This is a genomic window from Mesorhizobium sp. P2_B11, from assembly GCF_056404855.1.
Genome location: NZ_JBFUDF010000004.1, coordinates 503,113 through 560,020, shown reverse-complemented (window position 1 = coordinate 560,020; position 56,908 = coordinate 503,113). Strand labels below are relative to the sequence as shown.

Annotated in this window: 51 protein-coding genes (1 of these 51 cut by a window edge); 33 read left to right on the top strand and 18 right to left on the bottom strand. The window is 63.5% G+C overall.

The window, feature by feature from the left end; genetic code table 11:
• Positions 1-29: 29 nt before the first annotated feature.
• The 6 genes from AC1DYJ_RS16325 (at position 30) to mgrA (ending at position 6,029) form a co-directional block, all read left to right on the top strand.
• Positions 30-923: a carbohydrate ABC transporter permease gene (locus tag AC1DYJ_RS16325; protein ID WP_477287602.1), complete on the top strand. Its 894-nt coding sequence runs from the start codon at positions 30-32 to the stop codon at positions 921-923.
• Positions 916-1,851, top strand: a complete 936-nt coding sequence (locus AC1DYJ_RS16320; protein ID WP_477287604.1) for a carbohydrate ABC transporter permease — start codon at positions 916-918, stop codon at positions 1,849-1,851. Before AC1DYJ_RS16325 ends, AC1DYJ_RS16320 begins: the two co-directional genes overlap by 8 nt.
• Positions 1,852-1,856: 5 nt before the next feature.
• On the top strand, positions 1,857-2,951 hold the full coding sequence (locus AC1DYJ_RS16315) for an ABC transporter ATP-binding protein (protein WP_477287606.1): 1,095 nt from the start codon (positions 1,857-1,859) through the stop codon (positions 2,949-2,951).
• A gap of 74 nt (positions 2,952-3,025) precedes the next feature.
• Positions 3,026-3,772, top strand: a complete 747-nt coding sequence (locus tag AC1DYJ_RS16310; RefSeq protein ID WP_477287608.1) for a sugar phosphate isomerase/epimerase family protein — start codon at positions 3,026-3,028, stop codon at positions 3,770-3,772.
• A gap of 11 nt (positions 3,773-3,783) precedes the next feature.
• Positions 3,784-4,926, top strand: a complete 1,143-nt coding sequence (locus AC1DYJ_RS16305; protein WP_477287610.1) for a Gfo/Idh/MocA family protein — start codon at positions 3,784-3,786, stop codon at positions 4,924-4,926.
• A gap of 56 nt (positions 4,927-4,982) precedes the next feature.
• A complete protein-coding gene (gene mgrA / locus AC1DYJ_RS16300; protein WP_477287612.1) occupies positions 4,983-6,029 on the top strand; it encodes an L-glyceraldehyde 3-phosphate reductase in 1,047 nt (348 codons plus the stop codon).
• Positions 6,030-6,118: 89 nt separating this feature from the next.
• Here the strand turns inward: mgrA and AC1DYJ_RS16295 are convergent, their stop codons facing one another.
• Entirely contained in the window at positions 6,119-7,210 is a 1,092-nt protein-coding gene (locus tag AC1DYJ_RS16295; protein ID WP_477287614.1) for a S1 family serine peptidase, read from the bottom strand.
• Positions 7,211-7,616: 406 nt separating this feature from the next.
• On the opposite strand from AC1DYJ_RS16295, the gene AC1DYJ_RS16290 reads away from it, so the two are divergent.
• Positions 7,617-8,696, top strand: a complete 1,080-nt coding sequence (locus tag AC1DYJ_RS16290; protein ID WP_477287616.1) for a trypsin-like serine peptidase — start codon at positions 7,617-7,619, stop codon at positions 8,694-8,696.
• A 153-nt stretch (positions 8,697-8,849) separates the two neighbouring features.
• Positions 8,850-10,688, top strand: coding sequence for an MORN repeat-containing protein (locus AC1DYJ_RS16285; protein ID WP_477287618.1), 1,839 nt, complete (start codon positions 8,850-8,852; stop codon positions 10,686-10,688).
• A 164-nt stretch (positions 10,689-10,852) separates the two neighbouring features.
• Here AC1DYJ_RS16285 and amrB read toward each other — a convergent pair whose 3' ends face one another.
• The 5 genes from amrB to AC1DYJ_RS16260 form a co-directional block, all read right to left on the bottom strand.
• Positions 10,853-12,559, bottom strand: coding sequence for an AmmeMemoRadiSam system protein B (gene amrB / locus AC1DYJ_RS16280; protein WP_477287620.1), 1,707 nt, complete (start codon positions 12,557-12,559; stop codon positions 10,853-10,855).
• Between the two features lie 149 nt (positions 12,560-12,708).
• Entirely contained in the window at positions 12,709-15,711 is a 3,003-nt protein-coding gene (locus tag AC1DYJ_RS16275) for a caspase family protein (protein WP_477287622.1), read from the bottom strand.
• Positions 15,712-15,743: 32 nt separating this feature from the next.
• Positions 15,744-16,457, bottom strand: a complete 714-nt coding sequence (locus AC1DYJ_RS16270) for a DUF4760 domain-containing protein (RefSeq protein WP_477287624.1) — start codon at positions 16,455-16,457, stop codon at positions 15,744-15,746.
• Complete coding sequence (locus tag AC1DYJ_RS16265; protein ID WP_477287626.1) at positions 16,454-16,846, bottom strand: hypothetical protein; 393 nt, start codon at positions 16,844-16,846, stop codon at positions 16,454-16,456. Before AC1DYJ_RS16265 ends, AC1DYJ_RS16270 begins: the two co-directional genes overlap by 4 nt.
• A 90-nt stretch (positions 16,847-16,936) precedes the next feature.
• Positions 16,937-19,156 carry a caspase family protein gene (locus tag AC1DYJ_RS16260; RefSeq protein WP_477287628.1) on the bottom strand — a complete coding sequence of 740 codons (2,220 nt, stop codon included), beginning with the start codon at positions 19,154-19,156 and terminating at the stop codon, positions 16,937-16,939.
• A 231-nt stretch (positions 19,157-19,387) separates the two neighbouring features.
• On the opposite strand from AC1DYJ_RS16260, the gene AC1DYJ_RS16255 reads away from it, so the two are divergent.
• Positions 19,388-19,792: a Fur family transcriptional regulator gene (locus tag AC1DYJ_RS16255; RefSeq protein ID WP_112562754.1), complete on the top strand. Its 405-nt coding sequence runs from the start codon at positions 19,388-19,390 to the stop codon at positions 19,790-19,792.
• A gap of 228 nt (positions 19,793-20,020) precedes the next feature.
• Here AC1DYJ_RS16255 and polA read toward each other — a convergent pair whose 3' ends face one another.
• Entirely contained in the window at positions 20,021-22,960 is a 2,940-nt protein-coding gene (gene polA, locus AC1DYJ_RS16250; RefSeq protein WP_477287629.1) for a DNA polymerase I, read from the bottom strand.
• A gap of 445 nt (positions 22,961-23,405) precedes the next feature.
• Here polA and AC1DYJ_RS16245 point away from each other — a divergent pair, with 445 nt between their 5' ends.
• The 8 genes from AC1DYJ_RS16245 to AC1DYJ_RS16210 all read left to right on the top strand — a co-directional run bounded on the left by AC1DYJ_RS16245 (position 23,406) and on the right by AC1DYJ_RS16210 (position 30,148).
• Positions 23,406-24,791, top strand: a complete 1,386-nt coding sequence (locus AC1DYJ_RS16245) for a M20/M25/M40 family metallo-hydrolase (RefSeq protein ID WP_477287631.1) — start codon at positions 23,406-23,408, stop codon at positions 24,789-24,791.
• Positions 24,792-25,014: 223 nt separating this feature from the next.
• Positions 25,015-25,635: a ribonuclease D gene (locus tag AC1DYJ_RS16240; protein ID WP_477287633.1), complete on the top strand. Its 621-nt coding sequence runs from the start codon at positions 25,015-25,017 to the stop codon at positions 25,633-25,635.
• Positions 25,636-25,729: 94 nt separating this feature from the next.
• A complete protein-coding gene (locus AC1DYJ_RS16235) occupies positions 25,730-25,936 on the top strand; it encodes a hypothetical protein (RefSeq protein WP_477287635.1) in 207 nt (68 codons plus the stop codon).
• 107 nt (positions 25,937-26,043) lie between these two features.
• Positions 26,044-26,298, top strand: coding sequence for a GlsB/YeaQ/YmgE family stress response membrane protein (locus tag AC1DYJ_RS16230; protein WP_477287637.1), 255 nt, complete (start codon positions 26,044-26,046; stop codon positions 26,296-26,298).
• A gap of 34 nt (positions 26,299-26,332) precedes the next feature.
• Positions 26,333-26,479: a hypothetical protein gene (locus AC1DYJ_RS16225; protein ID WP_477287638.1), complete on the top strand. Its 147-nt coding sequence runs from the start codon at positions 26,333-26,335 to the stop codon at positions 26,477-26,479.
• 226 nt (positions 26,480-26,705) lie between these two features.
• Complete coding sequence (locus AC1DYJ_RS16220) at positions 26,706-28,970, top strand: transglycosylase domain-containing protein (protein WP_477426148.1); 2,265 nt, start codon at positions 26,706-26,708, stop codon at positions 28,968-28,970.
• Entirely contained in the window at positions 28,970-29,305 is a 336-nt protein-coding gene (locus tag AC1DYJ_RS16215) for a hypothetical protein (RefSeq protein ID WP_477287642.1), read from the top strand. The genes AC1DYJ_RS16220 and AC1DYJ_RS16215 overlap by 1 nt, the downstream gene beginning before the upstream one ends.
• 90 nt (positions 29,306-29,395) lie before the next feature.
• On the top strand, positions 29,396-30,148 hold the full coding sequence (locus tag AC1DYJ_RS16210) for an SDR family NAD(P)-dependent oxidoreductase (protein WP_477287644.1): 753 nt from the start codon (positions 29,396-29,398) through the stop codon (positions 30,146-30,148).
• A 9-nt stretch (positions 30,149-30,157) separates the two neighbouring features.
• Here the strand turns inward: AC1DYJ_RS16210 and AC1DYJ_RS16205 are convergent, their stop codons facing one another.
• Positions 30,158-31,075: a zinc-binding dehydrogenase gene (locus tag AC1DYJ_RS16205; protein ID WP_477287646.1), complete on the bottom strand. Its 918-nt coding sequence runs from the start codon at positions 31,073-31,075 to the stop codon at positions 30,158-30,160.
• A 100-nt stretch (positions 31,076-31,175) separates the two neighbouring features.
• Here AC1DYJ_RS16205 and AC1DYJ_RS16200 point away from each other — a divergent pair, with 100 nt between their 5' ends.
• On the top strand, positions 31,176-31,994 hold the full coding sequence (locus tag AC1DYJ_RS16200) for an AraC family transcriptional regulator (protein ID WP_477287648.1): 819 nt from the start codon (positions 31,176-31,178) through the stop codon (positions 31,992-31,994).
• 16 nt (positions 31,995-32,010) lie between these two features.
• Here AC1DYJ_RS16200 and AC1DYJ_RS16195 read toward each other — a convergent pair whose 3' ends face one another.
• Both AC1DYJ_RS16195 and AC1DYJ_RS16190 read right to left on the bottom strand, forming a co-directional pair.
• Positions 32,011-33,810, bottom strand: coding sequence for a cation:proton antiporter domain-containing protein (locus AC1DYJ_RS16195; protein ID WP_477287649.1), 1,800 nt, complete (start codon positions 33,808-33,810; stop codon positions 32,011-32,013).
• 207 nt (positions 33,811-34,017) lie between these two features.
• Complete coding sequence (locus AC1DYJ_RS16190) at positions 34,018-34,467, bottom strand: baeRF12 domain-containing protein (RefSeq protein ID WP_477287651.1); 450 nt, start codon at positions 34,465-34,467, stop codon at positions 34,018-34,020.
• 422 nt (positions 34,468-34,889) lie between these two features.
• Between AC1DYJ_RS16190 and cysG the strand changes: the two genes are divergently transcribed.
• From cysG to AC1DYJ_RS16155, 7 genes are all read left to right on the top strand, one after another.
• A complete protein-coding gene (gene cysG / locus AC1DYJ_RS16185; RefSeq protein WP_477287653.1) occupies positions 34,890-36,341 on the top strand; it encodes a siroheme synthase CysG in 1,452 nt (483 codons plus the stop codon).
• Positions 36,338-36,631, top strand: coding sequence for a DUF2849 domain-containing protein (locus tag AC1DYJ_RS16180; protein WP_477287655.1), 294 nt, complete (start codon positions 36,338-36,340; stop codon positions 36,629-36,631). Before cysG ends, AC1DYJ_RS16180 begins: the two co-directional genes overlap by 4 nt.
• A 46-nt stretch (positions 36,632-36,677) precedes the next feature.
• Positions 36,678-38,348 carry a nitrite/sulfite reductase gene (locus AC1DYJ_RS16175; protein ID WP_477287657.1) on the top strand — a complete coding sequence of 557 codons (1,671 nt, stop codon included), beginning with the start codon at positions 36,678-36,680 and terminating at the stop codon, positions 38,346-38,348.
• On the top strand, positions 38,323-39,087 hold the full coding sequence (locus tag AC1DYJ_RS16170; RefSeq protein ID WP_477287659.1) for a phosphoadenylyl-sulfate reductase: 765 nt from the start codon (positions 38,323-38,325) through the stop codon (positions 39,085-39,087). The genes AC1DYJ_RS16175 and AC1DYJ_RS16170 overlap by 26 nt, the downstream gene beginning before the upstream one ends.
• A gap of 171 nt (positions 39,088-39,258) precedes the next feature.
• Positions 39,259-39,792 (top strand): DUF934 domain-containing protein, encoded by a 534-nt coding sequence (locus AC1DYJ_RS16165; protein ID WP_477287661.1) that lies wholly within the window; start codon positions 39,259-39,261, stop codon positions 39,790-39,792.
• A 96-nt stretch (positions 39,793-39,888) separates the two neighbouring features.
• Complete coding sequence (locus AC1DYJ_RS16160; protein ID WP_477287663.1) at positions 39,889-41,496, top strand: GMC family oxidoreductase; 1,608 nt, start codon at positions 39,889-39,891, stop codon at positions 41,494-41,496.
• A 193-nt stretch (positions 41,497-41,689) separates the two neighbouring features.
• The gene (locus tag AC1DYJ_RS16155; RefSeq protein WP_477287665.1) at positions 41,690-42,310 is read left to right on the top strand and encodes a DJ-1/PfpI family protein; all 621 of its coding nucleotides are present in this window, start codon (positions 41,690-41,692) and stop codon (positions 42,308-42,310) included.
• Positions 42,311-42,370: 60 nt separating this feature from the next.
• On the opposite strand, the gene AC1DYJ_RS16150 is transcribed toward AC1DYJ_RS16155, so the two are convergent.
• Positions 42,371-43,393, bottom strand: coding sequence for a fatty acid desaturase (locus AC1DYJ_RS16150; RefSeq protein ID WP_477287667.1), 1,023 nt, complete (start codon positions 43,391-43,393; stop codon positions 42,371-42,373).
• A gap of 210 nt (positions 43,394-43,603) precedes the next feature.
• Entirely contained in the window at positions 43,604-43,804 is a 201-nt protein-coding gene (locus AC1DYJ_RS16145) for a hypothetical protein (protein ID WP_477287669.1), read from the bottom strand.
• Positions 43,805-44,043: 239 nt separating this feature from the next.
• Here AC1DYJ_RS16145 and grpE point away from each other — a divergent pair, with 239 nt between their 5' ends.
• Positions 44,044-44,673 carry a nucleotide exchange factor GrpE gene (grpE, locus tag AC1DYJ_RS16140; RefSeq protein WP_477287671.1) on the top strand — a complete coding sequence of 210 codons (630 nt, stop codon included), beginning with the start codon at positions 44,044-44,046 and terminating at the stop codon, positions 44,671-44,673.
• A gap of 149 nt (positions 44,674-44,822) precedes the next feature.
• A complete protein-coding gene (locus tag AC1DYJ_RS16135; RefSeq protein ID WP_477287673.1) occupies positions 44,823-45,461 on the top strand; it encodes a trimeric intracellular cation channel family protein in 639 nt (212 codons plus the stop codon).
• Between the two features lie 87 nt (positions 45,462-45,548).
• On the opposite strand, the gene olsB is transcribed toward AC1DYJ_RS16135, so the two are convergent.
• The 6 genes from olsB to AC1DYJ_RS16105 form a co-directional block, all read right to left on the bottom strand.
• The gene (gene olsB / locus AC1DYJ_RS16130) at positions 45,549-46,424 is read right to left on the bottom strand and encodes a l-ornithine N(alpha)-acyltransferase (protein ID WP_477287786.1); all 876 of its coding nucleotides are present in this window, start codon (positions 46,422-46,424) and stop codon (positions 45,549-45,551) included.
• A 176-nt stretch (positions 46,425-46,600) separates the two neighbouring features.
• Positions 46,601-48,892: a response regulator gene (locus AC1DYJ_RS16125; RefSeq protein WP_477287675.1), complete on the bottom strand. Its 2,292-nt coding sequence runs from the start codon at positions 48,890-48,892 to the stop codon at positions 46,601-46,603.
• Positions 48,893-49,033: 141 nt separating this feature from the next.
• Positions 49,034-50,023 carry an acrylyl-CoA reductase (NADPH) gene (gene acuI, locus AC1DYJ_RS16120; RefSeq protein WP_477287677.1) on the bottom strand — a complete coding sequence of 330 codons (990 nt, stop codon included), beginning with the start codon at positions 50,021-50,023 and terminating at the stop codon, positions 49,034-49,036.
• Positions 50,024-50,117: 94 nt separating this feature from the next.
• Entirely contained in the window at positions 50,118-50,606 is a 489-nt protein-coding gene (lspA, locus tag AC1DYJ_RS16115) for a signal peptidase II (RefSeq protein ID WP_477287679.1), read from the bottom strand.
• Positions 50,603-51,460: a TrmH family RNA methyltransferase gene (locus AC1DYJ_RS16110; protein ID WP_477287681.1), complete on the bottom strand. Its 858-nt coding sequence runs from the start codon at positions 51,458-51,460 to the stop codon at positions 50,603-50,605. Before AC1DYJ_RS16110 ends, lspA begins: the two co-directional genes overlap by 4 nt.
• Before the next feature lie 34 nt (positions 51,461-51,494).
• Complete coding sequence (locus AC1DYJ_RS16105) at positions 51,495-52,571, bottom strand: RsmD family RNA methyltransferase (protein ID WP_477287683.1); 1,077 nt, start codon at positions 52,569-52,571, stop codon at positions 51,495-51,497.
• Positions 52,572-52,853: 282 nt separating this feature from the next.
• On the opposite strand from AC1DYJ_RS16105, the gene AC1DYJ_RS16100 reads away from it, so the two are divergent.
• The 6 genes from AC1DYJ_RS16100 to AC1DYJ_RS16075 form a co-directional block, all read left to right on the top strand.
• Positions 52,854-54,077 (top strand): RNA ligase RtcB family protein, encoded by a 1,224-nt coding sequence (locus AC1DYJ_RS16100; protein ID WP_477287685.1) that lies wholly within the window; start codon positions 52,854-52,856, stop codon positions 54,075-54,077.
• Positions 54,064-54,681, top strand: coding sequence for a peptide chain release factor H (gene prfH, locus AC1DYJ_RS16095; RefSeq protein ID WP_477287687.1), 618 nt, complete (start codon positions 54,064-54,066; stop codon positions 54,679-54,681). Before AC1DYJ_RS16100 ends, prfH begins: the two co-directional genes overlap by 14 nt.
• A 102-nt stretch (positions 54,682-54,783) precedes the next feature.
• Positions 54,784-55,482 (top strand): helix-turn-helix transcriptional regulator, encoded by a 699-nt coding sequence (locus tag AC1DYJ_RS16090; RefSeq protein ID WP_477287689.1) that lies wholly within the window; start codon positions 54,784-54,786, stop codon positions 55,480-55,482.
• Between the two features lie 90 nt (positions 55,483-55,572).
• Positions 55,573-55,953, top strand: a complete 381-nt coding sequence (locus AC1DYJ_RS16085) for a VOC family protein (RefSeq protein ID WP_477287690.1) — start codon at positions 55,573-55,575, stop codon at positions 55,951-55,953.
• Positions 55,950-56,384: an EVE domain-containing protein gene (locus AC1DYJ_RS16080; RefSeq protein ID WP_477287692.1), complete on the top strand. Its 435-nt coding sequence runs from the start codon at positions 55,950-55,952 to the stop codon at positions 56,382-56,384. Before AC1DYJ_RS16085 ends, AC1DYJ_RS16080 begins: the two co-directional genes overlap by 4 nt.
• 116 nt (positions 56,385-56,500) lie before the next feature.
• Positions 56,501-56,908 carry the 5' portion of a VOC family protein gene (locus AC1DYJ_RS16075; protein WP_477287694.1) on the top strand. It continues 21 nt past the right edge of the window, so 408 of the gene's 429 nt are visible here — the first part of the coding sequence; its start codon is at positions 56,501-56,503; its stop codon lies off the right edge, out of view.

Sequence of the window (56,908 nt, the reverse complement as noted above, 5' to 3'; positions counted from 1 at the left end):
CGTACGCCCTTACCCAGCCGGCTGACGAGATGAGCAAGAGCGAACGCCCCAACCCGCTGTTCCGCAACCTCAATGCGAAGGTCGCCTCGATCCCGATGATCCTCACCGCGTCGGTGGTGTTCGTCGGCGGCACCGTCTGGACGGTGCTCTATTCCTTCACCAATTCGAAGCTGTTGCCGCGCCTGAATTTCGTCGGGCTCGATCAGTATTACCGGCTGTGGGCGACGCCGCGCTGGCTGGTCTCGATCGAGAACCTGTTGATCTACGGCGCGATCTCGCTGGTGTTCTCGCTGGTCATCGGCTTTCTGCTGGCGGCCCTGCTCGACCAGAAGATCCGGTTCGAGGATACGTTCCGCACCATCTTCCTCTACCCGTTCGCGCTGTCCTTCATCGTCACCGGCCTCGTCTGGCAGTGGCTGCTCAATCCGGATTTCGGCATCCAGCATGTGGTGCGGGACCTCGGCTGGACAAGCTTCGCCTTCGATCCGCTCTATAACTCCAGCATCGTCATCTACGGCATTTCGATCGCGGCGCTGTGGCAAGGCACCGGCCTCATCATGTGCCTGATGCTGGCCGGGCTGCGCGGCATCGACGAAGACATCTGGAAGGCGGCTCGGGTCGACGGGATCCCGATGTGGAAGACCTACCTGTTCATCGTCATCCCGATGATGCGGCCGGTCTTCATCACCACGCTGGTCATCATCGCGTCGGGCATCGTCAAGGTCTACGACCTCGTCGTCGCCCAGACCAGCGGCGGCCCGGGCATCGCCTCCGAAGTGCCGGCAAAATATGTCTACGACTACATGTTCTTCGCCCAGAATCTCGGCCAGGGCTTTGCCGCCTCGACCATGATGCTGCTTTCGGTGGTGATCGTCGTCGTGCCGTGGGCCTATCTCGAATTTGGAGGTCGGAAGCGTGGCTGACCAGGCCGTCTCCTTGCCCGCCGGCGCGGGCGCCGTCGAGCGCGAAACCTTGGGGCCGCGCGGGCCGAAGCCGCGGCACGTTTTCTCGCGCCGCAACATCTTCCTCTATGGCACGCTGTTCGTGATGGCGGTCTACTATTTGCTGCCGCTTTACGTGATGGTCGTCACTTCGCTCAAGGGCATGCCCGAGATCCGGCTTGGCAACATCTTCTCGCCGCCGCTCGAAATCACCTTCGAGCCGTGGGTCAAGGCGTGGGCGACGGCCTGCACCGGCCTCAATTGCGACGGGCTTTCGCGCGGCTTCTGGAATTCGGTGCGCATCACGGTACCGTCGGTGTTGCTGTCGATCGCGATTGCCTCGGTCAACGGCTATGCACTCGCCAACTGGCGCTTCAAGGGCGCCGACACGTTCTTCGTTATCCTGATCGTCGGCGCGTTCATCCCCTACCAGGTGATGATCTATCCGATCGTCATCATCCTGCGCGAGATTGGCCTCTATGGCAGCTTGAGCGGCTTGGTGATCGTGCATTCGATCTTCGGCATGCCGATCCTGACGCTGTTGTTCCGCAACTACTTCGCCTCGATGCCGGAGGAACTGTTCCGGGCGGCGCGCGTCGACGGCGCCGGCTTCTGGGGCATCTTCCTGCGCATCATGGCGCCGATGTCGCTGCCGATCTTCGTCGTCGCCATCATCCTGCAGGTCACCGGTATCTGGAACGACTTCCTGTTCGGCGTTGTCTACACCCGTCCCGACACCTATCCGATGACGGTGCAGCTCAACAACATCGTCAATTCGGTGCAAGGCGTGAAGGAGTACAACGTCAACATGGCCGCCACCATCCTGACCGGCCTCGTGCCACTCATCGTCTACTTCATCTCCGGCAAGCTTTTCGTGCGCGGCATCGCCGCCGGCGCGGTGAAAGGGTGATGGGTATGACGGCAGCCAACGGCACCAGCGTTTCGATCCAGGACCTGTCGCTGAATTTCGGCTCGGTATCGGTGCTGCAGACGCTCAACCTCGACGTCGCCGAGGGCGAGTTCATCGTGCTGCTCGGCCCCTCGGGCTGCGGCAAGTCGACCTTGCTCAACTGCATCGCCGGCCTGCTCGATATCTCCGACGGCCGCATCTTCATCAAGGGCAAAAACGTCACCTGGGAGGAGCCCAAGGACCGCGGCATCGGCATGGTGTTCCAGTCCTACGCGCTCTATCCGCAAATGACGGTGGAGAAGAACCTGTCCTTCGGCCTGCGCGTTGCCGGCGTGCCCAAAGACGAGATCGCCAAGCGCATCGCCCGCGCCGCCGAAATCCTGCAGATCGAGCCGCTGCTGCAGCGCAAGCCGGCGGCGTTGTCGGGCGGCCAGCGCCAGCGCGTGGCGATCGGGCGGGCGCTGGTACGCGACGTCGACGTCTTCCTGTTCGATGAGCCGCTGTCCAATCTCGATGCCAAGCTGCGCGCCGAGCTGCGGGTCGAGATCAAGCTTCTGCACCGCAATCTGCAGAACACCATGATCTACGTCACCCACGACCAGATCGAGGCAATGACGCTGGCCGATCGCATTGCGGTGATGAAAGGCGGCGTCATCCAGCAGCTCGACGCGCCGCAGACGATCTACAACCGTCCGGTCAACCGGTTTGTCGCCGGCTTCCTCGGCTCGCCGGCGATGAATTTCCTCGAGGGGGAACTGGAGGCCGGTCCGACGTTCAAGACCGACGGCATCTCGGTGCCGCTCGAGCGCTATGCCTTTGACGGTACGGAGCGTCCGACCGGCGCTTGCGTGCTCGGCATCCGGCCCGAACACATCGCCTTCGGTGATGCGGCCAAGTCGATGCCATTTTCTGCCAGCGGTTCGGTCGAGATCGTCGAGCCGATGGGTTCCGACACGCTGGTATGGACCAAGCTCGGCGGCCGCAACCTCTCTTTCCGCGTCGAGGCGGAACGGACGCTGCGCAGCGGCGACCCGGTTCAGTTCGGCTTCGATCCGGCGCGCGCCTCGCTGTTCGATGCCGCCACCGGCAATCGCCTGTAATTTCTGAGAATCATCTAATCACATCCCCCAAGACGATCCCCCAAGACCCACCACCCAAGAAACGGACAAAGACGATGAACTGGTCATTCCAACTCTACAGCGCCCGCAATTTCCTGCCCTGGGACGGCATCCTCAACATGCTGGGCAAGGTCGGCTACAAGGAAGTCGAAGGTTTTGGTGGCGTCTATGACGACCCTAAGGCGTTCCGCGCCGAACTCGACAAGAACGGGCTTGCGATGCCGACCGGGCATTTCTCGATCGATGCGCTGGAGAACGATTTCGACGGCGTGCGCAAAACAGCCGACGCACTCGGCATCTCGCTGGTCATCTGTCCCTATCTCCTGGCCGAGCAGCGGCCGGCAGACGCGGCCGGCTGGCGCGGCTTCGGCGAGCGGCTGGCCAAGGTCGGCGAAACCGCAAAAAAGGCCGGCTATGGCTTTGCCTGGCACAACCACGATTTCGAGTTCAAGACACTCGCCGACGGATCGGTGCCGCAGGACCATATCCTGTCGGCCGCGCCTGACATCGGCTGGGAGATGGACGTCGCCTGGGTGATCCGCGGCGGCGTCGATCCGTTGCCGTGGATCGAAAAGCACGGCAAGCGCATCAGCGCCGTCCATGTCAAGGACATGGCCAAATCGGGCGAAGGCCTCGACGAGGATGGCTGGGCCGATGTCGGCCACGGCACCATAGACTGGGCCGGCCTGATCAAGGCGCTGCGCGCCAAGACCCCGGCCAAGTACTACGTCATGGAACAGGACAATCCCAACAACATCGAGCGCTTCGCCAGCCGCTCGCTCGCTTCCGTCAAGGCTTACTAGGAACAACCATCATGGCAAAGAAACTGGGTATCGGCGTCATCGGCTGCGGCAACATCTCGAAGGCGTATTTCTCGCTGGCGCCGCTGTTTCGCGGCATCGAGATGCGCGCTTGCGCTGACATCAACATGGACGCGGCCAAGGCACGGGCGAAGGAGTTCAAGCTGCGCGCCGAGACCGTCGACGAACTGCTCAAGGACGACGAGATCGACATCATCGTCAACCTGACCATCCCGGCGGTGCACTACGAGGTGTCGAAGCAGATCCTCGACGCCGGCAAGCATGTCTATTCGGAAAAGCCGTTCGTGCTGTCGATCAAGGAAGGGCTCGACCTGAAAAGCCGTGCCGAGAAGAAGGGTCTGCGCATCGGCTCGGCTCCGGACACTTTCCTCGGCGGCGCGCACCAGCTGGTGCGCAATCTCATCGACAACGGCACGCTGGGCAAGATCACCAGTGGCACCTGCCATGTCATGGGTCATGGCATGGAGCACTGGCATCCCAATCCGGATTTCTTTTTCCAGCCGGGTGCGGGGCCGGTGCTCGATATCGGACCCTACTACATCACCAACCTGATCCAGCTGATCGGGCCGGTGAAACAGGTGGCGGCCGTCGCGACGACGCCTGCCAAGGAACGCACCATCAGCTCAAAGCCGCGTGCGGGTGAAAAGGTCCCGGTCAACACGCCGACGACCATCCACGGCCTGCTCGAGTTCGAGAACGGCGCCGTGATCACGCTCAACACCAGCTGGGACGTCTGGAGCCACGGCCATGCGCCGATGGAACTCTATGGCGAGGCGGGTACGGTGTATGTGCCGGACCCGAATTTCTTCGGCGGCGACGTGCGCATCACCGAAGCAGCCAAGCCGGTGAAGAAGCTGCCGAAATGGAAGCATCCGTTCGGCGTGCCGAACGAAATGCACGGGCAGGGCATGATGGCCAATTACCGCACCGCAGGCCTTGCCGACATGGCGCTGGCGATCGCCGAGGGCCGTCCGCATCGCTGCTCGATGGAGCTGGCGCTGCATGCTGTCGACGTCATGACCGGCCTGTTGCGGTCGGGCGAGACCGGCAAGTTCGTCGCCATGCAGACGACGTGCGAGCGGCCGGCGGCACTCGGCGTCAAGGACGCAAAAGGGCTGTTGGCGAAGACGAAATGAGGTAGAAGGGTGTCGGCGCGCTCGCGCCGACACCCTTTCAATCCAGGATACATCCCATGCGCTGGCAGCCGGCTGAAAACCGCTATGAGAAAATGGTCTACAACAGGTGCGGGCGATCCGGCCTGAAACTGCCGGCGATCTCGCTCGGCCTGTGGCACAATTTCGGCAACGACACGCCGCACAAGACCAAGCAGGCGATCGCGCGCAAGGCCTTCGATCTCGGCATCACCCATTTCGATCTCGCCAACAACTACGGTCCACCGCCCGGCTCGGCGGAAACCGCCTTCGGCGAAATCCTGCGCACCGATTTCGCCGGCTATCGCGACGAGCTGATCATCTCGACCAAGGCCGGCTACGAGATGTGGGCCGGCCCTTACGGCGAATGGGGCAGCCGCAAATATGTGCTGGCCAGCCTTGACCAGAGCCTGAAGCGGATGGGGCTCGACTATGTCGACATCTTCTATTCGCATCGCTTCGATCCCGACACGCCACTCGAAGAAACGATGGGCGCGCTCGACCATGCGGTGCGTTCGGGCAAGGCGCTCTATGCCGGTATCTCGTCCTACAATTCGCAGCGCACGCGCGAAGCGGCCGACATATTGAAGCAGCTTGGCACGCCCTGCATCATCCATCAGCCAAGCTATTCGATGCTCAACCGCTGGGTCGAAGAGGACGGGCTGCTCGATACGCTGGAAGGGCTCGGCGTCGGCTCGATCGTGTTTTCGCCGCTGGCGCAAGGCATGCTGACCGACAAATATCTGGGCGGCATTCCCGAGGGCAGCCGCGCTTCCCAGGGCAAGTCGCTGCGGCCGGCCTTCATCAACGACAAGACCATCGCCAACATCCAGGCGCTGAACAAGATCGCCGGCAAGCGTGGCCAGACGCTGGCGCAGATGGCTTTGGCCTGGGTGCTGCGCAAGGGCCGGGTGACCTCGGCGCTGATCGGCGCCAGTCGGCCGGAGCAGGTCGAAGACTGCGTCGGCGCGCTCAAGGTGCTCGAGTTCAGCGATGCCGAGCTGGCCGAGATCGACGCTTACGCGCGCGAGTCCGACATCAATCTGTGGGCAGCTTCGGCGGAACGCAAAGGACCGCCGCGGAAGTGAACTAAAACACAGCCGGCAAACGATACGAATGAAAACGGCGGGAATATCCCGCCGTTTGCATTTTCATGAGACGATGAACCGCTCTTGCCTCAGGGCTTCTTGGCGGTGCCGAGGCCAGCCTTGGGCGCTGTCCCGGCTGCCGGAGCCGGTGTTTTCATCTTGGCCTCGATCCAGCCGGTGTAGTTGGCCAGCCGCGTGTAGATGCCATAGGCGTTCTTGTGGCCGCAGGCGGCGGTGCCGTCGGACGGGCCTTCGCCCCAGCTGACGACGCCGACCTGGACCGGGCCGTCGGCGCCGGTCATGAACAGCGGACCGCCGCTGTCGCCGTTGCAAGCATCGCGTTCGCCGCTGTCGGTGCCGGCGCAGATCATGTTGTTGGTCAGCGGATCGGACATATCGGCGGCAATCGCATTGGCGGCGGCATCGATGCCCTTCTCCGAATAACGCATGCGGCGCGAGAGATCGCTGAGCGCCGCCTTCAGGTCATGCGCGTAGATCGACTTGATGCCGCTGTTGCAGGCAGCGCTCGGCTCGAGATCGAGATCGGCCACCATCAGCGTGGTCGGGAAGGTGCCGTCCTGCATCTTGCCCCAGCCGATGACCGTGGTCTTGCCGCTGTCGGGCGTCGGCTCATTGGTGATCTTGATGACCGGCGCATCGGCGGGTTCCGCCAGCCGCAGCAGGCCGAGGTCGTTGTCCAGCGTCTGTTCGCTGTAGCCTTCGTTGACGATAACCTCGACCACCTTGTAGCGCTTGCCTTCGGTGAGATCGGTAGCGCCAGTCAGCACGGTCACCGTGTCGGGTGAAATCGGCCGGCCCTTGTCGTTGAGGCAATGGGCCGCCGTCAGCACCCATTGCGGTGCAATCAGGCTGCCGCCGCAGAACTGCGCATTCGGCTGCGAGGCCGGGCTGGGGTCCAGCCGGGCGGTGGTCAGCAGCGCCACCTGGAACGGATAGGCACCCTTGTCGGCTTCCTTGCCGCCATAGACGCGGTCGGCACCGTCAGGGTTCTCGGCCTTGGCCTTGTCCCGGGCTTCGGCGACGCGCTGCATCGGCGAGACCGCCGCTTCCGGCCTGACGGCGGCGTCGTCCGCATACAGCACGTTGACGGCGGGAAAGGCGGCTGCGATGCCCAACAGCGATGCAGCGGCGAGCGGCCTGAACCGATGGATAATGTTCACCTTGAAACCTCCTGAGATGAAAATTGGCGGGCCATACCAACCTAGCGCAAAATCAGCGTAAGCGAACCCGGTACGCCGCTCGCACCTTGCGCCAGATCGAACTGCGCGTGCGAGCGGTCATAAAACCGAAACACCACTTTTGCTAATCGTGCCCCCGTCGGGCAGAGCCCACCCAAACCCTATAGCCCCCCACGGGCTACGCGGAAGCGATTTGTCATTGCCAATGTTGGATTATTTTAGGCAGTATATCGACGCGGATGCGTTTGGCGGAGGGCTTTAACGAGGCCGCCCGGAACGATGATCCGATACGGGCGGGTAACCAAACTGATTTTTTAACGCCACCACGATCTCGACAATATTTCTGTATTTTGATCCACTCCTTGCTGACTTTTGGGAGAGTCTCACCATGACAAAACTGACAAGCACTATCATTGCGTCCGCATTGCTATCGACCGCACTGTTGACGATGCCCGCCTTCGCCGCCGATCCCGGTTCCGCGAATGCCGGCAATGGCGAAAGCATGCGCGATGTCGGGACGGGCGACTACCAGCCTGGCCGGGCAAAACCGATCGCCCCGCCGAAACTGACCGAAGACGAAGCCAGCCGGGCAGCGCCGCTGACCGACGAGGCGACGGCGGTCAAATCCTATGGCATCGTCGGCCGTTCCGCCGATGGCAAGGACATCAAGATCGATGCCGGCGAAACGCTGAAGGACCTTGTCATCAAGGAACTGAATGCGCCGGCTAACGCACCGGCGGCCGACAAGACCGGACTGACGGGCGGCGACGAAGCCGGCCGCCAGGTGTTCGGCGAAGACGACCGCGAGCAGATCAAAAACACCAAGACCTATCCGTTCACCGCGATCGGCTATATCGAAGGCAAAGCCAAGAGCGGCTATGGCAGCTGCTCGGGAACCTTGATCGGTCCGCGCACCGTGCTCACCGCCGCGCATTGCCTCTACAGCAATGAGGACAAGGCTTGGCTCGACGACGTCATCTTCGTGCCGTCGCTCAACGGCAACACCGCCGACGATGCACCGTTCGGCGCTTTCAGCTATGAGAGCGTCTATATCCTGCAGGGCTTCATCGACAATTATCAGGGTTACTACGGCTCGGTCATTCCGTGGGATCTCGGCATCATCACGCTGAAGCAGGATGTCGGCACCAATCTCGGCTGGCTGGGTTATGCCAACTATGAGAATCTGGGCGATTTCACCGCCAACATTGTCGGGTATCCGGGCGACAAGCCGATGGGCACGATGTGGAAGGCGACCTGCGAAGTACACGCCGAAAACATCGGTGTAGAGTATTTCCAATACGACTGCGACACCTATCCGGGGTCGAGCGGCAGCTCGGTCTACGCCTATGACAATGGCGCCAAGCAGCGCGTCGTCACCGGCGTGAACGTGGCTGAGAGCCCGAATGCCAACACTGCGGTGCGCCTGAACGCCGCCAACGTGCAGTGGATCAACAGCCTGTACAAATAAGGCCTGATCTTTCGCCGGCAAACAGCGGCGAGAACCGGCAATGCCAAACCGGCGGCGGGACTTTCCCGCTGCCGGTTTTTTTGCATCGAAATCGCTCCCTTGCACAGTTTTGCAGCGACGCTTACGCTTAAGTGATCCAAGGGGTTGGGAACGATGGCGCGGGCAAGAATGATCTTCGGGGTCAGGGTGATGGCGGCTGCATCCATGCTGGCCGCACTGACATTTTTTTCCGCCATGGCCGATGAGGATGGTGCCCCACCTGATGGCGCCTGGGCCGATCGGGTGCAGATCCTCTATCGAAGCGATACGCGTTCGGTGCTGCGCAGACATGTGCGGGTCTGGGATTTCCATCCGGAGCTCGGTCTCGACTTCGTCTGGGAGCCGGCCGCTGGCCAGTCTCCGGATCGGACGGTCGCCGCCGACGGCACCGTCAACGGCAAAGGCAGGCTGGTCTGGCGGGTGCGCGGTTCCGCGAGCTACGACCCCAAGACCATCTATTCCAGCTATTTCGGCGAGATCAGGAATGGCCGTCCCGATGGGCAAGGCCGGCTGGAACTGCGCTCAGGCGAGATACTCGACGGCCAATGGGTCGCCGGCCAGCTCGACGGTCACGGCATCCATGTCGATGCCAACGGCAATCGCTATCAAGGGCAATTCAAGGCTGGTGTGCCAAATGGCGAGGGCCGGCTGGAGACGAAAACTGGCGAAATATTTGTCGGATCATTTGCCGACGGGCTGAAGAACGGCAAGGGTCGCACCCGGCTGCCGGGCGGCACCGTCTATGAATCGCAATGGGCGATGGGCAAGGAGATCGGTGGCGCGCGCCCCGACGTGCTGGCCGATGCCAAAGTGGGTGGTTTGCTCAAGGCGCAAGCCGGCGGCGGCGCCGCCGACAAGGTCGAGATCGGCATTGCCGTCGACCAGCGCATGACACAGCAGGCCGACATGCAGTACCAGCATCTGGTGCGCGACGAAGACATTGCGATCTATCCGGTGTCGGACGAATACAATGACGCCTGGAACGGCACCGGGCAGATTCGTACCGGCAATGTCTATGACGGCATGGATTGGGAGCAGGCGGCGGCCTTCGCCGAAGTCGACCTCAAGACCACCGATCAGTCCAGGGTCAAGCTCGACAGCCTGGAAATGAAGGTTGCCTCCAGCGAAGCCTATCGCAAACCGATGCTGTCGGTAAGCGAGCACTATGGCTGCGTCGGGTTTCGCCCCGACTTCTCGATCGTCAACAATGGCTGGGGCGACGTCAAAGACATGCAGATGTCGATCCAGTTCACCAGGACCGACGAGGAAGACAATGCGACCGGCGAGCCGAGCCGCATGTTCACGAAAGACATCGGCAATTTCGGCGACGGCGTCGACGTCTCGGTCAAGAACGTGCTGGCCGAGGCCGGCGTCGACACGACCACGCTCGAGACCCAGCGCTTCACTTGCCCGTCGAGGGACGCGCTCGATGTCTGCCGCGCCCAGGTCGCCAACAAGGTCAAGTTCGGCGACGTTGCCGATTACATTAGCGGCAGTGTCGAGAAGATGAGCCTGACCGGGATCGGCAAGCTCGATTATTCCTGGGCCGACGACCAGGGCAACGTCTCTCAACAGAGCGAGCCGTTTCGCGTCGTCGTCTCGCTGGTCAGCATCGAGGTGCCGGAATCGCTCGCCGAATGCGGCGATGGCGGCGGCTCATCGCCCGAAGCCCTGCGCTACCAGAACATCGAATTCCCGATCGGCAAGACCGACTACAGCATCCCCATGCCGCTGCGGGGCAACAAGAATCTCAGCTCCTATACGGCGCGGCTGAAGATGTGGTCGTCCATGTCGTCGATCCATCGTTTCAGCATCGCCGCGCATTTCGCCGACGGCAGCACGCGCGAGAGCAAGCCGGCGACATTCTTCTATTTCCGGCCGAAGCAATCGCTGTTTGAAACCAGGACGAAGCCGGCGGTCTGCTACCTGCCGGCCGATCTGGAGGGCTGCTGAGAGACCGTTTGGAAATTCTACTCTGGCGGCCATCTGAAGGCGGTTTCTGCGCTTCCGGTGCTCACGGACCCAAATGTCCGCTGCGCTCCGGTTCTCGAAACCACCATCATATGACTCGCCAGAGCGAATTTCGAAACGGTCTCTGAGGCCTCAATGGCTAATAACTATTTCGAGCCCATCTCGAAATAGTTGGGCAGCGGGATCAACCGGGCAAAAATCGTGCCCTGGCTGAAAACCCTCAGTTCCAACATCGAGCCGGACGACCGCTCGGCCTTCTGGTCGAACAGGAAATTGCCGAGCGAATAGATCTCGGCCACATCGCCACCGGCGAGCGGCAGGATTGCTTCGCTCGATACATGCGGATGGCCGCCGACGATGGCTGACACGCCACGCAACCTCATCTGGTCGGCCAGCATCTCCTCGCGCGGTGACGGCTCGGTCTTGTATTCGCGGCCCCAATGGACAAAGGCGACCACCGGCCTCTCGGCATTGTCGTGCAGCAGCCGGTCGAGCAAGGCAGGCGTCAAAAGGTTGGTGTTTTTGGAGCCGTTGGTGTCGATATCGGTCAGCCCGACAATGTCGAGATCGGCAAGTGCTGCGGTCTCACCCTGGCCGAAATGGGCGATGCCGGCCGCGTCGAGTGCGGCCAGCGTCTCGGCATAGCCGGATGGGCCGAGGTCATAGGCATGGTTGTTGGCGAGGCTGACAGCGGCGATATGCAACTTCTTCAACATGCCGATGGCGAGATCCGTCGGCATGGCCAGCGTCATGTCGTCGATCGCTTCGGGCACGTTGGGCAGAATGACGCCTTCGAGATTGACGATCAGCGGGCGCGACCGGGTCAGGGCAAGCACGTTCTCGACGATCTTCTCAGCGACGCCGTCACGGACCAGGATCTTCTTCATGGCGCGGCCGAAATTCACGTCGCCGGCGAAATAATAGAGCTTGTCGTTTGGCCGGGCCGAATTGTTGAAACCGGGCCCGAAAGCGCCGAACAGGGCCACGACATAGCTGGTGGTGCGCTCGACATAGTCGTTCGAATGCGCCTGCGAATTCTCGTTGGCGACGACCAGCGGCTGAGCGCCGAACAGTTCGCGCTGCAGCCTGGTCTGGATGTAGAGCGCGCCGACCGAATCGGCGTGCGCCGGCTGCTGCAGCGCCGCAATGCCGTCGAGCGATCCGGCAGCGAGCATGTTCAGCGTCTGCTGGTCGAAACGCTGCGCCTCATGCTGCGGCAGATAGTGCGAGAAATCGGTGGATTCGACGATCAGCGTGTCCTTGTCGACGATTGCCTTCAGCGCCTCCGCCAGCCGGTCCCAGTCGCCGCGCTTGGCTTTGACCGACATTGCCACCGGCACGATTTCAGCTTCGGGAAAATAGTGGTGGAGGAACGGAAGCATGGCCTGCACGCCGTGCTCCTTGGCAAACAGGCAGGACTCCTCGATGTCGCTGTTTGTTTCGAGAAGGCGAACGGCCGCGGTGTCGGCGTGGACCGGCCCGACCACCGTTTCAAAGCCGCGCGTCGTGGTGGCGAAGAGCTTTTGCGTCTTGTGGAAATGGTCCGGCGACAGGATGACGATGCGCTTGTAGCGGAAGCCGGATGCAGCATGGAAACCGAGCGCGACGAGATCGGCGACGAGCAGATGGTGCGGCACGGTGATGCCGGTGAGACGTTGATTGGAGGGGTCGAGTTTGGCGGCGCTGGCGATGGCGTCGGTGAAGAGAGAGGGGTCGGAGTAGAAGGAGGGGAAGTTGGAATCGCCTGGGGGGCAGGGGATGGGAGCTGCGAAGGCTTGGAGCGGAAACAGGACAAGGAGAAGCAGCAGAATGCAGGTTTGCGCCCAGGCGCCCCCCTCTGTCCTGCCGGACATCTCCCCCTCAAGGGGGGAGATCAAGCGCTTCGTCGCCGGCTCTTCATTTGAAACGTTGATGATTTGCGAAGCGGGAGAGAATGGCTGATCTCCCCCCTTGAGGGGGAGATGGCCGGCAGGCCAGAGGGGGGTGCCTTGGCGCAATCCTCTCACGGCTCGGCGAGCACGATGTTTTCAACACCGCCGACATAATAGAACGGCTTCTGTTTCGCCGCGGTCAGCCGCACCACTTCGCGCGAGACATAGTCGGCGAGGCCGAACAGCGTCACGCCGCCATCCGATGTCTTGGCCCGGCCGCGTAGGCCTTCGAGGATGGAATAGGTGAAGACGCCATGGCCGAGCTCGGGCAGTTCGGCGGCGGTGTTGTTGGCGGCGGTGGCCGAGAAGACGACGATGCGTGCGTCCTGCGCGTCCTTTTCCAGGCGTGGGTTGAAGGCGTTGGCGGCATGGCACGTGTCGAGCAGCATGAAGCGCATGCCTTTGGCGCGCTCGACCGATTTCTGGATGTCGCCCCAGTCGACCAGCGAGGAGCGCTTCCAGCGGTCGGCATCCTGTTTGCGGCCGTCAGTGGGGATGAAATAATAGTCCTCGTCGATGTTGATGCCGTGACCGGCGACAAAAATGATAGTGGTGTCGTTCTCGCCGGGCTTGTCGAGGAAATCGGCGAGCTGATCGTCGATGGTGTCGGAATCCGGCTCCAGGATGTTGTCGGCGCTGGCGACCTTGAACACGTCCTTGCCGGCGTCGGGCGCCTCATCCAGCGCTTCGCGGTTGACCAGCACCAATGTCTCCATCGACGAGAACAGTGGCGCGGATTTCTGCGAGATCACCTTGAGGAATTCCGTGGCGTCGTCGACGGGGTAACGCAGATCGCAGGCGCGGCCGGCGCAGGCATCGGTGAGGAAAGGATATTTGTCGACGCCGATCACGGCGACATAGAGCTTGCCCTTGTTGGCGGGCTTTTCGGTTTTCCGGCCAAGGGCGGTAACGCTGCGCTCGGTCAAATAGCCGAATTCGTTGGTGCCGGTGATGCGGATGGTGTTTTCGCCATTCTCGACCGGCACCTCGACAATGGTGCTCTTGCCGCCATCGGCAGAACGCGCGGTGACATCGCCGACATTGCGGCTGTTCGACAGGATCGAGAACCCGGCGACATCGGCACCGGCTTCCTGTGCGCCCGTGATCTCGACGGCGACATAGCCCTCGCGGACATTGCTCTGGTCGGTGGCAAGCTTGATGCCGAATTCCGGCGGCTTGCGCAGCAAGAGCTTTTCCAGTTCGCGGTCGACGCCGGGCCGCATTTCCTGGACGGCCTGTTCGGCGCTGTGCAGGACAATGGCCCGGCGCACCATTTCCGGGCTCCAGAGATACTTCTTCAGCTGACCGGCGCTGATGAAGCGCCCTTCATGATCGCGGCCCTGATTGACCTGCCAGCCGATCAACTTGTCGCCGTCGGCGGAGGAATAATAATAGCCCTGCGGCATCCACACGATCCATTCGGAGCCGGCAAAAAACATCGAGACGATCAGCTTGTGCGTCTGCAAATTCCACAGCCGCACGGTCTGGTCTGCGCTGCCGGTAACCAGAAGTCCTTCCTTCTCGGAGGCGGCCATGGCGTTGATCTCGCCGGTGTGGCCGGTGAATTCGCCTGACACTTCGGCGGTGGCGGTTTTGTATTCCAGCAACGTTCCATCACTGCCGCCGGTGATCAGGCCAAGCCCTTTGTCGATCAGCGTATAGGCCGAATGGACGAAGCCATTGGTGGCGGCGTTCTCGATGCTGTGCACGACCTTGCCGCCGCTAGCGATTTCCAGCACCGCATTCTCCAGGCCGTCCTTGCCGCCAGAGACGGCGCGAAGCGACCAGTCATCGTCGGCCAATGCGGCGCGGGCATAGGCGCTCTGTTCAGCCAACGCTTCCGGGTCCTCGAAGAACCGCTCGGCCGTCGGCAGCGCCAGCGTCTTGTCCAGCGTGCCCAGCATCTCCGGACAGGAGACGCGTTCGGGGCAGGGGTTGGCATTGCCCCAGGCGATGGAACCGCTCGCCGCATCGAAGCCGACGGCCGTTACCGGCTCGCCGACCCCTTGCAGCAGCGCCTTGCGCTCGCCGGTCGCGGGGTCCCAGAGTTGGATGGCGTTGCGGGTGCCGCCGGCGGTCGCCACCAGCGAACCGTCGGCATTGCTGGCGCCGGCAAAGACCGTGCCGTCATGGCCGGAATAGTCGAGCACCTGCTCGCCGCTGTCGGTGTTCCAGACCACCGAGCGGTGCTTGTCAGCGCAGCGATAGGTGCAGGATGCGACAAGCCGCGAACCCATAGCAAAGCTCAGCGCGCCGATCTGGAAATCCTGCTTCGGCATGGCGCGGACGAACTTGCCGTCGCTGGCCTGCCAGAGCTGGACGTCGCCGTCCTTGCTGCCGGTGGCGAACAGCTTGCCATCCAGCGAGACGGCGAGCGCGCCGACGCTGACGTCGCGCAGCGGTTCGGCCTCGTCGGGCAAGACGATCTCTTCGCCCTTGGCGACATCCCAGAGCCTTATGCCATTGTCGGTGGTCGTCGCCGCCAGTCGGGTTCCGGCCGCGGCGAAGGCGAGCTTTTCGACACGCCAGGAATCGGCATCGAGTTTTGCAGCCAGCGTCCAGCCCGATGCGGATTTGTCGTCCGCCCGCCAGAGATAGACAAAGCCGTCGCCGCCCCCGGCGGCGAGCATGTTTCCGTCGGGCGCGAAAGCGACATCGTAGATCGCGTAGTCGGCGGCCTTGAGCACGGCCTTGATCTTGCCGGTGGCGAAATCGAACAGCCTGACATCGCCATAGGGCGGCTTGTCGCCGATGCCGGCACCGAAATAGCCGCCGGCGGCGATAGTCTTGCCGTCCGGCGACACGGCGATCGCAAAGATCTTGCCGTCATTGCCGTTGCCGAGATAGCCGCGAATGGTGCGCAGCGTGACGGCGCTCTGCCAGTCCCAGATGCGGATGGTCTTGTCGTCGGAGGCGGAGACCAATTCCTGGCCATCCGGCGTGAAGGCAAGGTCGGAAACCCTGGCGCTGTGACCGCCGGTGTTGAGATCGAGATGGAAATCGAGGTCTTCGGCACGGGCTGCTGACGCCAGCACGAAGAGACCGACCAGGATCAGCCACCGGAAAGCACGCAAGGGGTGAGAGCGGTCCGGCACTTTTCGTGCCGCTATTTGGAGTCAGCCGGCGGCGGCGACCCGTGGCGCACATAATTCTCGATCGCCTGGGCATAATTCGCGGAGCCGGTCTTGCGTTCCTTTTCTATGTAGCCGGCAAAGTAGCTCCAGAACGACACGGCATAGTCGCGGAAATAGGCATCGGCGACGTCGCGCGAACAGAGCTTGCCTTCAACGCAGATGGACAGACGGTTGAGGAAATAGACGATGCGGTCGAAATTGTCGTTGAAATCGGCGATCGGCATGGTGCCGCCCCCGGCTGTCATCGCCTCGATGCCGATGCGTTGCCGAAACACCTGTTCCTCGGTCGGCGACGGCGTGGCGCTGAGCAGATTGTCGTATTTTGCGTTGAGCGCCGCCAGCCGCTCCTTGAGCGCGCGTTGTGCCTGCTGAAAATCCTTGCTTTCCCAGAGTTCGACCAGCGACATCGTCTGCTCGACGCGCTTCTGTTCCTGGTTTGCCAGAAACTGAAAGACCGAGAAGGCGAGGGTGAAGATGATCGCCAGCCGCACGGCGAGACCCGACCAGGCGTAGGCCAACATGCGCCAGTCGCGATCGGTGAACGGGTTGGATTCTTTCTTGATCTCGTGGCTGCTCGGCCACGGAAAACCTTCGGTGGTTTCCGGCAAGGTCTCCGGCTTCTTGCTCGACGCCGGCACCGGCAGGGCCGGCCGTTTTTGTGTTGCAGTGCCCCCCGGCTTTTTCATCCGCAGCTGTCCAGTTGGATGGTGGCGGAGGGATCGAGCACGATGCCGGGCGCCTCCAGTTTCTTTTTCAGGCAATCGAGCTGCGTGCGCGAAATCATGAACTGCACGTCCGGTTCGGCAGCCGCCTTGTTGGGTGACGGCAAGGGCTCGACCACGCCGCGCGAGGCGCAGCTGGAGAGATCGACGACGACGGCCGTGCTGCCGGTCTTGGCGATCTGGTCGTACTGGTCGAGAAAGCAGGTGGCGAGCTCGGAGTTGGTGACGATCTGCTTGGCGCACAGGCCGCAGTTTTCGTCCGCCGAGGCGCTGGCAACCAGCAACAGGCCGGCGGCTAGGCCGGCAGTCGCTGTACGCCAGGAAAGCACGGGGATAGTCACTGAAGTCCTCATCTATTGCGTTCCGCTGCGGCAGATCGAGGCGCCGCGAGCGGGGAAATGTTCATATATCACGCCGGCAAGAGCCGGCGAAGCAATGTCAGGTCAGCCGCGCGGCACCGTCTCCATCGGGAAGATCATCACCGCGCCCTTTGGACCGCTCTTGTCGGCAAGCCGCATCACCGAGCGCGTCGCCGGCGCCATGCCGATGTCGGCCAGCATGTCGGAGAAGCCGGGCGGCCCGTTTGCCCCCCGCGTCACGGCGCGCACGCCCTCCTGGGCAAGGAAGCTCAGATCTTCCTTCTCGCTTTGCGGTGGCGCCTCGGTCAACACGGCAATCATGCGCTCCATGCCGAAGCTGGTGTCGGTGAAGGCAAGCAGACCTTCCTTCAGGCCCTGGTCGGCCTGCTGGTTGATCGGCGCCAGCCGCTCGGAGACGATGTGGGTGATCGAATAGTCGCTGCCGATATAGAGCACGTTGATGTCGACAAACTCGTCGGACTCGTTTTTGGCTGCAACATGCACCTGGTCGCCTGGCGAAACGCGCGGCACGGTCGAGGATTCGATCGGCTCCATCGCGCCGCTGTCCTGACGCTTGATCAGGAACTGAACGCTGACCTCGTCTGGCCGATAGTCGGAGGCGGCGGCGAGCCGCGACAGGCCGGTGGCGCGGAAGATGGTGGTCAGGTTCTTGGCTGTGGCCTCGGCGAGCTTGTCGCGGCCATCCTGATGGATGACGATGCGCGGCGGCTTGCTGCCGTCCTTCAGGCTGATGTCACCGGACGCCGGCAGGAACCACAGTGCCGGCTCGTCACTGGCGTCGGCGGCGGCACCCGCGATGGATTTTTCGCGAAGCACCGCCAGCCGCAAATCGGCGCCCTTGCCGGGTTCGACCAGAGCGATGTGGAAGCCTGAGTTTGGCTTCGCCGCCAGTTCGTCGAGAACCGAATTGACGAGCTCGGTTTCCTTTTCGAGCCCCGCGGTCGGCGCCGGTTTTGCCACCAGAAGCTTGTAGTCGACCGCGAGCTCGGCAACGCGTGCATAAGCGCCGGCAGGTACGGCGGTCGGCGCAAGCGCCGGCTTGCCGTCGAACTCGACCGGCTTGAGGTTGCTCTCGAGGTTCCTGGCCGATTGCACTTCGAGATAGCCGACCGCGTCGGAAAGCTTCGACAGCGCCGAAGGCAGGATGGCGAGCTTGCTGCCGGGGGTGAGGCCCTGCAGCAGCCCGGCGCCGATCGCGACGTCGCCATCCTTGACGGCAATCGGCCACTGCATGACGGCGTCGGTCTTGTCGGTGCCGAAGACGCGGGCGTCGAGCTCGCCCTCGAACAAAGGTGTCGGCCGTGTGCGGCCGTCGGCCGAATATTGCTGCAGCACGGCCTGGCCGAGCTGGCGATAGGTGACGTTGGGGTTCTCGGCCAGTTTCGACAGGATGGTGAAGGTGAACAGGCCGAAGCGCGGCGCGTCGGGCGTGCCCTTGGGCAGCGGCATTTCCGGCGTCGTCTCGACTGTCTGCGCGGCGTAGAAGGCAACCAGCTTGCCCCTGGCGATCGGCTCGGCGCCGGTCGGTGTCAGGTTGAAGGCGGGCTTGCGGCCGCCATTCTCGTCGAAACCGCGCGAGGCGCTGGCTGTGATGTCGTCATACGCCTTCACGGCCGCAGCCCTGGCCGCGTCATCGCCGCCGACGAGGTCGGCGAATTCGACCTTGCGTTCCAGCTCGTCATCGACTTCCGCGGCGCGCGTTGCGGTGCCGGAATGGCAGCAGTCGAAAACGACCCAGACAAAGGCGCCTTTGTCACGGATGGCGTCGAGCGCAGCGCCGACCTCATTGTCGACCAGCGCGTTAGGCACGCCTTTCTCGCGGTCGACCCATTTTTCGATATTGGAAGGCAGAAAGATCTCGTCGAGGCCGTCGGTCTCGTCGCCGCCTTTGGCCTGCGGCTGCTGGGCGCCATGGCCGGACAGATGCAGATAAACGAAATCATCGCGCTGGACCTTGGCGGCGAGATCGGCAAGGGCAGCCTTGATTGCTTCATGGGTCGGCGGGCCATTGGCGCCTTCGACTTCCGTGGCCAGCAAGGTGACGTTCTCCGGGGCGAACTTCACCGGATCGGGTGTGTTCTTCAGAAGATAGTCGCGGACCAGGCCGGCGTCGTTCTTCGGGCCGATCAGCCAGTTCTTCTGCGGCAAGCTCGGATAGTCGGTGCAGGCGACCAGCAGCGCATGATAGGCGCGCGAGGCGGCGCGGGCGCGGAACGACACCGTACCGGCGGCCACAAGCGCCGACGTGCCGACGAGCAGCGTCCGTCGTGTCAATTTGATCATGATTGCTTCCCCAAGCCCGATCGAATTTCCAAGTGCGCTACCCCTCGTTGAGAATTTTGTCAGTATTTTGAATGTGGTCAGTGCCGTCAACCGGCGGTAGTGGTCATGGTGTCGGTGGCGATAACGGAAACAGTGGCAAAAAGCCCGGTTCATCGCTATCTCAAGGAAATTAGGACCGCCGCATGACAGAAATGTCGTGCAGGCGGTGCGGAAAGATCGGAAAACAGGATCATGGCGGCAAGGGATGTGCTGACGAAGAATCAGCTGAGCGTGCTCGAGAAGCTCGAGGCCGCCAGCGGACCGCTCAGCGCCTATACGCTGCTCGACCAGTTGCGCGAGCGCGGTTTCCGCGCGCCGCTGCAGGTCTACCGGGCGCTCGACAGCCTGGTGAAGTCAGGCTTCGTGCATCGGCTGGAAAGCCTCAACTCCTTCGTCGCCTGCGCCGAACCGCACGACCACAGCCACTCGATGACTGCGTTTGCGATTTGCGACACATGCGGGCAGGTGACGGAAATGTCGGACCACGATGTCGATCATCGGCTGGATGAGTGGGTGCGCTCGACGGGGTTCGCTGCCAAGAAAGCGGTGATCGAGTTTCGCGGGACATGTGCGAAGTGTAGGGCGGAAGCGGCCTAAGGCAGCACTGCTCTAGCCTTTTGACGCTGGAGGGACAGCACCCCCCTCTGTCCTTCCGGACATCTCCCCCTCAAGGGGGAGATTGGATGTCACAGCGGCTTTCGCCAATCAACAACGTCGCAGAATGCTCACGTCGCCAACGCTGCTAATCTCCCCCCTTGAGGGGGAGATGCCCGGCAGGGCAGAGGGGGGTGTGAAGGAACGCGGCGTATCCTGCGTTCCGGCGCTTTAATGCGCCTCGTCCCAATTGTTGGCTGCCCGTGCATCGACATGCAGCGGCACCGACATCGAGATGGCCGGCATCGGCGCGTTCTCCATCACACGGCGCACCACGGGGATCGTCGCCTCGACTTCCGCTTCCACCGTCTCGAAGATCAGTTCGTCATGCACCTGCAACAACATGCGAGCCGACAGGCCGGCTTTCTCCAGCGCTTCGTCCATATGCACCATGGCGCGGCGGATGATATCGGCGGCGGTGCCTTGCAGCCTGGCGTTGATCGAGGCGCGTTCGTTGAAGGCGCGGATCGACGGGTTTGAGGATCTTATCTCCGGATAGTGGATGCGGCGGCCGAAGATGGTTTCGACGAAGCCGTGTTCGCGAGCATAGGCCTTGGTCGCCTCGATATAGTCGCGGATGCCGGGAAAACGCTCGAAATACTTCTTGATGTAGGCGCCGGCTTCCTCGCGCGGGATCGACAGCTGGTTGGCCAGCCCAAAGGCGGAAATGCCGTAGATGATGCCGAAATTGATGGCCTTGGCGCGGCGGCGCACTTCCGAAGGCATGCCTTCGACCGGCACGTTGAACATTTCCGATGCGGTGATGGCGTGGATGTCGGCGCCGTCGGCGAAGGCCTGCTTCAGCTGCGGGATCTCGGCAACATGGGCAAGCACGCGCAGTTCGATCTGGCTGTAGTCGGCCGAGACCAGTTTCTGGCCCTTGTCGGCGATGAAGGCGGTCCTGATCTTGCGTCCCTCGGCGGTGCGCACCGGGATGTTCTGCAGATTGGGATCGGAGGAGGACAGCCGGCCCGTGGTCGTCGCCGCCAGCGCATAGGAGGTGTGGACGCGCTTGGTGTCGGGGTGGATGAAGCCGGGAAGGGCGTCGGTATAGGTCGATTTCAGCTTGGTCAGCTGGCGCCAGTCGACGATCTTGCGCGGCAGTTCGTGTCCTTCGGCAGCAAGATCTTCCAGCAGCTGCGCCGAGGTCGACCATTGCCCGGTCTTGGTCTTGGAACCACCGGGCAGGCCCATGCGGCCGAACAGGATATCGCCGAGCTGCTTTGGCGAGCCGATGTTGATGCGCTCGCCGACCAGGCCGTAGATTTCCTCCTCCAGCCGTGCCGCACCTTGCGCCAGTTCGCCGGAGAGACGCGACAGGATCTGGCGGTCGACCGAGATGCCGCGCTGTTCCATCCGGGCCAGCACCGGCACCAGCGGCCGCTCCAGCCGCTCATAGACAGAGACGAGGCCCTTGGCCGCCAGCCGCGGCTTCAGCACCTGCCATAGACGCAGCGCCACGTCGGCATGGCCGGCGGCATAGGCGGTTGCCCTGTCGATATCGACCTGTTCGAAACCGACCGAGCTTCTGCCGGAGCCAGCGAGATCCTTGAGCGGGGTCGTCGCATGGCCAAGCCATTTGTCGGCGAGAGACGACAAAGTGTGGTGGCCGGTGCCGGCGTCGAGCACGTAGGAGATCAGCATCGTGTCGTCGAACGGCGCGATGTCGATGCCGTGGCGGCTCATCACGACGATGTCGTATTTGGCGTCCTGGGCAATCTTGAGGACCGATTTGTCCTCCAGCAGCGGCTTCAGCAGCGCCAGCGCCTCGCGAACCGGAATCTGGTTTTCCAGTGTGCCGCCGCCGAGCAAATCGCCGGCGCCGCTCTTGTGCGCCAGCGGCACATAGGCGGCACGGCCGGGGCCGACCGCCAGGGAGAAACCGATGAGGTCGGCCAGCATCGGGTCGGAAGACGTCGTCTCGGTGTCGAAAGCGACGATGCCGGTTTCTTTCGCCTGGGCCAGCCAGGTCTTGAGCGTTGCCGTATCGCGGATTGTGACATAGGCGCCGGGATCGATCCTGGCGGCGGATGCCGCTTCGAGGCGGAGGGCTGAAAGCAGAGAAGGGGTATCGCCCGCTTTGGTGCCTTCCGCCTTGGCTGCAGCCGGCGCAGCTTCGTTCGTGCCTGGGCTCACCGGTTTGCCGGAGCCGACATCGGGGCCATGCGCGGTGTCGGCACGCTCGACGGTGACGGCAACGGCCTGGACGTCGCCGGCTTCGGTGCTGGTCGCCTCGGCGACGCGGCGGGTCAGCGAGGTGAATTCCATGGTTTTCAGGAAGCCGATCAGCTTCGGCCCGTCCGGCGCATGCAGCACGAAATCGTCGAGCCCGTCGGTGACCGGCACGTCGTTCTTCAGCGTCACCAGTTGGCGCGAAATGCGGGCCTTGTCGGCATTGGCGATGATGGATTCGCGGCGTTTGTCCTGCTTGATCTCGCTGGCCCGCGCCAGCAGCGCGTCAAGATCGCCGAACTGTTCCAGAAGCTGCGCCGCCGTCTTCGGGCCGATGCCGGGCACGCCGGGCACATTGTCGACGGAATCGCCGGTGAGCGCCTGCAGGTCGATCATCTTTTCCGGCGGCACGCCCCATTTCTCGATGACCTCGGGAATACCGATCTGGCGGTCCTTCATCGGGTCGTACATGCCGACCGAGGGGCCAACCAGCTGCATCAGATCCTTGTCGGAAGAGATGATGGTGGTGTCGGCGCCGGCCTCGTGGGCAAGCTTGCAATAGGTGGCGATGAGATCGTCGGCCTCAAAGCCTTCCATTTCGATGCAAGGCAGGTTGAAGGCGACAGTCGCCTGGCGGATCAGGCCGAATTGCGGGATCAGGTCTTCGGGCGGCGCGTTGCGGTTGGCCTTGTATTCCGGGTAAAGCTCGTTGCGGAAGGTTTTCGACGAATAATCGAAAATGACCGCGAAATGCGTCGGTACAGTGCCTACATCGGTGTTGCGGGCGTCCTGCATCAGCTTCCACAGCATGTTGCAGAAGCCGGAGACAGCGCCGACCGGCAAACCGTCGGATTTGCGGGTCAGCGGCGGCAGCGCGTGGTAGGCGCGAAAGATGTAGCCGGAGCCGTCGATAAGGAAGAGATGATCGCCTTTTTTCATGCCGGCAGGGATAGCGCGGCAGGGCGGCGCGGTCCATGGCAAAGGCAGGCTTCCAACAGGCGTTGCGGCGCCATCCTGACAGAGCCTGCCTGTGAACGCCTCGTTGTGGAAGCTCGGCCGCTCACAGCCATGTTACAAAAGTGTAATTTTCGTGCCCTTGAAACGCCACGTTCGAAGACACAAATAAACGTCATCGGCAGTTTTCGCCGAGTCCGGAGCAAGGCCCGTCCCCCGCCTATCCCGGACAACTGCGGCAGCCTATCCCCCCTCTCCGGGCTGCCGCAACGTTTCGAGTAAAGGCCGCCGTGGTTCCCCCTCCACCACGGCGGCTCTTTTTTTGGCCTTTCAACAAGCAAATTCCAGCCCGTGGTCTAACGATCGCGGGCTTTTCGTTTTGATGCGCTGCCTTTACGGTCCCGGCTCCGAAAAGAAAGGCCCGCCAGACATGTCCACAATCTCCCCCGTTCTCGACCGTCTCGACAAAAATCTCGACCAGAGCCTGGAGCGCCTGTTCGGCCTGCTACGTATCAAGTCGATTTCCACCGATTCCGACTATGCCGCCGACTGCCGCAAGGCCGCCGAATGGCTGGTGGCCGACCTCAAGCTGATCGGTTTCGATGCCTCAGTGCGCAACACGCCTGGACATCCGATGGTGGTGGCGCACCATGAGGGGCCGGCCGGCTCGCCGCACGTGCTGTTTTACGGCCATTACGACGTGCAGCCGGTCGATCCGATCGAGCTCTGGGAAAACGACCCGTTCGCGCCGGCGATCAAGGAGGTCGGACCCGGCCACAAGGTGATCACCGGGCGCGGTTCGGCCGATGACAAGGGGCAGCTGATGACCTTCGTCGAGGCCTGCCGCGCCTGGAAGCAGGTGCATGGCAATCTGCCCTGCCGCATCACCATCCTGTTCGAGGGCGAGGAGGAATCCGGCTCTCCGTCGCTAAAACCGTTCCTCGAAGCCAATGCCGAAGAACTGAAGGCCGATTTCGCGCTGGTCTGCGATACCGGCATGTGGGACCGCGAAACGCCGTCGATCTGCGTCGGCTTGCGCGGACTGGTCGGTGAAGAGATCACCGTGAAGGCCGCCGATCGCGACCTGCATTCGGGCCTCTATGGCGGCGCTGCCGCCAATCCGATCCGCATCCTGGCGAAAATCCTGGCCGACATCCATGACGAGAACGGCCACATCACCATTCCCGGCTTCTATGACGGGGTCGAGGAAACGCCTTCGCAGATCCTGAAATCATGGGAGACGCTCGGCGAGACCGCCGAGGCCTTTCTCGGGCCTGTCGGCCTGTCGATCCCGTCGGGCGAAAAAGGCCGCTCGGTGCTGGAGCTGACCTGGGCGCGGCCGACGGCCGAGTTCAACGGCATTATCGGCGGTTATACCGGCAAGGGCTTCAAGACGGTGATTGCGGCAGAGGCGTCGTCGAAAATCTCCTTCCGTCTCGTCCACAAGCAGAACCCGGAGAAGATCCGCGCCGCGTTCCAGAAATTCGTCAGGGAGCGCATTCCCGCGGACTGTTCGGTCGAGTTCCATCCGCATGGCGGTTCCCCGGCGATCCAGCTTTCCTACGACTCGCCCTTCCTGGCCAAGGCCAAGAATGCGTTGTCGGATGAATGGTCCAAGCCGGCAGTGACGACGGGCAGCGGCGGCTCGATACCTGTGGTCGGTGATTTCCAGACCTATCTCGGCATGGAATCGCTGCTGGTCGGGTTCGGCCTCGACAATGACCGCGTCCACTCGCCCAACGAGAAATACGAGCTGACCTCCTTCCACAAAGGCCAGCGCTCCTGGGCTCGGATTCTCGATGCGTTGACGCGCTAGGTAGGACGATATCCAGGTGAGGCCGGCCTGCGAGCAATGGTCTCCTGTGCTTCCGGTGCTCGCGTACCAAAAGTACGCTCCGCTCCGGTTCTCGGAGCCCACTGCTCTCGGCTCGGCCTGACCTGAATCTCGACCCACCTGAAAGCTAGAGAAAACCAGATTTCTGGTTGATTTTTCCTCGGATCGCGGCGACGAGGGATCACGCCGCGATCCGGAGAAGACAATGAGCGACATCCGCTTCCACAAAAACGATCTGCCCGACCTGTCCCGCTACAATGTCGATGCTGTCGCTATCGACACCGAGACGCTGGGGTTGAACCCGCACCGCGACCGGCTCTGCGTGGTGCAGATCTCGCCGGGCGACGGCTCGGCCGACGTGATCCAGATCGCGCCGGGCCAGAAGAAGGCGCCGAACCTTGTCAGTCTGCTGCGCAACCGCGGCATCACCAAGCTGTTCCATTTCGGCCGTTTCGACATCGCCGTGCTCTACAACGCTTTTGGCGTCATGGCCGAACCGGTGTTCTGCACCAAGATCGCCTCGCGGCTGACGCGCACCTATACCGACCGGCACGGGCTGAAGGACATCTGCAACGAACTTCTGGGCGTCAGCCTGTCCAAGGTGCAGCAATCGTCGGACTGGGCGGCCGAGACCTTGTCGCCCGAACAGCTCGAATATGCCGCTTCCGACGTGCTCTATCTGCACCGGCTGCGCGACGTGCTGGCTGGACGCCTAGTGCGGGACGGGCGGACCAAGGAAGCCCACGCCTGCTTCCGCTTTCTGCCGACGCGCGCCAAACTCGATCTGATGGGCTGGGGCGAGGAAGACATCTTCGCCCACAGCTAACGGTTCGGGTATCTCGGACGCCGGTCTGGAACCGGATGCGGACGGCGGCGTTCTGTCGGCTGCAGATACTTGTTCTGCGCGAAGAGGGGATCACATGGCAGACCGAAAGCCGATAGCAACCGCCCCGACGGATGGGTCCAAGGTCACGGTGCTCTGGAAAGGCGGCGACGGCGTCGTCAGCGAATCCGTCGGGCAGTTTCGCGACGGCGTCTGGTGGGTCTACACCGACAGCGATACCCAGAAGAAGGTCCAACCGACCAGCTGGCGGCCAGCCTCCAGCGACGATGACGACGATCAGTGAGCCCGCTGGCAGGGTCGTGCGCTTTAGCATAGCCTGAAGTCGTTGATAACGAGGCCGATTCGGGGCCTTCCGCTCCGTCGCCGCCTCTCTTCCTGGAGGGACTCGCCATGGGCATTGAAAGCCTTCTCATCTTCCTGATCATCGGTGCCATTGCCGGTTGGCTCGCCGGCCTCATCGTCTCGGGCTTCGGCTTCGGCCTGATCGGCAACATCGTCGTCGGCATCATCGGCGCTTTGATCGCCGGCTGGCTGTTCCCACGGCTGGGCTTCGCCATCGGCGGCGGCATTCTGGCTTCCATCATCAACGCCACGATCGGTGCCGTCATCCTTTTGGTGCTGGTCAAGATCCTGAAGCGAGCGTGACGCTCGAACTATATTGCACCAACAGGAGCGCGCCATGAAACAGAATACGCTCTATCTCATCATCGGCGCGCTCGTGGTCGCGGTCATTGCGCTCGGCATCTATGTCTATCACGAGCAGACCAAGCCCAAGGGCGTCGAGCTGAAGATCGACGACAAGGGCATCTCGATCCAGCAGAATTGAGCATTTCAGCCTGGCCGGGCCCGCTACCTGCCGCTGCGCAGATGCACGGCGGTAGACGCCCGGCTCAAGGGTCGCGAAAAGCGCATCGGTTAGCCGGCGTTCTCGGATTTTAGAAATTCTTAAGGAATTTCAAAAGGGTGCATAAACCCTGCTTTAACGCGCCCTTAAACCGCCGCATCTACCCTTCAACCCGAGCGCCATTGGCACCGGGAAGACAGCGCAACGCATGGCGAACCGCAGAGACAGTCGCATCGAACCCAGCTTCGAGGGATCGCGCCCCGCGAAATCCCAGGACGGGTTTTCGGTGAACGAGGAGGATCGCGTCGTGCCGGGCAATCGCAAATCCTCTTCGGCGCGCAAACCCGCCAAGGCAAAAGCATCGTCGCGCGGCCGGCGCGGCAAGCCCCGGCGCGGCCTGTTCGGCGTGATGGCGCGGATGCTCTACTGGTGCTTCGTGCTCTGCATCTGGGGCGGCATCGCGGTGGCCGGCATCGTGGTCTACTACGGCGCCAAGATGCCGGCGGCCACCACCTGGTCGATCCCCGACCGCGCGCCCAACATCAAGATCGTCTCGGTCGACGGGCAGTTGCTTGCCAACCGCGGCATGAGCGGCGGCGAGGCGGTCGGCCTGCACGAAATGTCGCCTTACATTCCGGAAGCCGTGATCGCCATCGAGGACCGCCGCTTCTATTCGCATTTCGGCATCGACCCGATCGGCCTGTCGCGCGCCATGGTGACCAATGTGCTGGGCGGCCACTTCTCGCAAGGCGGCTCGACGCTGACCCAGCAGCTGGCCAAGAACCTGTTCCTGAAGCCCGACCGCACGCTGGAGCGCAAGGTGCAGGAAGTGCTGCTGGCACTGTGGCTGGAGCACAAGCACACCAAGGACCAGATCCTCGAAATGTACCTCAACCGGGTCTATTTCGGCTCCGGCGCTTATGGCGTGGAGGCGGCCTCGCGCCGCTATTTCGGCAAGAGCGCGCGCGACGTCACGCTTTCGGAGGCGGCCCTTCTCGCCGGCCTGCTGAAAGCGCCGTCGCGGCTGTCGCCGGCGCGCGACCCGAAGGCGGCGGAACAGCGCTCGCAGCTGGTGTTGGCCGCCATGCGCGACGAAGGCAAGATCAGCGCCAAGGAACTGGCGTCCGCGATGAGCGCGCCGGCGACGCGCGCGCCGTCCTACTGGACCGGCTCGGAAAACTATGTCGCCGACACCATCATGGAAGAACTGCCCGATTTGATCGGCGATGTGCGCAGCGACATCGTCGTCGACACCACGGTCGACCTCAACCTGCAGAAGCTTGCCGAACAGTCGATCCGCCGGCTGATCGACGAGAGTGGCAAAAAACTCAATGTCAGCCAGGGCGCGCTGGTGTCGATCGACAATTCGGGCGCCGTGCGCGCCATGGTTGGCGGCTACGACTATTCGACCAGCCAGTTCGACCGCGCCTCGGAAGCGCGCCGCCAGCCGGGCTCGGCGTTCAAGCCGTTCGTCTATATGGCCGCACTCGAAGCCGGCCGCACGCCTGACAGCGTGCGCAACGATGCGCCGATCAAGATCGGAAAATGGACGCCGGACAATTACGGCGGCAAGTATTTTGGCAAGGTGACGCTGGCGACCGCTTTGGCGAAGTCGCTCAACTCGGTCGCGGCACAGTTGACCATGGAAGTCGGCCCCGACGCGGTGGTCGAGGCGGCACACCGCATGGGCATCCAATCCGAGCTCACGGCCAACACTTCGATCGCGCTTGGTACTTCGGAAGTGACGCCGCTGGAACTGACCTCGGCTTACGTGCCGTTCGCCAATGGCGGCTACAAGCCCGACATCCATTTCATCCGCCGCATCACCACCACCGAAGGCAAGGTGCTCTATGACGACAATGGCGGCAGCGCGCCGCGCGTCGTCAAGCAGGACATCGTCGGCATGATGAATTCGATGATGACCGGCACGGTCGAGACCGGTACGGCCAAGAAAGCGGCCTTCGCCTGGCCGTCGGCCGGCAAGACCGGCACCAGCCAGAATTCGCGCGACGCCTGGTTCGTCGGCTACACCGCCAACCTCACCACCGGGGTGTGGTTCGGCAATGATGACGGCACGCCGATGAAGAAGGTGACCGGCGGCGCGCTCCCGGCGCAGGCCTGGCATGAATTCATGGTTGCTGCGCATGAGGGCGTGCCGGTGAGGCCGCTGCCCGGCACGTGGAAGTCGACGCCGCCCGATACCATTGTTCCCGACGATATTCCGTCAGTCGACAACAACCAGGCAGCACCTCAGCCTGTCGTGGCCGTCGGCCGTTCGGAGCCTGCCCCGGCGCCCGCTGCTGCCCCGGCCCCGGTCCGCCGTCCGGCCGAAACCGTCGACGCCGACGGCTTCGATATGCCCGGCGACGGCGGCACCACCGCCTCGATCAAGCACCCGGTGCCGCCCGGCAGCGTCGGCGGCCCGACCAAGAAGCGCAAGACGTCGATCCTGGACATTCTTGGCGGCGGCTGATGGCGAGCGTGCCTGCGCCCAATGATGTGAGAGACTACAAGCGATTAGGCATGTGGCAATCGTTGTTGCTGCTTGGGATGACAGTCCTTGTCGTTGCCATTCGGCACCTGCCAAACCTCTATTTTCCCAATCGAGCGTTCCTCGATCAGGAAAGAATCGGCGCGACATACGGCTCCTTCATCATGGGGATTTTTTTGCCTTATGGTCTGGCGTGGGGCGTTGCGCGCTTGGCAGGGCGATCGCGCAGCACGTTCTTATGGGTTCTTTGGTCGCTGGCCGGTTTGGTCTTTCTTCTGAATCTCGGCCTGCTTGTGGCTTGTCCGACCTGCTATTGAAAAGTTAGGGCGCGGCCGGCTCCCTGGTCTCCTGGCGGCCCCTCGCAATCGTCGCCATATTCGGCTAGATCACGCGCCGGAGACCACGCCATGGCCGAAACCGACACCAGAAAAACCATCGTGCTGACCGGCGCCAGCCGCGGCATCGGCCATGCCACGGTCAAACGCTTTTCGCGCGAGGGCTGGCGGGTCATCACCTGTTCGCGCCAAGCCTTTGCTGAGGACTGCCCGTGGCCGGCCGGCCCGGAAGACCACATCAAGGTCGATCTCGCCGACCAGGAGGATGTCGGCATCGCCGTTTCGGAGATCCGTCACCGGCTGGAAGCGCATGGCGGCCAGCTACACGCGCTGGTCAACAATGCCGGCATTTCGCCGAAGCTCAAGGACGGCAACAGCCGGATGAACTCGATCGATACGCCGATGCATGTCTGGCGCGACGTGTTCCAGGTCAATTTCTTCGCGCCGATCATGCTGGCGCGTGGCCTGTTCAAGGAGCTGGCGGCGGCCAAGGGCTCGATCGTCAACGTCACCTCGATCGCCGGCACCCGCGTGCATCCTTTCGCCGGCACCGCCTATGCGACCTCGAAGGCGGCGCTCGGCTCGCTGACGCGCGAGATGGCGCATGATTTCGGGCCGCACGGCATCCGCGTCAACGCGATTGCGCCGGGCGAGATCGACACCGCGATCCTGTCGCCGGGCACCGACAAGATCGTCGAGACGATCCCGCTGCGGCGCCTCGGGTCCACCTCGGAAGTCGCCGACATCATCTACTTCCTGTGCTCGCAGCAGGCGTCCTACGTGACGGGCTCGGAAATCCACATCAATGGCGGCCAGCACGTTTAGGCGCTGACTTCAGGCTATGGTGAGAACGGCCTTGCCGCTGAAGCTGCGCTGTCGCAGGGCGTCCAGAGCCTGGCCGATCTCTGTCCATGGCACAGTCAGGGACACGCGGGTTTCCAGCCGGCCAGCTGCGACCAGAGCGAGCAGCGCGGCGATATCGGCGCCAATGGCTGGACCGGACGTGTAGTAGGCGAAGGTCTGAAGCCGCGCGCCCTCGTGACCGGGAACGAACTGCCTGAAGCCAATTGGCGTCAGTTCGCCGCTGCTCCAACCGAACATGACGATGGTGCCGCCGGGTGCGACGCGTACTATGGCGTGGGCGAGGCTTTGACCGCCGACCGACTCGGTGATGAGCGAGAACGGCCCTTCAGCCCGCTCGATCGACTCCAGGACCTGCTGAGCACCGAGGCCGCGGAGATCCTCGGCATGCCGGGTGGCAGCCACCGCCGTCACCGCCGCGCCTTGCTCGCGGGCGATCTGGATCTGAAAACGGCCGACCGCACCGCTGGCGCCGGTGATCAGCACCTGCTGTCCCGTGAGGTCGCCGCCATGGCGCAAGACTCTCAGCGCCGTCGTGCCGGCCACGGGGAGCGTCGCGGCGGAAACGAAGCTGACCTTATCCGGGATGACGGCGAGACGGTCGGTTGGAACGGCGACATGCTCGGCCCAGCCGGCCTCGTCGACCAATGCCCCAACCCGGGTGCCCACGGCGGGTCCTGAGCCGTCAGCCGCTGCCCGCTCGACAATTCCGACGACATCCTGACCGGGTATCCAGCCCTCCGGACGTATGTTGAGCAGCCGCAGTTCGCCACGGTTCAGTGACGTCGCGTGGACCGAGACAAGCGCTTCGTTCGCAAGCGGCCGGGGTTCGTCGACCTCGGCGAGCCTCAGCCCGCTGGGGCTGTCGGGAGACATGATGAGGGCGCGCATGGGTCATACCTTCAATCTGGGTTGTAGACCCGGACCCTATCGACTCACCTGAGCAAATAATTTAGCTATCATGGCGAATAGTCGCTAAAATCAGTCAATCATGAAACAGCCGCTTCGCTACCCCTGGGTCCACTTCGATGTCGATGATGTGCTGACGCCAGCCATTGCTGTGCGGGTCGACATACCCGAGACCAAGGCGGAAGCGGGCGCCCATTGGCACCGCAAGGGCCAGCTCGTCTTCTCGCTCGGCGGTGGCATCACCTGCCGTGTCCCGAGCGGGCTGTGGATGGTGCCGCCGCATTGCGGGGTGTGGATCCCCGGCGGCATGGAACACAGCAACATCGCGACCGCCAATGCGCGGATTTTCTTCGTCTACATCGAGCCGGGCGCTGCCGACCTACCGGACCACTGCTGCACACTGTCGATCTCGCCACTGCTGCGCGAGCTGATCATCGAGCTGTCGGACTGCGCGCCGGGCGGGGCCAGGTGCGCTTTCCTGGGAAGTGTTCTGCTCGCCGAACTGCCCGACATGCCGGTCCAGCAACTGCATCTGCCGATCTCCGCCGAGCCGCGCCTGCGGCGGATCGCCGAAGCGTTGGCGCAGGACCCTGCCGATCGCAGCACATTGGCGGAGTGGGCCAACCGCGTTGCGCTCTCAGAAAGCAGCCTCGCCCGCCTCGTGGTGAAGGAGACTGGCCTGAGCTTCGGCCGCTGGCGCCAGCAATTGCATTTGATCGTCGCGATACGGGAGCTGGCCTCGGGCGCCAGCGTGCAACAGGTTTCAGGCGATCTCGGCTATGAATCGGTGACGGCTTTCATCACCATGTTCAAGAAGGCGCTGGGCAAGCCGCCGGGAAAGTATCTCAGCAATATCGCGCAGAATGGCGGTTCCGCATTTGCCGCAGATCAACCTAGCTAAAATATGAACGCGTAGCTCACGCCGGTTGCGGTTCGACGCCCTTGGCCGGTCCTTCCGGCCGGAAAGAGGCCGAGGCGGTTACCACCTCGACAATACCGCGCGCAATTTCGCGTTCGCCCATGATGACGGTGTCGGCGCCGAGCCCCTTGAGATGCTCGACCTCGGCATCGGAATGGGCGCGGGCGATGACGTTGATGGCGGGATTGGCGGCGCGTGCCCTGAGCACGATCTGCCCGGCCTCAAAGGCGTTGGGGATGGCAAGGATCAACCGTTTGGCGCCCTGCGGATTGGCGGCGGCAAACACGCCGGCATTGGCGGCATTACCGGAGACGATTTCGACGCCGTCGTCCCTCAGCCTCGCCAGTGTCTTGTCCGCGTCCTCGATGACCAGGAAGGGCAGCGATGCCTCTCTCAGCGCGGCACCCACCAGGCTGCCGACGCGGCCGTAGCCGATCAGGATGGTGTGATTGGAAAGCGTCGTGTGCGGTGGCGGGCCATCCTCTTTGGCCGCGGCGGCCACCGAGGCAACTTGTCCCGGCTGTGTCGCCGGGTCGACCGGTTTTGCTTCTTCCGGTGGCGCTGCCTTGGCGGCGCGTGCGTCCAGCCATGGCTTCATCCAGTCGAGGGCCAAAAACATCAGCGGATTGACGAGGATCGACAGGATGGCGCCGGCCAGGATCAGGTCGCGGCCCTGTTCGGGCAACAGTTTCAGGCCGACACCGAGTTCGGCCAGGATGAAGGAGAATTCGCCGATCTGGGCGAGGCTGGCCGAGATCATCAAGGCGGTCGCCAGCGGATAGCGGAAGGCTATGACGATGACGAAGGCGGCCAGCGACTTGCCGATGACGATGATGACCAACGTCGCCAGGATCGGCCAACCGTTGCTCATCAGGCTGAACGGGTCGAACAGCATGCCGACCGAGACGAAGAACAGCACCGAGAAAGCGTCGCGCAGCGGCAGCGATTCTTCCGCCGCGCGGTGGCTGAGCTCGGATTCGCTCATGATCATGCCGGCGAAGAAGGCGCCGAGCGCCAGCGAGACGCCGAACAGTTTGGCGGCGCCGAAGGCGACGCCAAGCGCGATCGCCAGCACTGCCAGCCGGAACAGCTCGCGCGAGCCGGTATGGGCGACATAGTGCAGGATCCACGGAATGACCCGGCGGCCGACCACCAGCATGACGACGACGAAAGCGACGACCTTGGCCAGCGTGAGGCCGACGACGCCCCAAATGCCGTAGCTCGCCGGCAGCGATAGCAGGCTCGCATGGTCGTCGACCTGTGGCTGGCCGCCGAGCACGCCGGCGAGCGCCGGCAGCAGCACCAGGGCCAGCACCATGGCCAGGTCCTCGACGATCAGCCAGCCGACGGCGATGCGGCCGCGCTCGGTCTCGATCAGTCGCCGCTCCTGCAGCGCGCGCAGCAGCACCACGGTGGACGCGACGGACAGCGCCAGACCGAAGACCAGGCCGGCGCCCATCGACCAGCCGAGCATCCAGGCCAGGCCGGCGCCTAGCGCGGTGGCAAAGCCGATCTGGACGATGGCGCCGGGCACGGCAATGGCGCGGACCGAAAGCAGATCCTTCAGTGAGAAATGCAGGCCGACGCCGAACATGAGCAGGATGACGCCGATTTCGGCCAGCTCATTGGCAAGGCTGGCATCGGCGACAAAGCCAGGCGTGTTCGGCCCGACCAGCACGCCGGCGACGAGGTAGCCGACCAGCGGCGGGATGCGAAAACGGTTGGCAAGTGCTCCGAAGATGAATGCCAGCCCCAGACCGGCGACGATGGTGGCGATAAGGGGCGTGTCATGCGGCATTGTCTATGGAGCGCCTTTCCGGAATCCGTGATGTCGGGTGTGCGCCGCCCGAAGCCGCCGCCTTTTGCAATATGGTGGAGGGGGTGCGGGCGACGCAACCCGCAAGACGCAAATTGCTGGCGCAAGGGGCCGAAAAACGAAAGGCGCGCGCAGCAAAGCCGCTGCGCGCGCCGCATAGCTGAAGCCGGATGGTCATCCGGTTGGATTTCAGGCCGCCTGCAGCATGGCCTCGATGTCGATAAGGGCATGGTTGGTCAGTGTCTTCGGAATCTCCGCCCGCACCTTGTCCGTGACTTCCTTGTGCAGTTTCTTGCGCATGGCGCCGAGGACCACCGGCGGCGCGATCAGCACGATGTTGTCGAAGATGCCGTGATGGGCGAATTTGTAGAGCCGGTCGGCGATCTCTTCGGCGAAGCGTTCCTTGCCCTGCCTGTGCCAGTCCGTATCCTCGACCGCGCTGCGGTGCACGGAAGGGCCGTCATTGTGGCGGCCGGGGCTGTCGCTGCCCTGTTCGCGCGTCGCCGGATTGTCCTGCTTCATCTCCTGGAAGAGCTGCAGGTTGGGATAGAGGTTGTCGCCCTCGTTCTTCAGGAACAGCGCTTTCTCGCCATCGGCCACCATAACCAGAAGGCCATGTTTCAGGTTGATCTTGTTCATTGTGCGCTCCTGCTTGAAGGTTTCAAATCCAGCCGACGATTGTCAGGCGTAGGCAGGGTCAGAACGCATGGCGGAGCGGGAACGTTCCACGTCGTTCGTCGGGGCTTGCCGGCAGCCCATATTGAGCCGATTCAACCTCCTGCCAGAGCAACCTCGGCGGTGATGGCTTTAATCTACTAAATTGGTAGAATTTAGAAAAAACAATTTTGCGGCTCGCCCAAGCCAAGGATAAAAGAGCCGCAGAACAAGGCCTGCGACAGCAGCTTGAATCCGCTTGATATGCGGATGTGGAATATTTTTCTCTTGGCCTTCAGGCTTGCGGAAAACCGATTGCCTCCTGTCAGGGGATGCGCGAGTGGGTTCCTTCAGCTTTTTCGCGTCCGCGCGTAAAACTGCCGAACTGTTCCGGAATCTTGTTCGTCATGCCGCAGTCAAATCCCAAGCTCAACGCGTTCCCGGTGTTCCTGCGGGTCGACGGCGAAGCCGTGGTCATTGTCGGCGGCGGAGCCGAGGCCTTGGCCAAGGCGCGGCTGCTTGATCAGTCGAGTGCGACACTGCGCATCATCACCGCTGCTGCCGATGCCGAACTGCTGGCTTTCATTGCCGCGACCGGCGCCACCCACATCGCTACCCCCTACGATGCCCCGCATCTCGAAGGTGCGGTCATGGTGTTTGCCGCCAGCGGTGACGAGGCGCTCGATCGCCGCGTCGCCGAGGATGCACGCCGCCTTGGCGTTCCGGTCAATGCCGTCGACCGGCCGGAGCTCTGCGATTTCTTCACCCCGGCGCTGGTCAACCGCGCACCGGTCGCCATCGCCATCGGCACCGAGGGTGCCGGGCCGGTGCTGGCGCAGATGCTGCGCAGCCGCATCGACCAGATGCTCGCGCCCTCGCTCGGGCCGCTGGCAACGCTTGCCGCTTCATTCCGCGGCGCCGCCGAAAAGCTGTTGCCGAAGGGCAATGCCCGCCGCCAGTTCTGGGGCAGTTTTTTCCAGGGCGCGCCGGCGCGTGCCGTCGAGGCCGGCGAGCTGTCGCAGGCGCATGACGCCGCCGTCGACCTGCTGTTGTCGAAGGCACCGGTTTCTGGCCATGTCGCGCTGGTTGGCGCCGGCCCCGGTGCTGAGGATCTTTTGACGCTGCGTGCGCATCGGCTTTTGATGGAAGCCGACGTCATCGTCTATGACGCGCTGGTGCCGGAGGCGATCGTCGCCATGGGCCGCCGCGATGCCGAACGGCTGCCGGTGGGAAAACGCAAGGGCTGCCACACCAAGAGCCAGGCCGAGATCAACGCGCTGCTGGTCGAGCTTGGCGGGCAGGGCAAACGCGTCGTGCGGCTGAAGTCCGGCGATCCGCTGGTGTTCGGCCGCGCCGGCGAGGAAATGGCCGCGCTGCGCGATGCCGGCATCGCCTATGATGTCATCCCCGGCGTCACCGCCGCTTTCGCCGCCGCCGCCGATTTCGAACTGCCGCTGACGCTGCGCGGCGTGTCGTCGTCGATGGTGTTCACCACCGGCCACGATCTGAAAGGCAATTCGCTGCCTGACTGGGCAAAGCTCGCCATTTCCGGCGCCACCGTTGCCGTCTATATGGGCCGCTCGGTCGCGGCCGAGGTTGCGGGAAGGCTGATCGAGGCCGGGCTGTCACCAGATACTGCGGTTGCAGTGGTCGAGAATGCCAGCCTGCACAACCGCCGCCGTTTCCACGGCACTTTGGCCGACCTGCCTTCGCTTGAGGCGCGCGCGGATCTGACCGGCCCGGTGATGACCATCATCGGCGACGCGGTTGCCGGCGCCAACTTTGAACGTTCCGAGCCGCTCGCGGCACATAATCATGAGGCCGTTGCCAACGCGGCCGCCGCAGAGATCGAACCATGAAGATACTGACCGCAAACCGCCTCACCGACGGCATCGCCGTGTGGTACGCCGATGGCGGCTGGGCCGAGACGGTGGACCACGCCGATCTCGCCCATGACAAGGCGGCGGAGGATCGCCTCGAGGCGATCGGCGCCAAGGCCTATGCCGACAATGAAGTGGTCGATGTCAATCTGATCGACGCGGAGGTCGTCAATGGTGCTGTCGAGCCGGTGCGGCTGCGCGAAAAGATCCGCGCCGCCGGCCCGACCATCCGGGAAGATCTCGGCAAGCAGGCCGAGCGGGCGGCGTAGCCAGGATTTTGAGTGAAACGGGCGGACGCGCCCTGAAAGACGAAGCATGTACCGTTATGATGAGTTCGACCACGATTTTGTCCAGGCCCGTGTCGCCGAGTTCAGCGACCAGGTCGAGCGCCGGCTGTCCGGCGAAATCACCGAGGACCAGTTCCGGCCGCTCAGGCTGATGAACGGCGTCTATCTGCAGCTGCACGCCTACATGCTGCGCATCGCGGTGCCCTACGGCACGCTGAGCGGCAAGCAGCTGCGCATGCTCGGCCACATCGCGCGCAAATACGACAAGGGCTACGGCCACTTCACCACGCGCCAGAACATCCAGTTCAACTGGCCGGCGCTGTCGGACATTCCGGCGATCCTGGCCGATCTCGCCAGTGTGGAAATGCACGCGATCCAGACCAGCGGCAATTGCATCCGCAACGTCACCGCCGACCATTTCGCCGGTGCCGCCGCCGACGAGGTCGCCGATCCGCGCCCCTATGCCGAGATCCTGCGGCAATGGTCGTCGGTGCATCCGGAATTCTCGTTCCTGCCCAGAAAATTTAAGATCGCGGTGACGGGGGCCGAGCGCGACCGCGCCGCCATCCAGACGCATGATATTGGCCTGCACCTGAAGAAGAACGCCGCCGGCGAACTCGGCTTTGCCGTCTATGTCGGTGGCGGCCAGGGCCGTACGCCGATGGTGGCCAAGAAGATCCGCGACTTCCTGCCGGAAGCCGACCTTCTGTCCTACTGCACCGCGATCCTGCGCGTTTACAACCTCTATGGCCGCCGCGACAACAAGTACAAGGCGCGCATCAAGATCCTGGTGCACGAGACCGGCGTCGAGGAAATCACCCGCCAGGTCGAGGCGGAGTGGCAGGAACTGAAGGACGCCGAGCTGAAGCTGCCGGATGCCGACATCCGTGCCATCGACGCCTATTTCGCGCCGCCTGAGCTGGTGGGTCGGCCGGAAGGCGATGCGGCGATCAAGCTTGCACGACTCGATTCCAAGAGCTTCTCGGACTGGCTCGACCAGAATGTCGTGACGCACCGCCATCCCGACTATGCAGCGGTGACGATCTCGCTGAAGGGCATTGGCGAGGTGCCCGGCGACGCCACCGACAGCCAGATGGAAGCGGTCGCCGACATCGCCGAGAAATACGCGTTCGACGAGCTGCGCGTCAGCCATGAGCAGAACCTGATCCTGCCGCATGTGGCGCGCGCCGATCTGAAGGCGGTCTATGACGCGCTGGTCGATATCGGTCTGGCGACGGCCAATTCCAATCTGATCAGCGACATCATTTCCTGCCCCGGCCTCGACTATTGTGCGCTGGCGACGGCGCGCTCGATCCCGATCGCGCAGGAGATTTCGCTGCGCTTTGCCTCGCTGGAGCGGCAGCGCGAAATCGGTGAACTGAAGCTGAAGATCTCCGGCTGCATCAATGCCTGCGGCCACCACCATGTCGGCCATATCGGCATTCTCGGCGTCGAGAAGAAAGGCTCCGAGCTCTACCAGGTGACGCTTGGCGGCTCGGCCGACGAGAACACCTCGGTCGGCGAGATCATCGGCCGCGGCTTTTCCTCGGAAGAGATCACCGATGCCATCGAGCAGATCGTCGACACCTATCTCGGCCTTCGGCTCAGTCCCAGTGAAAGATTCATCGACGCCTACCGCCGTGTCGGTCCCGCGCCGTTCAAGGAGGCGCTCTATGCTGGCGAAACCAAGGCCGCTTGACCGTATCGTCGACGTCGACGACAGCATCGCCGCGAAAGCGGCGGGCTTCGATGCGCTGTACGGACATCTGAAGCCGCTCGAGATCATCGAACGCGCGGCCCGCGAGCTGTTTCACGACGAAATCGCGGCGGTGTCGTCCTTCGGCGCGGATTCGGCGGTGCTGCTGCACATGATCGCCGAGATCGACCGCACGCTGCCGGTCATCTTCCTCGACACCGGCAAGCATTTCGAAGAGACGCTCGGCTATCGCGACGCGCTCGCCGCCGATTTCGGGCTGACCAACATCAGGGTGATCAAGCCCGAAGAGGCGGCGCTCGAACGCATCGACCCGACCGGTGATCTGCACCAGACCAATACCGATGCCTGCTGCGACGTGCGCAAGGTCGAGCCGCTGGCGCGGGGCGTGGCGCCCTTCCGCGCGTGGTTCACCGGCCGCAAGCGCTTCCAGGCCTCGACGCGGACGGCGCTGCCGGTGTTCGAGGCGGTCGGCCCGCGCGTGCGCATCAACCCGCTGGCGCATTGGACGACATCTGACCAGGCCGACTACATGCGGGCGCATGCGCTGCGCGAAAATCCGCTGGTTGCCTACGGCTATCTGTCGATCGGTTGCTTCCCGTGCACGCAGCCGGTGCAGCCGGGCGAGGATGCGCGCAGCGGCCGCTGGGCCGGTCATGCCAAGACCGAGTGCGGCATTCACCTCTCCGGGCTGGAGAAGTCGCTGACCGACGCATCCCTGTAGCATATGTCGATATTCAGGTGAGGCTGGCCTGCAAATGCCGGTTTCCTGCGCTTCCGGTGCTCACGTACTTCTAGTACGCTCCGCTCCGGTTCTCGGTATCAGCCATTTTCGGCGCAGCCTGACCTGAATCTCAACACATGCTGCGCCTGTTTGAATTTTTAGGAACTTTTGATGACTGAACAGACAACACCGGAGACCCGGCTCTGGACCCCTGGGGGATTTCGCGAGGACGAGTGGAGCCACGCCGAGAGCGCTGACGCGCTGGCGGGCAATGGCCGCTTCATCCTGCCGCTGCAGGCGTTTCTCGGCCTCGATCCCGAGGTGCGCCGCTCGGCCAAGGAACGGCTCGGCGTTGCGCTGCAGCCCGGCGACCAGCTGGAAAAGATCGCCGATCTGCTCGACCAGCTGTCGCTGGTGGCGCTGGCCTTCCCGGCCTTCAACGATGGCCGCTCGTTTTCCAAGGGCGAGCTGCTGCGCAGCCGCTACCAGTTCGAGGGCGCGGTCCGTGCCACCGGGCAGGTTCTTGTCGACCAGTTGCCGCATATGTTGCGGCTCGGCTTCGACGAATTCGAGATTTCCAATCCAGTGCTGCTGAAGCGGCTCGAAGAAGGCCGCGTTGGCGGGCTGGGGCTGTATTATCAGCCGACCGAAGCGTCTGAGCCGAAGGGACCGAAATATTCCTGGCGGCGGCTGCGGGACAACTGACGCAGCGGTAGTTGCGCGCGTCTTTACATCAGCCTTGATCGGGCCTTCTCTTGGTTGTCCGGACGGAAACATCCGCGGGACGCCAGGGAGGAAGCCATGGATTTCGACTATGTCATCGCCGGCGGCGGCTCCGCCGGCTGCACGCTTGCCGCACGGCTCTCGGAAGATGCGTCGAAAACCGTTTGCCTGATCGAAGCCGGCGGTGAGGGAAAAAACCTGCTCATCCGCGCGCCGGCAGGCATCATCGCGCTGCTGCCCGGCCGACCGAAGATCAACAATTGGGGATTGCAGACGGTGCCGCAGCAAGGGCTCGGCGGCCGCAAGGGCTATCAGCCGCGCGGCAAGGCGCTCGGTGGCTCCAGCGCCATCAACGCCATGCTTTACACGCGAGGGCATCACGGCGACTACGACGAATGGGCCAGCCTTGGCTGCCAGGGCTGGTCATGGGACGAGGTGCTGCCCTATTTCAGGCGGGCCGAAGGCAACCAGCGCGGCGCCGATGCGCTGCATGGCGGCGACGGGCCGCTCAGGATCGGCGAACAGCAGGAGCCGCGCCCGATCGCGCGCGCCTTTGTCGAGGCTTGCGGCGAGAACCAGATCCGCCGCAATGACGATTTCAACGGGCCGGAACAGGAAGGGGCGGGGCTTTATCAGGTCACGCAGTTCTGGGGCGAGGCCCGAAATGGCGAACGCTGCTCGGCGGCCGCCGCCTATCTGCATCCGGCGATGAACCGGCCGAACCTGACCGTCATCACCGGCGCGCATGCCACCGGCATTGTGCTCGACGGCAAGCGCGCCAGCGGGGTGCGCTATCGCAAGGGCAGCAGCGAGGCCGTGGCCAAGGCCAGGCGTGAGGTCATCGTCTGCGGCGGCGCCTTCGGTTCGCCGCAGCTCCTGCTGTTGTCCGGCATCGGCCCGGCGGCCGAACTTGCCATGCACGGGATTCCGGTCGCCCACGAACTGCCCGGCGTCGGCAAGAACCTGCAGGACCATCTCGATTTCATCCTGGCCTGGAAATCGCGCGACACGGATCTGATGGGCATCGGTTTGCGCGGCTTGCCCGCCCTGCTCAGGCATATGCTGCGCTGGCGCAAGAGCGGCGCCGGGATGATCGCCACGCCCTATGCGGAAGGCGGTGCTTTCCTCAAATCCGATCCGGCGATCGACCGGCCCGATCTGCAACTGCATTTCTGCATTGCCATCGTCGACGATCACGGCCGCAAGCTGCATCTGGGCTACGGCTTTTCCTGCCATGTCTGCGTGCTCAGACCGCATTCGCGCGGCGAGGTCGGGCTGTCGAGCCCGGACCCGCTGGCGCCGCCGCGCATCGATCCGCGCTTCTTGTCCGATGAACGGGACGGTGACCTGCTGCTCAAGGGGGTCAGGATGATGCGCGGCATATTGGAGGCGCCGGCGCTGGCGAAGTATCGCGACAAGGAGATCTATACCGCCGGCGTTTCCAGCGATGCCGAGCTGATGGCGCATATCCGCGCCCGCGCCGACACGATCTATCACCCGGTCGGCACCTGCAAGATGGGCGTCGATGCCATGGCCGTCGTCGATCCTGAGCTCAAGGTGCGCGGGCTGCAGGGGCTGCGTGTCGTTGACGCCTCGGTGATGCCGACCTTGATCGGCGGCAACACCAATGCGCCGACCATCATGATCGCTGAAAAGGCGGCTGACATGATCAGGGCCGCTGCCTGATTTCCCGTACGGTGGTCGGACCAACTTTGCTGTTTCCCGCTGGCCGCGCCTATGTGGCGCCAAACTCACGTCTAGAAAACTCAATCTGGTCAGACCAATTGTGCGATTTGGGCTTTTCCTTTCGCGAGCCTGCCCCTAGGATAGGGTCATTATTTCGCGATCCGAAATAATGCCAGCAAGGGAGGAGACCGGCATGGCAGGCAAGAAGATATTGATGCTCGTTGGCGAGTTCAGCGAGGAATATGAGATTTTCGTCTTTGAACAGGCCATGCATGCGGTTGGCCACACCGTTCACGTCGTCTGTCCCGACAAGAAGGCCGGCGACATATTGAAGACCTCGCTGCATGATTTCGAGGGCCATCAGACCTACACCGAAAAGCTCGGCCACGATTACATCCTCAACAAGACGTTTTCCGAGGTCGATCCGGCACAATACGATGCCGTCTACGCCGCCGGCGGGCGCGGTCCAGAATATATCCGCATCGACAAAAGGGTGCAGGGGCTGGTCAGGCATTTCCACGAAACCGGCAAGCCGATCTTCACCATCTGCCATGGCGTGCAGATCCTGATCGCGGTCGACGGCGTGGTGCGCGGCCGGGAAGTGGCGGCACTGCAATATTGCGAGCCGGAGGTGACGCTGGCCGGCGGCATCTACATCGATGTCGCGCCGAACGGCGCCCATGTCGACGGCAACCTGGTGTCGGCCAAGGGCTGGCCCGGCCTTGCCGCTTTCATGCGCGAATGCCTGAAGGTGCTCGGCACCGAGATCCGCGACGGCAAGGCGCTGATGCGCGACGAACGCAAGGCTGCCTGAACAGGTCCTGAAAATAGCCGGTTCTGGAAATCCGCCGCGCCTTTGGTGCGGCGGTTTATTCTAGGCTAAGGCCCGAGCTTCGCGAAACGAGATCAGCTTGCGGCGCTGTTCGTCCCACAGGGCCAGCTTGACGCAGCGCAGGCTGTCGAGGAGCGTGACGCGGCCGATGCCGCGCAGTTCCGGATAATCGCGCAGCACTTCCTGCAGCCGGTAGCCCGGCACCTTGGCCGAGAGATGGTGGACGTGGTGGACGCCGATATTGCCGGTGAACCAGTTCAGCACCGGCGGCAGGTCGTAATAGGACGAGCCGTGCAGCGCGGCGTGCTGGAATTCCCACTCTTCGTCTTTCGCCCATTCCGTCTCCTCGAACTGGTGTTGGACGTAGAACAGCCAGATGCCGGCCGAACCGGCGAGGACAACGATGGGCAGATGGACGACGAGGAAAGCGCCGGGGCCGATCCACCAGATGAGCAGGGCCGCGGCAATCGCAATGGCTAGGTTTGTCGTCATCGACGACACCCAGGGCGTCAGCCCGCCGCGCATCATGCCGATCGGCAACCTTTGTTCGAAAATGAACAGCCAGATCGGCCCGAGGCCGAACATCACCAGCGGATGGCGGTAAAGACGATAGGCAAGGCGCCCGCGCCATGACAGGCGCCGATACTCGGCCAGGGTCAGCGTGCGAATGTCGCCCATGCCGCGTTCGTCGAGATTGCCGGCGCTGGCATGGTGCACTGCATGCGCGCGCCGCCAGCAATCATAGGGCGTCAGCGTCAGCACGCCCAGCGCACGGCCGATCCAGTCGTCGGCGGTGCGGTTGGCGAAGAAGGAGCCATGGCCGCAGTCGTGCTGGATCATGAAAATCCGCACCAGAAAGCCTGCTGCGGGAAGGATGAGGATCAGGCCCCACCAATGGCCGTAGGAATAGGCGGCCGAAGAGAGCGCCCAGAGCGTAACGAAAGGAATGAGGGTGATGGCGAGTTCGAGAGCGCTGCGCCGCCGGTCGGGCTTCTTGTAGCGCGCCAGAATCTTCAACCAGGCGCGCTTGCTGTTGGCGGCCGTCTCGGGGGAAATCATGTTCATCAGGAAGCATAGTCGCGGCTCCCCGCCGCCGCAAGGAAAAGCTCACGCTAAATTACTGCGCGTAATTGTCGCGCGATTTGCGTCGCTAGAGCATTTCACCGTTTCACGGAAACGGCGAAACGCCCTAGCTCTTTGTTCTTACGCAATTTCCAAGGGAAAGCGCTACGCGCTTTTCCCGGGAAAACCGATCACACTTTTCCTGGAATTGCTCTATTGCCGGCGTTGGCCGTCATCCACGCTGGCTTCTATGCCATCCAGACGGTCGAGCAGGTCCCGAAAATGGTCCGGAATGTCGGCCTCGGTGCGGAATGCCGGCAAGCTGCGCAGGAAGCGCTTCGTTGCCTCGGTGCCGAACTGGCGCCTGATATCGGCGGCGAGCTCTTCGCTCCTGTTGCCGTTGTTGCCTGTCATTGTCCGAAAATCCTGTGTTGGCTTCGAAACTCCTCCGGCCACGGAATGGTTCCCCCATAGCGGGGTATTGGCAAGCAAAGCCGGCAATCACGGTAAAATTTGAATTAATTTAGAAGGATCTTCGCGATCCGTGCCAAGGTCCTCCGAATGGCTCCAAGCATCGCTTGCCCCTTGATTTTTGGCCACCAAACCTCGATATCGGGCGCAAATCCAAACCATTCGAATGACGGGAAACGGCGATGAGCGACCAGGCAAAAGACGAACGCGCGCCCGAGGATATCGAAACGGCCGAGGCCGAGCGCACGCAAGGCGGCATCGACGGCGACTATGAGGCGCTGGTGCGGCTGCTGAAGGAAAATGAAGAGCTGAAGGACCGCGCGCTGCGCGTTGCGGCCGAGATGGAGAATTTGCGCCGCCGCACCGCCCGCGACGTGCATGACGCGCGCGCCTATGCGGTGGCCAATTTCGCCCGCGACATGCTGTCGGTGTCGGACAATCTGCGCCGCGCGCTGGATGCCATCCCGGCCGAGGCGAAGGCGGCCGGAGATGCCGGCTTCAAGGCGCTGATCGACGGCGTTGAGATCACCGAGCGCGCCATGCTGTCGGCGCTGGAACGGCATGGGGTCAAGAAGCTCGAGCCGGAAGGCGAGAAGTTCGACCCGAATTTCCACCAGGCGATGTTCGAGGTGCCCAACCCCGACGTGCCAGCCAACACCGTGGTCCAGGTCGTGCAGCCGGGCTATTCGATCGGCGAGCGCGTATTGCGGCCAGCCATGGTCGGCGTCGCCAAGGGCGGCCCCAAATTCGCGGCCGCCGAGGCGCCGGTCGAGCCGGGGCCGGTGAATGATGAGGCTGAGAGGGATGCGTGAGTAGGGAATAGGCAGTAGGCAGTAGGCAGTAGGCAGTAGGCAGTAGGGAACAAGGCAAGCGTATCAATCGCGCGGCTTCGTGTTATTCATACTTTCCCTAATTCCTAATCCCTACTGCCCAATCCCTACTGCCCAATCCCTACTACCTCATGTCCCTGACACCCATCGACCTCCTCGACTATGCCGGCGTCGCCGTGTTTGCGGCGACCGGGGCGCTTGCGGCTTCGCGCAAGCAGCTCGACATTATCGGCTTCCTGTTCCTGGCCAGCGTGACCGGCATCGGCGGCGGCACGCTGCGCGACGTTATCCTCAACCTGCCTGTCTTTTGGGTCGCCAACTCCGGCTATGTGCTGATCTGCGCGGCGGTTGCGGTGCTGGTCTTCTTCATCGCCCACCGCTTCGACTCGCGCTGGAAATGGCTGCTCTGGCTCGATGCGATCGGATTGGCGGCCTTTTCGGTGATGGGCGCGGCCAAGGGGCTGGCCATCACCGGCTCCCCGGTCGTCGCCGTCATCATGGGCGTGCTGACCGCCACATTCGGCGGCATTCTGCGCGATCTGCTGGCCGGCGAGCCGTCGGTGCTGCTGAGGCCCGAAATCTACGTCAGCGCGGCACTGGCGGGCGCGGGGCTTTATACGCTTGGCGATCTTGCCGGTCTGCCGCCGCTTGCCTCTGATCTCGCCGGTTTTGTCGCGGCTTTCCTGGTGCGCGGCGGCGCGCTCAAATTCGGCTGGACGTTTCCGTCCTACAAGAGCCGCCCGGGAAGGCGTCCGGAGGATATTCCGTGAAGAAGCGAATAGCGAATAGGGAGTAGCGAATAGGGGTTGAACGAACAACGCCCGCGCAACTTTCTATTCGCTATTCGCTATTCGCTATTAGGCCGCAAAGCGCTGCGCTTCGCCGCCATAGTAGTTCACGTAGCGGGCGCCGATTTCCTTGACCGGCATCACGACGAACACATCGACGGTCGAGAATTCGCGGTCGATGACGCAGCCGTCGCCGATGCGGGCGCCGACGCGCAGATAGCCCTTGACCAGCGGCGGCATGGCCGCGATCGCCGCCTTGGCGTTGACCGCCTCGATCGGCATCAGGTCCATCGAGCAGTAGCGTCCGGCGACCGCCCGCACATCCCAGGCCGAATTGGTGCGGCAGTGATGGGCAAGATAGGTCAGCGCTTCGGCATGCGCCGCCGGCACCGTGCCGTGGAACGAGGCGCAGCCGGTCATCACGCCGATTTCATAGTGCTTGATGTAGGCCCAGATGCCTTGCCACAGCGCCTCGATGGTGCGCTTGGAGCGGTATTCCTTCAGAACGCAGGAGCGGCCGAGCTCGAGGAAGCGCTGGCCGGGGTGGCGGGCAATCAGCTTGGTCAGCTCGAATTCGCCTTCTGAATAGAAGCCGCCGGCGGTCGCCGCGATCTCTTGCCGCAGCAGGCGATAAGTGCCGACGATGCGGCGGTGCTCCGGGCCGGAGATCGAGGTATCCAGCACCAGCAGATGGTCGCAGAGCGGGTCGAAGCGGTCGGCGTCACGCCGATCCTGCGCCTGGAACAGGTCTTTCCTGGCGCCAAGCTCGTCATAAAATACCCGGTAGCGCACTTCCTGCGCGGCAGCGATCTCGGCCTCATTGCGGGCAAGCCGCACTTCGAGATTGCCGATCCGGCCCAGCGGAGCGCCTGTTGCGACGGCATCGGCGTTACGCGCGGCGAGCAAAGCACCGCCTGCGTTGGGCCGAGTGTCACATTCCGGCATAACTGTATGCACGAGTGATTCTCCTTCGAGCCATCCCTCTTGGCACGGGGATACGGTGTAGGTGCAACAGGATTGTGACAGTACCGTGATACGGCGCTGCGGGCAATACTTCGTCGGCTGGCGAAAACCCTCAACCGGCTACCTTACGTGATAGTAGACAGCACGTCGGGACGACCTCAGGCGGCGACCTGACCCTCGACGGCATGGACCAGCGCCTCGGGGTCGAGCGGCTTGGTGACGAAGCCGCTGGCGCCGTGGGCGAGCACGGTGTGGCGGGTCTTTTCCTGGCTGTCGGCCGAAAGCACCATGATCGGAACCGGCGGCACGGCCATTTCCTCCTCGTGGCGGCGGATGGCGGCGATCGCGTCCAGCCCGTCCATCACCGGCATGTGCAAATCCATCAGCACAACATCGAAACGGTGTTTCAGCCCGGCTTCTGTGATTGCCTCGACCGCGGCCTTGCCGTTGCCGACAACCTTGACCCGATGCCCTGCCTTCAGAAGCGTGGCGCGAGCCAGCATGGCGTTGATGTCATTGTCCTCGGCTATCAGCACCGACAGGCCTTGCTGGCGCGCGCCGACGGCCCGAAGCGATGCCGCGCCGCTCTTTTCCGGCTTCTTGGGCAGGGGCAACGCAGGAGCATGGCTGGTCAACAGCACGCGCAGCAGCGTTTCGCCGCGCACCGGCCTTGCCAGGAAGGTGGTGTAGCCGCTAGCGCGGAATTCGCCAAGCATGCCGCGGTCGGTCGGCGCGATCAGCGTGATCGCTTCGCAATCGGTAAAGCCGCTCTGGCGCAGGCGCTTGAGCAGCCTGCCGTCGCTGTCTTCCATGGCGGCATCGATGAACAGCACGTCGCAATGTGCGGCGAAAGGCGTCGCCTGGGAGCTGGTTGCGGCGACATCGACCGCGCCGCCATGGGCGATGATGGTGCGGGCGATGGCATCGGCCTCCACAGCGTTGTTCGACACGATCACGGCGCGCCGGCCGGCGAGGATATTTTGCCGGGTCTGCGGCGCTTCGGTTGCCCCTGTGGCCGGGAGCTCGAAGACGAATTCAGATCCCTCGCCAAGCCGGCTCGACACCGAAATTGCGCCGCCCATGGCTGTCACCAGGCGCCTCGATATGGCAAGGCCGAGGCCTGCGCCGCCATGGGCGCGGGTCGAGGTGCCGTCGGACTGTTCGAATTCCTCGAAGATGCGCTCCATGTCTTCTTCGCGCAGGCCGGGGCCGGTGTCGGCGACGGTGAAGCAGATGCGGTCGCTGGTTTCGGTGCGGGCACGCGCGACCGAGACCAGCACACCGCCGGTGTCGGTGAACTTGATCGCATTGCCAATCAGGTTGAGCAGCACCTGCCTCACTCTTCCCGGATCGGCCATGATCATCTGCGGCACGTCGGGTTCGACGTGACAGCCAAGGCCGATGTTCTTGGCGAAGGCCTTCGCCGCCATCAGTTCGATGATGTTGTCGGCAATCTCGCGCACAGATGTCGGTTGCGGCTCCGGGTCGAAGCGGCCGGCCTCGATCTTGGAATAGTCGAGCAGGTCCTCGATCAGCGCCAACAGCGCGCTGGCCGAGGTCGAGACGGCGCCGACATAGGTGCGCTGCTCCGGCGACAGATTGGTGTCGGCCAGTAGCTTGGCCATGCCCATGATGCCGTTCATCGGCGTGCGGATTTCATGGCTGACGGTGGCGAGGAAGCGCGACTTGGCCTGGCTGGCATATTCGGCGCGCTCGCGCGCGGTGATCAGCGAGGATTCGGCGCGCTTGCGAGCGGTGATGTCGCGGGCAATCGCCCGGTGCGAAACGGCGCCTGAGTCCTTGTCGCGCACCGACAGTTCGATCCACGAAAACCAGCGCGGACCGTTCGGCGTTCGGATGGAGACGTCGGTGGAACTCAGGCATTCGTGATCCGAAAAGGCGGCGTCGGGGACGATGCCGACATCGATGCCGAGTTCAGCCAGCGTCCTGCCGGCAAGATCGCGCTGATCGGTTCCGACGAGGCCGGCGAAAACCTTGTTGGCATAGACGATGTGGCCGTCGCGGTCGCGATGGACGACGAGGTCGCCGAGCGCGTCGATCAGCCCGCGAAAGCGCTCCTCGCTCTCCTGCATCTCCCACATGCGGTCGGCCAGCGTCTCGATCTCGGCGCGGCTGCGGGCGGCTGTTTCGTCGAGCAAGGCCGTCGCGCGATGGACGGTGTGGCGATTGCGCAGGTGCATGGCGACGCCGCCAAGGCCGGTCGCCAGCAGGCCGAGCGTGAGGAAGATCGGCGCGCCGGTGAGGTGGGACAGGCCCGCCAGCACGACACTGGCGACGACCGTCAGGAACAGCAGGCCCTCTTGCGTGGCGCGCGGAAAATCCGGCGCCAGCGGCGGCGCGGCAACAAGCTGCCGCTTCGGCGTCGCCGGGCTCGGCCCGTCGACGCTCTCGGCACGGTCGTTCTCTTTCGTGGCGGACTCCGCGATCATGCGGAAATCCTTGCCAGATAGAGATTATGGAAAAGCGCGGCGGATCGTTCGAATTTTAGCGGTCATGCATTTTGTGCGGTTTTCGGCATCGCATGATCTTTTCCGACAACCGGATTCTTTTCGGAATCATGCTTCGGAACCTCACATATCCACCACCACTCGGCCCCTGATCTTGCCCTCGACGATGTCGTGGGCGGCGGCGATGATGCCGTCGAAGCCGATGGTCGTCGACAGGCCGGCGAGTTTTTCCAGGTCGAGATCGCTGCCGATGCGGCGCCAGGCTTCGAGGCGCACGGCCTTGGGCGCCATCACCGAATCGATGCCGAGGAGCGAGACGCCGCGCAGGATGAACGGGGCGACGCTCGACGGCAGGTCCATGCCGCCGGCCAGGCCACAGGCGGCGACCGCACCGCCGTAGGAGGTCATCGACAACACATTGGCCAGCGTGTGGCTGCCGACGGCGTCGATGCCGCCGGCCCAGCGCTCCTTGGCCAGCGGCTTGGCCGGCTGGGACAGCTCCTCGCGCGAAATCACTTCGGCGACGCCGAGGTCGATCAGATAGGGGCTTTCGGCGTTGCGGCCGGTCGAGGCGATGACGTGGTAGCCGAGGCTGGAGAGCAGCGAGACCGCGACCGAACCGACGCCGCCGGCGGCACCCGTGACCACCACCGGGCCGCGATCGGGCACAATTCCGTGCCGCTCCAGCGCCATGACGCACAGCATCGCCGTATAGCCGGCGGTGCCGACCGCCATTGCATCATGCGCGCTGATGCCGTCGGGCAATGGCACCAGCCAGTCGCCCTTGACGCGGGCGCGCCCGGCATAGGCGCCGAAATGCGTTTCGCCGACGCCCCAGCCATTGAGGATCACACGATCACCCTTGCGCCAATCGGCATGCGAGGACGAAATCACCGTGCCGGCGAAATCGATGCCCGGCACAAGGGGCCAGCGGCGGATCACCGGCGCCTTGCCTGTGATGGCCAGCCCATCCTTGTAGTTGACCGTGGTCGCCTCGACCGCGACGGTGACATCGCCCTCCATCAGGTCGGCCTCGGTGAGATCGACGATCTCGACCGATTGCTTCTTGTCGGCGTCGCGCGAAACGAGGATGGCTTTGAAGGTTTCGGGCACTTTTTTCTCCTCGGTCGGGCAGCTGTGAAGGCTGGCAAGGCTGGCCGGACTGTGCGGCGGCGGTCCGGCGAGGTCAATCAGTCGAAAGAAGCATTCAAGCGTCCGGACCTTGCGGCTTCGCCTCACGCCGCCAACCGATGAGTTCGTCGAAGACGATCAGCACGGCGCCGACCGAAATGCAGGCGTCGGCGAGGTTGAAGACAGCGAAGGACCACGTCTGCGTGTGGAACAGGATGTAATCGATGACGTGGCCATAGGTGACGCGGTCGACGAGATTGCCGAGCGCGCCGCCGACGATCAGCGCAAAGCCGGTGCGGGCAAATACGTGGCTGCGCGGCGTGAGGGTCGCAAGATAAAGCACGACAGCGACGACGAGGGTGGCAATGACCACCAGGCCAGTATCGCTCAAGGACGAAAACATCGAGAAGGCGATGCCGGTGTTGTAGGTGCGAAAGAGCGCTAGGAACGGCACCAGGTCGAGCTTTTCCTGGAAAGCGAGGCCGGTCTCGACCAGATGTTTTATCCACTGGTCGAGCGCAAAGGCGACGATGGCCAGCAGGACGTAGGGGGACCATGATTTCACGATTTGGCGTCCTCGGGGGCAAGCTTCAAGGCGCCGCGCCGGATCTCGAACAGCATAACGCCGGTGGCGACCGCCAGGTTGAGTGAATCGGCGCGGCCGGCCTGCGGAATCCGGAGCAGCCTGTCGCAGCTTTCCGCCAGATTGTCAGGCAGGCCCTGCTGCTCATTGCCCATCATCAGGAGCACCGGCCCTCTGGAGAAATCGACCGAGCGGTAGTCGACCGCGCCCTTCAGATGGGTGCCGACGACAAGGCCTGAAAAACTGTTGCGCCAGGCCAGAAATGCTTCCGGCGTTGCCCTGGTCACCGGCACGGCGAAGATCGAGCCCATGGTGGCGCGCACGGTTTCGACGGAAAACGGATCGGTGGTCTCGCCGACCAGGATGACGCCCTTGGCGCCGACGGCGTCGACGGTGCGGATGACAGTGCCGAGGTTGCCGGGGTCGCGCACCCGGTCGAGCGCCACCCAGACATCGCCGTCGCGGGCGCGGATGTCCTTCAGCGGCAGAAGTTTCTGCTGGAAGACGCCGACCACCATTTGCGGATTGTCGCGGCGGGTGATGGCGACCAGCACTTTTTCGGAGACTTCGAGCACGGTGCCGCCGGCGGCAACCGTGCGTGCCGCCACCTTTTCGACCGCCGCGTTGCCGCGCCCGGCCTTGGCAAAAACCAGCGTCTTGATCGACCAGCCGAGATCGAGCGCATCGATGACCAGCTTCAACCCTTCGGCCATGAAAGCGTTCTGCTGGTCGCGGAATTTCTTCTGCGCCAGCGCCTTGATGTCCTTGATCAGCGGGTTGGCGAGGCTGGTGACCTCCTTCACCTGCCCCGGCGCGCCGGCATGCCGCTCATTCATTTTTGACTCTCGGGCATTCAAGTCTCCCCGGCATTCAGGCCAGCCAGCGCGAAAACAGCGACGTCGAGAGCGCCCGGCCGGCGGATTGCTCGCGGATGATCAGTTCGCCCGACTCGACCGTGCCGCCCATGCCGGCGAAGGTGTCGCGCATCAGCGCGTGGATGGCGAAGAAGGAGGAGCGGATCGAATAGGCCGTCAGCACCACCGCCAGCGGCTTCGGCGTCAGGATCGCGCGGCAAAGGTCGGTGAGGCCGGGCAGGTCCTCGAACAATTGCCAGACCTCGCCCTTGGGGCCGCGGCCATAGGCGGGCGGGTCGAACAGGATGATGTCGTAACGGCTGCCGCGGCGTTCCTCGCGCTCGGCGAATTTCACCGCGTCGTCGACGATCCAGCGGATCGGCTTCGAGCCGAGGCCGGCCATCTCCTGGTTTTCGCGTGCCCAGCCGATCGCCTTCTTCGAGGCATCGACATGGGTGACCTCGGCGCCGGCGCGTGCCGCCACCAGCGAAGCAAGGCCGGTATAGCCGAACAGGTTCAGCACCTTGACCGGGCGCTTCGCCGCCGCGATCAGGCCAGCCATATGGTCCCAGTGCGAGGCCTGCTCGGGAAAGACGCCGACATGGCGAAACGAGGTGAAGCGGCCGAGATAGTCGATGCCGTCATGCTTCATCGGCCAGGTCTCGCCGAGCGGCATTTTGGGAAAGCGCCAGCGGCCGATGCCTTCCTCGTCGGTGTCGCCGGTGAAGATGGCGTCGGCGCGGTCCCAGTCCCTGGCCGGCAAGGCCTTTTGCCAGATCGCCTGGCCCTCGGGCCGCACGATGCGATAAGGCCCGTATTGTTCGAGTTTTTCGCCGGCACCGCTGTCGAGCAGCGCATAGTCCTGATTGGGCGCCACTTCGAGGATCACCGGCAGGCGCTCGGCGGGCAGGGCGCCATCGCGGCGGGCAAGGATGCGCGGCGCGGGCTTCGGATCAGACCGGTCGTCCGGTTTTGCGTCGTTGCGCCTGGCCTCCGGTCGCACTGGCGCAGCGGCCGGCTGCGGCCGCACGTGTTCGGCCCTGCCTTTTGCGGGCGGGCGGTTGTCGCGGCGTTTGTCGCGAAAAGACTTCAAGCAGGAGCGTCTCCGGGCCGAGTGGCCGCTTTTGGCATGTGGGCCGCGGCGGCGCAACAAGCGATGACGCTCGTACTGTTGCAGCCACGCACTTGTGTTTTCGCTCGCTTCCTCTAAGAGGGCCGCCTTGTTGTTTCTGGAATGGGAGCGAAAGATGACGACCATCTTCACAGCGCACCCCTTGAGGGTTCCGGCGTAAGCCAGCATTTTTGCTGACGGACGCCGGTCGAACGGATGCCTGACGGCGTCCGAATCCGGACCTGTATCCAGAGATGTTCCATCATGGGCAATCTTAGCGGGGGCCTCGGCTCCTCTTCGTCGTGCGTGGCGCAGCCCGCGCGCATCCACCATTGTTATTCGCCGCAGACATGGATCGAGGGCGCAGCACTCCAGCAGTTGAACAACGTCGCGGCGCTGCCCGGCGTCAGCTCGGTTGCGGCCTTTCCAGACCTGCATCCCGGCAAATACGGCCCGACCGGCATTGCCGTTCTGTCCAGGCTTTTGCATCCGCAGCTGATCGGCAACGATATCGGCTGCGGCATGTCGCTGTTCGAACTCGACCTGCCGCTGCGCAAGCTCAGGATCGACAGAGCGGCTGAACGGCTGCGCCAGCTCGAGGCCGAGAATATCTTCGATCCGGCTGAGGCGCTTTGCCGTTCGGACTTGCCGCGGGATCTCTATCCCGAGGCGCTAGGCACGATCGGCGGCGGCAACCATTTCTGCGAGCTGCAGGCGGTCGACGAGACGATCGATGCCGATGGCGAAAACCTGTTCGATCGCCAGAAGCTCTATCTTCTGGTGCATTCGGGCTCGCGCGGCCTCGGCGCCTTTGTCTTCGGGCAGATGCTCGATCGGCTGTCCACTCTGACCGAGGGCCTCGACCCCGACAGCGCTGACGGCATCTACTGGCGCCGCCAGCATGATGTCTGCGTTGCCTGGGCCTCGCTCAACCGCGCGCTGATCGCCGAACGTGCGGCGGCTGCGCTGAAAAGCGATGTCCGGTTGGTCAGCGACATCCCGCACAATCTCGTGCGCGACCGGGCTGACGGACTGGTGCATCACAAGGGCTCGGCAGCGGTTGCGGCCGGCGACATCGCGCCGATCGCCGGATCGCGGGCAAGCCTGAGCTATGTCGTGCGGGCTCTGGACGGCAGCGGGTCGTCGCTGGGCGGGATTTCGCATGGCGCCGGCCGCAAATACGACCGCGCCACCATGCATGGCCGCGTCGGCCGCAACCGGTCGGAGCGCGACGCGCTGTTGCGAAACGAATGGGGCGGGCAGCTGATCTGCGACGACCGCAATCTGGTCATCGAGGAAGCGGCAACCGCCTACAAGGATGCCGGCCAGGTGGTGCGGGATCTCAGCGAGGCCGGGCTGGTGACGGCACTGGCGGCGATGAGGCCGCTGGTGACATACAAGAAGGCCATCGACGGTCCGCCGGACCGGACGCGTGGCAAACCGAACCGCGACCGCTGGGAAAGGAGGGATCGCCATGCCCGCGATTGATCTTCTCGTCACCTCCGGCAACGGGCCTGTGGAATGCCGCATCGCGCTGATGGCGCTGGTTGGAATCATCGAAGCCGAAGCCGGCCGGCGCGGCTGCACCGTCGATGTCACCTTCGGCCATCAGCCGGACCGGCACGGCGCCAAATCCGCCTTGCTTTCCATCGAAGGCGCATCCGCGCCGGCGCTGGCGGCAGAGTATTGCGGCACCGTCAAATTCGTCTTCAAGAGCCCGGTGCGTCCGGGCCACAAACGCCAGAACTGGTTTGTCGGCGTGAAGACGGTGGATCTAGCGGCGGCAGCGCCTGCCGATGCTTCGATTGCGCTTGCCGATGTGCGCTTCGAAACACTTCGCGCCGGCGGCCCCGGCGGGCAGCATCAGAACACCACCGACAGCGCGGTGCGCGCCGTCCATCTGCCGACAGGCATTGTGGTGACGGCGCGCAACGAGCGCTCGCAGCATCGCAACAAGGCGATTGCCCTCAAGCGGCTGGAAGCCATGCTGCGGGTTCTTGCCGATCGCGAGGCCGAACAGTCGAAGGCGGACATCTTCATCGCCAACAAGGCGTTGGAGCGCGGCAATGAGGTCAAGGTGTTTCGCCTCTGACCGGAGCGGGCGCGGCAGCATTCCGGGCGGCTCGGACCGCCCTGGCTTCCTGCCGCGCCCAAGCGGCTCTATCGTGGACTTAGGCTCCAGTCTCCGAGAATCATGTCCCGTTCCGAACGCCTGCTCGACCTGATCCAAATCCTGCGCCGGCATCGCCGGCCGGTCAGCGGCCACACGCTTGCCGGCGAGATGGGCGTTTCGATCCGCACGCTCTACCGCGACATCGCCACGCTGCAAGGGCAAGGGGCGCCGATCGAGGGCGAGGCGGGGCTGGGCTATGTGCTGAAACCCGGCTTCATGCTGCCGCCGCTGATGTTCACCGACGAGGAGATCGAGGCCATTGTGCTGGGATCGCGTTGGGTTGCCAGACAACCGGACAAGCGGCTGTCGGAGGCAGCCACCGATGCGCTGGCCAAGATCGCCGCCGTGCTGCCGGACGATCTGCGCGACGATCTCGATGCAAACGCGCTCCTGGTCGGCCCGCGCGGTGAATTGGTCGAAAGCGTCGACCTCGGCGTGGTGCGGCAGGCGATCCGCAACGAGAGAAAACTCGGCTTTCTCTATCGCGATGCCGGCGGCGCCGCGTCCGAACGCATGGTCTGGCCGTTTGCGCTCGGTTTCTTCGACAAGGTGCGGGTGGTGGCGGCCTGGTGCGAGACGCGGCAGGATTTCCGCCACTTTCGCGCCGACCGCATGTCCGATCTCAACACCACCGATATCCGCTATCCACGCCGGCGGCAGGTGCTGCTGAAGGAATGGCGGGCGACATTGGATGCGTCGAAGCGTCAGCCCGGCGCCTGATGCTTCTTTCCGCGTGCTGTCGATCGCTGCTGCCAGAATCTGACAGTAGGGTCGCCTATGCTCCTCCAATCGAAACCTTGGAGAGCAGACATGAACACCCCCAATTTCGTCATCCTCTATGTGGACAGCCCGCAAAAGAGCGGCGCCTTCTATGCCAGCTTGCTCGGGCGCGAGCCGGTTGAGACTTCACCGACCTTTGCGATGTTTGTTCTCGACAAGGGCTTCAAGCTCGGCCTCTGGTCGCGCCATACCGTTGAGCCGGCGGCTGCCGCGACGGGCGGAGGCGGCGAACTTGTGCTGGCAGTCGAAAACGCGGCAGCGGTGGACGCCACGCATCAGGGTTGGGCGAGCCGGGGCCTTGCCATCCTGCAAGCGCCCACTGACCTCGATTTCGGCCGCACCTTCGTCGCTCTCGATCCCGACAACCATCGCCTGCGCGTCTATTGGCCGTTCGAAGGAGCCCAGGCATGAGCGCCCATTGGATCGCGGTGGCTTCCGCCGAACATGTGCGACGCGGCCGCGCGGCCGGCTTCATGCAGGTCAACCACGGCAAGGCGGCACCGCTGCGCCGCATCAAGCCTGGCGACGGTTTGGTCTACTACTCGCCGACCACCGTCTTGCGCGAGAAGGACGGGCTGCAGGCTTTCACCGCCATCGGCACGGTGCGCGAAGGCGAGCCTTATCAGGGCGACATGGGCGGCGGCTTCACGCCGTTCCGGCGCGACGTCGCATGGTCGAACGGGACGGAGGCGCCGATCAAGCCGCTGCTCGAACAACTCGACTTCACCAGGGGCAAATCGAACTGGGGCTATCAGCTGCGCTTCGGCCTGTTCGAGATCAGCCAGCACGATTTCCAGCTGATCGCGCAGGCGATGGGCGCCAACATCGCCGAGGCGGCGTGAGGTCTTCGGCTTGATTGGCAATGATCACAAGGCTGCTGGGGCCAAGCCGTCAGCAGCCTTGTACGACAACAATACCAGCGGTTTGAAACGCCGCACTTGTTTCCAAGGAGAATATTATGGACTTCGTCTCAATTCGCATCATCACCGACCAGATCAAACCTCTGGTGGCATTCTACGAGACGATCACCGGCCTTAGCGCAACCTGGTTCACGCCAGATTTCGCCGAAGTGGCAACCGCTTCCTGCACGCTGGCGATCGGCAGCACGCGCACGCTGGCGCTGTTCGGGGCGGACGTGGCGCAGCCTGCCGCCAATCGCTCGGCCATCATCGAGTTTCGTGTCGATGATGTCGATGCGGAGTACGGCAGGTTGAGGGAAATCATCGGCGATTTCGTGCAGACGCCGACGACCATGCCATGGGGTAACCGATCGTTGCTGCTGCGCGATCCCGACGGCAATCTGGTGAACTTCTTCACCCCGGTCAGCGCCGAAGCGATCCGGAAGTTCGATCGCAAGGCGGGCGTC

What these genes read in the sequence shown, in the direction of transcription:
- AC1DYJ_RS16090 (WP_477287689.1), top strand. Translation starts at nt 54,784, where the DNA reads ATGTCCCGTTCCGAACGCCTGCTCGACCTGATCCAAATCCTGCGCCGG.
- AC1DYJ_RS16255 (WP_112562754.1), top strand. Translation starts at nt 19,388, where the DNA reads ATGGCGGCAAGGGATGTGCTGACGAAGAATCAGCTGAGCGTGCTCGAG.
- AC1DYJ_RS16220 (WP_477426148.1), top strand. Translation starts at nt 26,706, where the DNA reads ATGGCGAACCGCAGAGACAGTCGCATCGAACCCAGCTTCGAGGGATCG.
- AC1DYJ_RS16190 (WP_477287651.1), bottom strand. Translation starts at nt 34,467, where the DNA reads ATGAACAAGATCAACCTGAAACATGGCCTTCTGGTTATGGTGGCCGAT.
- AC1DYJ_RS16110 (WP_477287681.1), bottom strand. Translation starts at nt 51,460, where the DNA reads ATGAATGAGCGGCATGCCGGCGCGCCGGGGCAGGTGAAGGAGGTCACC.
- AC1DYJ_RS16155 (WP_477287665.1), top strand. Translation starts at nt 41,690, where the DNA reads ATGGCAGGCAAGAAGATATTGATGCTCGTTGGCGAGTTCAGCGAGGAA.
- amrB (WP_477287620.1), bottom strand. Translation starts at nt 12,559, where the DNA reads ATGTCCGGCAGGACAGAGGGGGGCGCCTGGGCGCAAACCTGCATTCTG.
- AC1DYJ_RS16240 (WP_477287633.1), top strand. Translation starts at nt 25,015, where the DNA reads ATGAGCGACATCCGCTTCCACAAAAACGATCTGCCCGACCTGTCCCGC.
- AC1DYJ_RS16180 (WP_477287655.1), top strand. Translation starts at nt 36,338, where the DNA reads ATGAAGATACTGACCGCAAACCGCCTCACCGACGGCATCGCCGTGTGG.
- AC1DYJ_RS16080 (WP_477287692.1), top strand. Translation starts at nt 55,950, where the DNA reads ATGAGCGCCCATTGGATCGCGGTGGCTTCCGCCGAACATGTGCGACGC.
- AC1DYJ_RS16325 (WP_477287602.1), top strand. Translation starts at nt 30, where the DNA reads ATGAGCAAGAGCGAACGCCCCAACCCGCTGTTCCGCAACCTCAATGCG.
- AC1DYJ_RS16205 (WP_477287646.1), bottom strand. Translation starts at nt 31,075, where the DNA reads ATGCGCGCCCTCATCATGTCTCCCGACAGCCCCAGCGGGCTGAGGCTC.
- AC1DYJ_RS16315 (WP_477287606.1), top strand. Translation starts at nt 1,857, where the DNA reads ATGACGGCAGCCAACGGCACCAGCGTTTCGATCCAGGACCTGTCGCTG.
- AC1DYJ_RS16170 (WP_477287659.1), top strand. Translation starts at nt 38,323, where the DNA reads ATGCTGGCGAAACCAAGGCCGCTTGACCGTATCGTCGACGTCGACGAC.
- AC1DYJ_RS16285 (WP_477287618.1), top strand. Translation starts at nt 8,850, where the DNA reads ATGGCGCGGGCAAGAATGATCTTCGGGGTCAGGGTGATGGCGGCTGCA.
- AC1DYJ_RS16125 (WP_477287675.1), bottom strand. Translation starts at nt 48,892, where the DNA reads ATGATCGCGGAGTCCGCCACGAAAGAGAACGACCGTGCCGAGAGCGTC.
- AC1DYJ_RS16305 (WP_477287610.1), top strand. Translation starts at nt 3,784, where the DNA reads ATGGCAAAGAAACTGGGTATCGGCGTCATCGGCTGCGGCAACATCTCG.
- AC1DYJ_RS16145 (WP_477287669.1), bottom strand. Translation starts at nt 43,804, where the DNA reads ATGACAGGCAACAACGGCAACAGGAGCGAAGAGCTCGCCGCCGATATC.
- AC1DYJ_RS16215 (WP_477287642.1), top strand. Translation starts at nt 28,970, where the DNA reads ATGGCGAGCGTGCCTGCGCCCAATGATGTGAGAGACTACAAGCGATTA.
- AC1DYJ_RS16290 (WP_477287616.1), top strand. Translation starts at nt 7,617, where the DNA reads ATGACAAAACTGACAAGCACTATCATTGCGTCCGCATTGCTATCGACC.
- AC1DYJ_RS16175 (WP_477287657.1), top strand. Translation starts at nt 36,678, where the DNA reads ATGTACCGTTATGATGAGTTCGACCACGATTTTGTCCAGGCCCGTGTC.
- AC1DYJ_RS16230 (WP_477287637.1), top strand. Translation starts at nt 26,044, where the DNA reads ATGGGCATTGAAAGCCTTCTCATCTTCCTGATCATCGGTGCCATTGCC.
- AC1DYJ_RS16165 (WP_477287661.1), top strand. Translation starts at nt 39,259, where the DNA reads ATGACTGAACAGACAACACCGGAGACCCGGCTCTGGACCCCTGGGGGA.
- olsB (WP_477287786.1), bottom strand. Translation starts at nt 46,424, where the DNA reads ATGCCGGAATGTGACACTCGGCCCAACGCAGGCGGTGCTTTGCTCGCC.
- AC1DYJ_RS16150 (WP_477287667.1), bottom strand. Translation starts at nt 43,393, where the DNA reads ATGAACATGATTTCCCCCGAGACGGCCGCCAACAGCAAGCGCGCCTGG.
- AC1DYJ_RS16310 (WP_477287608.1), top strand. Translation starts at nt 3,026, where the DNA reads ATGAACTGGTCATTCCAACTCTACAGCGCCCGCAATTTCCTGCCCTGG.
- AC1DYJ_RS16235 (WP_477287635.1), top strand. Translation starts at nt 25,730, where the DNA reads ATGGCAGACCGAAAGCCGATAGCAACCGCCCCGACGGATGGGTCCAAG.
- AC1DYJ_RS16270 (WP_477287624.1), bottom strand. Translation starts at nt 16,457, where the DNA reads ATGAAAAAGCCGGGGGGCACTGCAACACAAAAACGGCCGGCCCTGCCG.
- AC1DYJ_RS16100 (WP_477287685.1), top strand. Translation starts at nt 52,854, where the DNA reads ATGGGCAATCTTAGCGGGGGCCTCGGCTCCTCTTCGTCGTGCGTGGCG.
- AC1DYJ_RS16210 (WP_477287644.1), top strand. Translation starts at nt 29,396, where the DNA reads ATGGCCGAAACCGACACCAGAAAAACCATCGTGCTGACCGGCGCCAGC.
- prfH (WP_477287687.1), top strand. Translation starts at nt 54,064, where the DNA reads ATGCCCGCGATTGATCTTCTCGTCACCTCCGGCAACGGGCCTGTGGAA.
- AC1DYJ_RS16135 (WP_477287673.1), top strand. Translation starts at nt 44,823, where the DNA reads ATGTCCCTGACACCCATCGACCTCCTCGACTATGCCGGCGTCGCCGTG.
- cysG (WP_477287653.1), top strand. Translation starts at nt 34,890, where the DNA reads ATGCCGCAGTCAAATCCCAAGCTCAACGCGTTCCCGGTGTTCCTGCGG.
- AC1DYJ_RS16195 (WP_477287649.1), bottom strand. Translation starts at nt 33,810, where the DNA reads ATGCCGCATGACACGCCCCTTATCGCCACCATCGTCGCCGGTCTGGGG.
- AC1DYJ_RS16160 (WP_477287663.1), top strand. Translation starts at nt 39,889, where the DNA reads ATGGATTTCGACTATGTCATCGCCGGCGGCGGCTCCGCCGGCTGCACG.
- grpE (WP_477287671.1), top strand. Translation starts at nt 44,044, where the DNA reads ATGAGCGACCAGGCAAAAGACGAACGCGCGCCCGAGGATATCGAAACG.
- AC1DYJ_RS16085 (WP_477287690.1), top strand. Translation starts at nt 55,573, where the DNA reads ATGAACACCCCCAATTTCGTCATCCTCTATGTGGACAGCCCGCAAAAG.
- AC1DYJ_RS16260 (WP_477287628.1), bottom strand. Translation starts at nt 19,156, where the DNA reads ATGATCAAATTGACACGACGGACGCTGCTCGTCGGCACGTCGGCGCTT.
- AC1DYJ_RS16200 (WP_477287648.1), top strand. Translation starts at nt 31,176, where the DNA reads ATGAAACAGCCGCTTCGCTACCCCTGGGTCCACTTCGATGTCGATGAT.
- AC1DYJ_RS16245 (WP_477287631.1), top strand. Translation starts at nt 23,406, where the DNA reads ATGTCCACAATCTCCCCCGTTCTCGACCGTCTCGACAAAAATCTCGAC.
- mgrA (WP_477287612.1), top strand. Translation starts at nt 4,983, where the DNA reads ATGCGCTGGCAGCCGGCTGAAAACCGCTATGAGAAAATGGTCTACAAC.
- AC1DYJ_RS16265 (WP_477287626.1), bottom strand. Translation starts at nt 16,846, where the DNA reads ATGAGGACTTCAGTGACTATCCCCGTGCTTTCCTGGCGTACAGCGACT.
- polA (WP_477287629.1), bottom strand. Translation starts at nt 22,960, where the DNA reads ATGAAAAAAGGCGATCATCTCTTCCTTATCGACGGCTCCGGCTACATC.
- AC1DYJ_RS16225 (WP_477287638.1), top strand. Translation starts at nt 26,333, where the DNA reads ATGAAACAGAATACGCTCTATCTCATCATCGGCGCGCTCGTGGTCGCG.